Origin of the sequence: Chromobacterium piscinae, assembly GCF_021129175.1 — a bacterium.
Classification (GTDB): domain Bacteria; phylum Pseudomonadota; class Gammaproteobacteria; order Burkholderiales; family Chromobacteriaceae; genus Chromobacterium; species Chromobacterium piscinae.
On the sequence record NZ_JAJOHV010000058.1, the window covers coordinates 167,664 to 221,157 of the forward strand.

Annotated in this window: 44 protein-coding genes, 1 tRNA gene and 1 pseudogene; 10 read left to right on the forward strand and 36 right to left on the reverse strand. The window is 57.6% G+C overall.

The window, feature by feature from the left end; genetic code table 11:
* Positions 1-171: 171 nt before the first annotated feature.
* The 13 genes from LQR33_RS15580 to gmk form a co-directional block, all read right to left on the reverse strand.
* Positions 172-3,831, reverse strand: coding sequence for a type I polyketide synthase (locus LQR33_RS15580; RefSeq protein WP_231469618.1), 3,660 nt, complete (start codon positions 3,829-3,831; stop codon positions 172-174).
* 2 nt (positions 3,832-3,833) lie between these two features.
* Positions 3,834-8,879 carry a beta-ketoacyl synthase N-terminal-like domain-containing protein gene (locus tag LQR33_RS15585; protein WP_231469620.1) on the reverse strand — a complete coding sequence of 1,682 codons (5,046 nt, stop codon included), beginning with the start codon at positions 8,877-8,879 and terminating at the stop codon, positions 3,834-3,836.
* A complete protein-coding gene (locus LQR33_RS15590) occupies positions 8,872-11,271 on the reverse strand; it encodes a KR domain-containing protein (RefSeq protein ID WP_231469622.1) in 2,400 nt (799 codons plus the stop codon). Before LQR33_RS15590 ends, LQR33_RS15585 begins: the two co-directional genes overlap by 8 nt.
* A 1,429-nt stretch (positions 11,272-12,700) precedes the next feature.
* Positions 12,701-12,779 (reverse strand) — tRNA-Ile (locus tag LQR33_RS15595).
* A 91-nt stretch (positions 12,780-12,870) separates the two neighbouring features.
* Positions 12,871-14,796 (reverse strand): RNA polymerase sigma factor RpoD, encoded by a 1,926-nt coding sequence (gene rpoD, locus LQR33_RS15600; RefSeq protein WP_231469624.1) that lies wholly within the window; start codon positions 14,794-14,796, stop codon positions 12,871-12,873.
* Positions 14,797-14,873: 77 nt separating this feature from the next.
* Entirely contained in the window at positions 14,874-16,673 is a 1,800-nt protein-coding gene (dnaG, locus tag LQR33_RS15605) for a DNA primase (RefSeq protein WP_231469626.1), read from the reverse strand.
* Positions 16,674-16,690: 17 nt separating this feature from the next.
* Positions 16,691-17,137 carry a GatB/YqeY domain-containing protein gene (locus tag LQR33_RS15610; protein WP_021478759.1) on the reverse strand — a complete coding sequence of 149 codons (447 nt, stop codon included), beginning with the start codon at positions 17,135-17,137 and terminating at the stop codon, positions 16,691-16,693.
* Between the two features lie 110 nt (positions 17,138-17,247).
* Complete coding sequence (rpsU, locus tag LQR33_RS15615) at positions 17,248-17,460, reverse strand: 30S ribosomal protein S21 (RefSeq protein ID WP_021478758.1); 213 nt, start codon at positions 17,458-17,460, stop codon at positions 17,248-17,250.
* Between the two features lie 163 nt (positions 17,461-17,623).
* The gene (locus LQR33_RS15620) at positions 17,624-18,424 is read right to left on the reverse strand and encodes a thiazole synthase (RefSeq protein WP_046155547.1); all 801 of its coding nucleotides are present in this window, start codon (positions 18,422-18,424) and stop codon (positions 17,624-17,626) included.
* A gap of 42 nt (positions 18,425-18,466) precedes the next feature.
* Positions 18,467-18,667: a sulfur carrier protein ThiS gene (gene thiS / locus LQR33_RS15625; RefSeq protein ID WP_021478756.1), complete on the reverse strand. Its 201-nt coding sequence runs from the start codon at positions 18,665-18,667 to the stop codon at positions 18,467-18,469.
* A 5-nt stretch (positions 18,668-18,672) separates the two neighbouring features.
* Entirely contained in the window at positions 18,673-20,829 is a 2,157-nt protein-coding gene (locus tag LQR33_RS15630; protein ID WP_166439719.1) for a RelA/SpoT family protein, read from the reverse strand.
* A 23-nt stretch (positions 20,830-20,852) separates the two neighbouring features.
* Positions 20,853-21,059, reverse strand: coding sequence for a DNA-directed RNA polymerase subunit omega (rpoZ, locus tag LQR33_RS15635; RefSeq protein ID WP_021478754.1), 207 nt, complete (start codon positions 21,057-21,059; stop codon positions 20,853-20,855).
* A gap of 81 nt (positions 21,060-21,140) precedes the next feature.
* Positions 21,141-21,773: a guanylate kinase gene (gmk, locus tag LQR33_RS15640; RefSeq protein ID WP_166439720.1), complete on the reverse strand. Its 633-nt coding sequence runs from the start codon at positions 21,771-21,773 to the stop codon at positions 21,141-21,143.
* A 163-nt stretch (positions 21,774-21,936) separates the two neighbouring features.
* Between gmk and LQR33_RS15645 the strand changes: the two genes are divergently transcribed.
* Positions 21,937-23,235, forward strand: coding sequence for an NCS2 family permease (locus tag LQR33_RS15645; protein WP_231469628.1), 1,299 nt, complete (start codon positions 21,937-21,939; stop codon positions 23,233-23,235).
* 105 nt (positions 23,236-23,340) lie between these two features.
* Complete coding sequence (locus LQR33_RS15650) at positions 23,341-23,898, forward strand: adenine phosphoribosyltransferase (protein ID WP_021478751.1); 558 nt, start codon at positions 23,341-23,343, stop codon at positions 23,896-23,898.
* A gap of 114 nt (positions 23,899-24,012) precedes the next feature.
* On the opposite strand, the gene LQR33_RS15655 is transcribed toward LQR33_RS15650, so the two are convergent.
* Genes LQR33_RS15655 through LQR33_RS15670 form a run of 4 tightly spaced genes read right to left on the reverse strand, consistent with a single transcriptional unit; the run spans position 24,013 to position 26,562 of the window.
* Positions 24,013-24,786, reverse strand: coding sequence for a hypothetical protein (locus LQR33_RS15655; RefSeq protein WP_231469630.1), 774 nt, complete (start codon positions 24,784-24,786; stop codon positions 24,013-24,015).
* A 23-nt stretch (positions 24,787-24,809) separates the two neighbouring features.
* Positions 24,810-25,088, reverse strand: a complete 279-nt coding sequence (locus LQR33_RS15660; RefSeq protein WP_021478749.1) for a DUF1700 domain-containing protein — start codon at positions 25,086-25,088, stop codon at positions 24,810-24,812.
* Positions 25,089-25,117: 29 nt separating this feature from the next.
* Positions 25,118-26,224 (reverse strand): DUF1700 domain-containing protein, encoded by a 1,107-nt coding sequence (locus LQR33_RS15665; protein WP_221664054.1) that lies wholly within the window; start codon positions 26,222-26,224, stop codon positions 25,118-25,120.
* Positions 26,221-26,562, reverse strand: a complete 342-nt coding sequence (locus LQR33_RS15670; protein WP_021478747.1) for a PadR family transcriptional regulator — start codon at positions 26,560-26,562, stop codon at positions 26,221-26,223. Before LQR33_RS15670 ends, LQR33_RS15665 begins: the two co-directional genes overlap by 4 nt.
* Positions 26,563-26,845: 283 nt before the next feature.
* Here LQR33_RS15670 and LQR33_RS15675 point away from each other — a divergent pair, with 283 nt between their 5' ends.
* Positions 26,846-27,907: a patatin-like phospholipase family protein gene (locus LQR33_RS15675; RefSeq protein ID WP_221668050.1), complete on the forward strand. Its 1,062-nt coding sequence runs from the start codon at positions 26,846-26,848 to the stop codon at positions 27,905-27,907.
* A gap of 75 nt (positions 27,908-27,982) precedes the next feature.
* Positions 27,983-28,138: a hypothetical protein gene (locus tag LQR33_RS15680; RefSeq protein ID WP_166439724.1), complete on the forward strand. Its 156-nt coding sequence runs from the start codon at positions 27,983-27,985 to the stop codon at positions 28,136-28,138.
* Positions 28,139-28,210: 72 nt separating this feature from the next.
* Here LQR33_RS15680 and arcC read toward each other — a convergent pair whose 3' ends face one another.
* The 6 genes from arcC to LQR33_RS15710 all read right to left on the reverse strand — a co-directional run bounded on the left by arcC (position 28,211) and on the right by LQR33_RS15710 (position 35,154).
* Positions 28,211-29,155 (reverse strand): carbamate kinase, encoded by a 945-nt coding sequence (gene arcC / locus LQR33_RS15685; protein WP_221664058.1) that lies wholly within the window; start codon positions 29,153-29,155, stop codon positions 28,211-28,213.
* 108 nt (positions 29,156-29,263) lie between these two features.
* The gene (locus LQR33_RS15690) at positions 29,264-30,274 is read right to left on the reverse strand and encodes an ornithine carbamoyltransferase (RefSeq protein WP_221668051.1); all 1,011 of its coding nucleotides are present in this window, start codon (positions 30,272-30,274) and stop codon (positions 29,264-29,266) included.
* A 134-nt stretch (positions 30,275-30,408) separates the two neighbouring features.
* Entirely contained in the window at positions 30,409-31,641 is a 1,233-nt protein-coding gene (locus LQR33_RS15695; RefSeq protein ID WP_166439725.1) for an arginine deiminase, read from the reverse strand.
* A 71-nt stretch (positions 31,642-31,712) separates the two neighbouring features.
* Complete coding sequence (gene arcD, locus LQR33_RS15700) at positions 31,713-33,164, reverse strand: arginine-ornithine antiporter (protein ID WP_021478741.1); 1,452 nt, start codon at positions 33,162-33,164, stop codon at positions 31,713-31,715.
* 651 nt (positions 33,165-33,815) lie between these two features.
* Complete coding sequence (locus LQR33_RS15705; protein WP_021478740.1) at positions 33,816-33,947, reverse strand: DUF3149 domain-containing protein; 132 nt, start codon at positions 33,945-33,947, stop codon at positions 33,816-33,818.
* Between the two features lie 178 nt (positions 33,948-34,125).
* Positions 34,126-35,154 carry a CDP-6-deoxy-delta-3,4-glucoseen reductase gene (locus LQR33_RS15710; protein WP_231469632.1) on the reverse strand — a complete coding sequence of 343 codons (1,029 nt, stop codon included), beginning with the start codon at positions 35,152-35,154 and terminating at the stop codon, positions 34,126-34,128.
* A gap of 40 nt (positions 35,155-35,194) precedes the next feature.
* Here LQR33_RS15710 and LQR33_RS15715 point away from each other — a divergent pair, with 40 nt between their 5' ends.
* Both LQR33_RS15715 and trmB read left to right on the forward strand, forming a co-directional pair.
* Complete coding sequence (locus LQR33_RS15715) at positions 35,195-36,112, forward strand: NAD-dependent epimerase/dehydratase family protein (protein WP_166439727.1); 918 nt, start codon at positions 35,195-35,197, stop codon at positions 36,110-36,112.
* Between the two features lie 37 nt (positions 36,113-36,149).
* The gene (trmB, locus tag LQR33_RS15720) at positions 36,150-36,830 is read left to right on the forward strand and encodes a tRNA (guanosine(46)-N7)-methyltransferase TrmB (protein ID WP_166439728.1); all 681 of its coding nucleotides are present in this window, start codon (positions 36,150-36,152) and stop codon (positions 36,828-36,830) included.
* A 46-nt stretch (positions 36,831-36,876) separates the two neighbouring features.
* On the opposite strand, the gene LQR33_RS15725 is transcribed toward trmB, so the two are convergent.
* Positions 36,877-37,356, reverse strand: coding sequence for a glutathione peroxidase (locus LQR33_RS15725; RefSeq protein WP_221664061.1), 480 nt, complete (start codon positions 37,354-37,356; stop codon positions 36,877-36,879).
* Between the two features lie 125 nt (positions 37,357-37,481).
* Here LQR33_RS15725 and LQR33_RS15730 point away from each other — a divergent pair, with 125 nt between their 5' ends.
* Entirely contained in the window at positions 37,482-37,961 is a 480-nt protein-coding gene (locus LQR33_RS15730; RefSeq protein WP_205692519.1) for a DUF1841 family protein, read from the forward strand.
* A 227-nt stretch (positions 37,962-38,188) separates the two neighbouring features.
* Here the strand turns inward: LQR33_RS15730 and LQR33_RS15735 are convergent, their stop codons facing one another.
* Positions 38,189-39,139, reverse strand: a complete 951-nt coding sequence (locus LQR33_RS15735; protein ID WP_221668053.1) for a D-2-hydroxyacid dehydrogenase — start codon at positions 39,137-39,139, stop codon at positions 38,189-38,191.
* A 10-nt stretch (positions 39,140-39,149) separates the two neighbouring features.
* Positions 39,150-39,935, reverse strand: a complete 786-nt coding sequence (locus LQR33_RS15740) for a DUF2189 domain-containing protein (protein WP_166439731.1) — start codon at positions 39,933-39,935, stop codon at positions 39,150-39,152.
* A gap of 138 nt (positions 39,936-40,073) precedes the next feature.
* Between LQR33_RS15740 and LQR33_RS15745 the strand changes: the two genes are divergently transcribed.
* Positions 40,074-40,400 carry an FKBP-type peptidyl-prolyl cis-trans isomerase gene (locus LQR33_RS15745; RefSeq protein WP_046155559.1) on the forward strand — a complete coding sequence of 109 codons (327 nt, stop codon included), beginning with the start codon at positions 40,074-40,076 and terminating at the stop codon, positions 40,398-40,400.
* Between the two features lie 61 nt (positions 40,401-40,461).
* Here the strand turns inward: LQR33_RS15745 and LQR33_RS15750 are convergent, their stop codons facing one another.
* On the reverse strand, positions 40,462-41,079 hold the full coding sequence (locus LQR33_RS15750) for a DedA family protein (RefSeq protein ID WP_221664063.1): 618 nt from the start codon (positions 41,077-41,079) through the stop codon (positions 40,462-40,464).
* Positions 41,080-41,192: 113 nt separating this feature from the next.
* Here LQR33_RS15750 and alr point away from each other — a divergent pair, with 113 nt between their 5' ends.
* Entirely contained in the window at positions 41,193-42,266 is a 1,074-nt protein-coding gene (gene alr, locus LQR33_RS15755; RefSeq protein WP_166439733.1) for an alanine racemase, read from the forward strand.
* On the opposite strand, the gene LQR33_RS15760 is transcribed toward alr, so the two are convergent.
* From LQR33_RS15760 to rlmE, 6 genes are all read right to left on the reverse strand, one after another.
* Positions 42,232-42,768, reverse strand: coding sequence for a rhomboid family intramembrane serine protease (locus tag LQR33_RS15760; protein ID WP_221664064.1), 537 nt, complete (start codon positions 42,766-42,768; stop codon positions 42,232-42,234). The genes alr and LQR33_RS15760 overlap by 35 nt on opposite strands.
* Positions 42,765-44,678, reverse strand: a complete 1,914-nt coding sequence (locus LQR33_RS15765) for an ExeM/NucH family extracellular endonuclease (RefSeq protein WP_231469634.1) — start codon at positions 44,676-44,678, stop codon at positions 42,765-42,767. The genes LQR33_RS15760 and LQR33_RS15765 overlap by 4 nt, the downstream gene beginning before the upstream one ends.
* 146 nt (positions 44,679-44,824) lie before the next feature.
* Positions 44,825-46,162, reverse strand: a complete 1,338-nt coding sequence (glmM, locus tag LQR33_RS15770) for a phosphoglucosamine mutase (RefSeq protein WP_166439736.1) — start codon at positions 46,160-46,162, stop codon at positions 44,825-44,827.
* Positions 46,163-46,249: 87 nt separating this feature from the next.
* Positions 46,250-47,086, reverse strand: coding sequence for a dihydropteroate synthase (gene folP, locus LQR33_RS15775; protein ID WP_166439737.1), 837 nt, complete (start codon positions 47,084-47,086; stop codon positions 46,250-46,252).
* 102 nt (positions 47,087-47,188) lie between these two features.
* Entirely contained in the window at positions 47,189-49,108 is a 1,920-nt protein-coding gene (gene ftsH, locus LQR33_RS15780; RefSeq protein ID WP_166439738.1) for an ATP-dependent zinc metalloprotease FtsH, read from the reverse strand.
* Between the two features lie 81 nt (positions 49,109-49,189).
* Positions 49,190-49,807: a 23S rRNA (uridine(2552)-2'-O)-methyltransferase RlmE gene (gene rlmE / locus LQR33_RS15785; RefSeq protein WP_166439739.1), complete on the reverse strand. Its 618-nt coding sequence runs from the start codon at positions 49,805-49,807 to the stop codon at positions 49,190-49,192.
* 155 nt (positions 49,808-49,962) lie between these two features.
* On the opposite strand from rlmE, the gene yhbY reads away from it, so the two are divergent.
* Positions 49,963-50,283, forward strand: a complete 321-nt coding sequence (gene yhbY / locus LQR33_RS15790; protein WP_166439740.1) for a ribosome assembly RNA-binding protein YhbY — start codon at positions 49,963-49,965, stop codon at positions 50,281-50,283.
* Between the two features lie 62 nt (positions 50,284-50,345).
* Here the strand turns inward: yhbY and LQR33_RS15795 are convergent, their stop codons facing one another.
* From LQR33_RS15795 to LQR33_RS15805, 3 genes and pseudogenes are all read right to left on the reverse strand, one after another.
* Positions 50,346-50,774 carry a DUF4149 domain-containing protein gene (locus LQR33_RS15795; RefSeq protein WP_166439741.1) on the reverse strand — a complete coding sequence of 143 codons (429 nt, stop codon included), beginning with the start codon at positions 50,772-50,774 and terminating at the stop codon, positions 50,346-50,348.
* Positions 50,775-50,842: 68 nt separating this feature from the next.
* Complete coding sequence (gene greA, locus LQR33_RS15800; protein WP_166439742.1) at positions 50,843-51,319, reverse strand: transcription elongation factor GreA; 477 nt, start codon at positions 51,317-51,319, stop codon at positions 50,843-50,845.
* A 142-nt stretch (positions 51,320-51,461) separates the two neighbouring features.
* Positions 51,462-53,494: pseudogene (locus LQR33_RS15805) on the reverse strand (carbamoyl phosphate synthase preATP-grasp domain-containing protein); the annotation flags it as partial.

A 53,494-nucleotide genomic window follows, 5' to 3' on the forward strand; every position in this document is an offset into this window, starting at 1 on the left:
ATGCGAGCGCAAGATTAACATCTGATACGATTATTTAACTGCTTTCTCGTATCTTTCCCTAGAAAATGCAATACTCTTACACAAACTTTAAGCCTAAAATCATGCAATTATTTGATATCTATAACATCTGGTATACAGCTGTACCTAGCAACCTTTTTACAAACAGCATAATCACTCTAGCAAGCCATTTGAGCGAGTGGTAATCTCATAAGCAAGTTCGTTAATTGACTTGATATTAGCAAAATTGTTTAGTGGCAAAAGTATTGCTAAATTTTTCTCTATTTTCGACCTCAGTTTTAATGTCATAATAGAATCCATTAGGCCACCAAGATTGATATCATCAGTCAGCTGTTCAACACTGATACCTAATATTTCCCCGATTTCCTTCTTGAGAAATGGTAAAACTTCAATTTTTTTATCAGGCGTTTTTATTTCAGTCTGGTCCATTGACTCTTTTAAAATTTCAAGCGCTTCTTTTTTCATTATGTGAAATTTAGCGCCATCAATTTTTGCAACTAAATCCCCTCGTTCGTTATAAAACTTGAAATCAGTGACCCAATTATCATCGAGTTTATCTTTATTAACCAATACACCATGCGCCCATAATTCGTTATATTGATCTAAACCATTGTCATCATAAATAATAAAACGTTCAGCAGACTTAGCAATACAAGTTGCTTCTGCTCTTTGTACTTTGTCCAAATAATCATCGGGAACCACTGCCATAGCCAGCGGTAAAGACATATAGACTTGCAAGAAACCACCTGATAGGTCCGTTATGCCCGTTTTTTCTTTGTATTTCTCAAAGTGTTTGATTACACCAACCACTTCATACGGCTTTCTCCATACAGTTTGAACAAAGTGATAACTGTCTCCTAAAAAGAAGTTATCACCCCAAAATAATTTAAAGAATTCTTTCGTATCATATTGTTTTTCGAAAGTTGACAAAGAATCTTTACTAAAAACACTCTTTTCATCCGATATCTGCTTCGCATCTGTAAAATCACCTTTGCAACTTAGTGACCATTCTTTATTAAGGATGTTTTTCTTACATGAGTAAGCATAAATACCATACGAATAATCATTGGGTGATGATTTACTGATCGAACTTCTTAACTCATAACGATCTCCTTTATGCAACATTAGTGGTTGTGTGATTTCTAGATTTTCAAGTTTGGTAAATTTATATTTTGGATTTACTTTTCTAATTGCCTGCGAGGCAAGATTGATATATCCAATTGCGGGCAGTAAAGCATAATTAAATGTGAGATGATCCCCAATTAGTGGGTATGTATCTCGTTCTATTTCTGTAGCAACAACCAAATCTTTAATTTTTGAATATTTTTCACCCAAAAATGGATGGCCGTTTAATCTACTCGCGGAATATTCCTTTGTTACATCTTTTTCTTTTGGTATAGCACCTTGTGGCATTTCAGTTTTACTAATGGCGTGGAATGCGATATTTGTCATTTTGCATACAATGCGTCCACTCGGACTAACCATAGTTAAGTCGCCGTTATATTGTAAATTACTCTCTTCAAACTTTTTTATTTCAGCGACGGCATATAATTCTTCCTGCAGCAAACTATCCAAAAACATACCAAAATCATATCCAGCTCCAATGAATATCTTATTTTCTAAACTTAAATCATGAATTTGATCACGTGGCAATGCTGATTTAAATAACAAGCCAATTAGATACGCGATCAAAGATTCAGGATCTAGCCCATAGGCATTAGTTCTTGTTATAAAATCTTTGGGCCGACATAAGCCTACAGCGATGACTCCATCATTTCGCCAAACTTTATCGAATATATGAAATGGTTTTCCAATACTGAATTTACCACTCCAGAATTCACTGTAGAAGTCACTGGCGACTAGTTCTTCATTAGTGCTATCTATAGCATTGCCAACAAACGACTCATCAATCTCAACTGGATCTGTTTTTAAAAATTGGATATCTATGCTTGAATACATTACATCATCAAAATAACCTTCTTCATTTTGCTCAAACATTTGTATCCGGTAGGATTTATCTTGATTAACAAAATCAAGTTCTTCAAATGTTACCTTGAAATTAATCAAATTAGAGCTGACGACAATCGGTTTTAAAAACACAACATTGCTAAATGAAAATGTCTTTAAATTTTCCCTTCCAACTAGCTCCTTTGTAACTGTCAATGCAATATCTAGTGCGATGGATCCAGTAAGAACAATAGAGTCGAATATTCGGTGTTCCCTAATAGTCGGAACTGAATCTATATCCACTGAAACTAAGTAGGTTGCTTTATTAATTGAAGGAGCAACATTTATCTTATTTATTTTTTTAACAACATTGGATGTGTCAACTTTCTCACTTATAGAAGATGATTTGTACCAGCAGTGTTGTTTTTTAAATTTTGGGTAATCAATCATTGCTAATCTATTGATAAAGTCTTGGCTTATTGGCTCATCATTAGCCCCCAAAATTGCATGCGCATTTGTGCCACTGGCACCAAATGAGCTTACTGTAGCCAATTTCTCACTATTTTTCGGCCAATCTAAACAATCGGTTGCTACTTTCAATTGACTATTTTCCCAATCAAAATTGCTATTCAACTTATCAATAGAAAAATGAGGAGGAATTTTTTTATGATAAATTGACAACGCAACTTTAATCAGACTTGCAATACCCGCGGCAGATTCCAAATGCCCAAAATTGGACTTAATAGAGCTGATGTACAATGGTTGTCCTACTGAGCGTCCCTGCCCATATACAGCATGAAGAGCTTCAAGTTCAACCGGATCACCCAATAATGTGCCAGTACCGTGAGCTTCGCTATAGGTAATATTTTTTGCTTCAATATTGACTTCGGATATGGCTTCTTTCAACAACACTTTTTGGGAAGAAGAAATAGGAACCGTTAATCCACTCTTCTTTCCATCATGCTGGACAGCAGTATTTTTAATTGTGGCATATATCCTATCTCCGGCCGCGATAGCATCACTCAAACGCTTGAGAATTACCACGCCGCAGCCTTCCCCTCGAGCATAGCCATCCGCACTTTCATCGAAGGTCTTGCATCGCCCCTCAGCAGAGAGCATGTTTCCATTTTTCAGTAGCAAAAAGGTCTGCGGCGATAACATTAAACTAACGCCGCCAGCAATTGCCATGCCACACTTATTTGTTCTCAAACTTTGTACCGCGGTATGAACAGCAACCAAAGAGGAGGAGCATGCCGTGTCAATCGCAAGTGATGGGCCATTCAATCCCAAGATGTAAGAAACCCGCCCAGCTGAAAAATTTAGGCAATTTCCAGAAGTGATATATGGATTAAACTCTTCTTCCGACAACTCATTTAGCATTAGCTGCAGGTATTCATTATTTGTTATCCCACAAAAAACCCCTGTATTGCTACCGCTTACATTTTTTGGGTCGATCCCTGCATCTATCAACGCCTTCCAACTATTTTCTAAGAAAAGGCGATGCTGGGGATCCATATAATTTGCTTCTTTTGGAGGAATTCCAAAGTAAAGTGGATCAAACTCAGAAATGTCATAGCTAATAAATCCTCCATTAAAATAAACCTCACGATAATCTATATTTTTTACATTTGTCAGATTCCATCTTTTTTCAATTGGCCTTCTGATTCCATCACCTTTTTCTGAAATGAATTTCCAAAAATCATCAGGGCTAGACACATTCCCGGGGAGCTCACAACTCATCCCAACTATTGCTATTGGTTCAATCTGCTTTGTTTTTAAGTCTGTAATTTCTTTTTTTAAATTTCTAATTTCAAAAATAGATTTCTTCAACAGCTCATTTTCATCTTTTGACAGAATAGTGCTCATGATCATTCACCTGTGATATTGTCCATTTCGGACTTTAAAAGATTTAATAATTCATCTTTCTCAACATTATCAAATTCCGATAAATTATGAGTTTTTGAGCTTTCTTGTGCTGCTGTATTATTTGAAATATCTATTTTGAAATGATCTATTAATAAATGATTTGTGAGGAGTCTTAACGTATTGTAATCAAACAATGCCGTCGTCGTAACCTTGACACCGACAATTTTTTTGATCTTATTTCTAAAATCAATAGAAGTCAGAGAGTCCATGCCCAAATCAAAGAAACCTGTGTTATCGTCTATGCTGTCTTTATGTGAGATACTCAGAATCTCGACGAAGATAGATTTCAGCTCATCAAGAATGAACAAGTATTTTTCATCATTCGATAGATAAGTAGATAGCTTTTCTGGAAATTGATTGTCACTACTTGCTTTTATCTCTATAACATCAGGCGAAATTCCAAGCTTTTCAAGCAGTGTTACTTTCCTGTTGGTATTCATCACCTCTAGAAATAACGGCCACTCCACAGGCGCTACAACTTTTTTCCTGTCAAAGGATGCCAAAATGGATTCTAGCTGTTGCAGCCCCACTTTTGGTGACGTTTCTTTAATACCAATGGACCCGAAATAACTAACTTTATTCTCGGGAATAATTCCGCTGTCTTTCCACATCCCTCCCCAGCTAATGCTTATAGCTGGGAAGTTATATATCTCGCCATAATCTGCATAAGCATCCAAAAAGTAGTTTGCTGCACTGTAGTGGCCACCAGTCGCCGCCCCCCAAACCGATGCGCATGAAGAGAACATAACAAACCAATCCAATTGGCATACCTTGAACACCTCATTCAGTACCCATGTACCCTCAACTTTCATCGACGTAACATTATAAAATTCATCAAATGTCATATCTTGCAATAGACACTCTTTATATGATCCCGCCAAGTGAAATACACCGCTTAATTCATTTCCCTTAATGTAAGAGTTTTTAACGGCCCGCATTTGATCCAAGCTACTCACATCTGCTCGAATAGTTTCAACCGTTGTCCCCCGACCTTCAATCAACTTGATAGCTTCACGCTGTGCATCTTGCTCCACTCCTCGTCGGCTAAGTAATAATATTTTCTTAACCTTAAATGATGAAAGCCATTCAGCTACCAATAAACCCAAACTACCCAAACCACCTGTAATGAGATATACACCGTTTGGATTGATTTCTATCGGTTTTTTAGGTTCAACTTTACTTGGGGTAAGGCGGGGAACATAACGGATATTTTTTCTATATACAATTTCACCCTCTTCCGACAGACTACTTGTTTCTTTATAGAGTTGATTTAAATTTAACCGCTCACTAATATCAACATCTATAATGGATCGAAATATAAACGGATGCTCAACTAGCAGCGTCTTTGCCATGCCCCATAAAGGTGCACAATGTAAATTTACTTTTCCCGTTGCAATTTTTTGAACATTTGCACAAATAGTCCAGAGATATAATTTGATTTCTTGTTGTACCGCTACCAGCGACTGAAGTTGCTCCAACGCTGTCTGACATGCAAAGCGGTAATCTGTCGAAAGTGAAGTTAAGGATGGGATTGCTGGATCAGTTTTAATATCAAGAGGCCAAAAATTGATGACACATAGCGCTTTATTTTTCGTCTTTGCAACAATATCGTGGAGTGCCTTCAGATAGCTATTTTTATCCCCTGGTGTAACAATATAAGTATCGTCACAGTGATCATCTGTACCTTTGTAATTGACTTTATATGTCTGAATATTTTTTTTACGAAGAAGATCATAAAATTCTTGACCAACGCCCTGATTATCGCAAAACAAAAGATACGCCTTATCCTTTATCAGCTCACCTTCCACAAGCGGCATTTCATACCAATTTATATCATAGGTATCTCGTATTAAATTTTCAGTGCCGGCAGATTCTTTTTGTTCTATCTTATTTATCCAATGATATGCTTTTTCAAATGGGTAGCTAGGTAGAGATACTTTTTTGGCTTGACTATTTCTATTATATAATTCGCGCCACTCTACATCAGCGCCTAAAATCCAAAGCTGAGCCAGGTGATACAGATCATTATTATTTAAGTAATGCTTTTCTAAATCTAACATTCCTTTTCTATCAAAGCCAAATATAATATTCGATAACTCACTCTTCACTTGATTAAAATATATACTGACTTTTTTTTGCTTGTCTGTACTTATGTCATCGCGTAGAAAACTAGATAAACTCTCTATCAAATCATTCTTTTCACTACTAATTACGGCTAATCTATAATCGAATGGCTCCCTAGCAGTTTGTAAGGTATATGCCATATCATTCAAATTAAATTTTGTGTCTTGCTTAGATAGGAAGCCGCGATAGTAATCTATATAACTTCTCAATGCATTTTCTGTTTTTGCTGAAAAAATAAAAATATTCGGACCTGACACTATATGATCATCACTATGAATTGCATCGTACTCCTCAAGTACAACGTGTGCATTCACACCACCAAATCCAAAGGAACTAACACCTGCACGCCTAGGAATATCCTCCCCCATTTGATCTTTAAGCGCTTCCCACTCGGTAGTATTTCCAATCAGATAAAATGGACTTTCTTCTAAAAAAATATTTTTATTCTGCTTTGATAGATGTAAATGTGCTGGAATTTTCTTATGCTGCATTGACAATAAAACCTTGATCACTCCTGCAAGCCCCGCAGCAGCTTCCAAATGGCCAATATTTGTTTTCACAGATCCTAAAGCACAGTACGGCCTTGTTTCTATATTTGAACGATTGCTTAAAGTTTTAAAAGCTGAGACAAGCCCATTTATTTCAATCGGATCCCCTAAAGAGGTGCCAGTACCGTGGGTCTCCACATAACTTATCGTTTTAGGACATATTTTTGCCATCTTCACAGCATCTTCAATAACCTCCGCCTGAGCGAAAGGATTTGGCGCTGTTAATGAATTAGTATGGCCGCCATGATTAACCGCAATCCCTTTTATTAACCCATAAACATGATCTTTATCCGAAATGGAAGAGCTCAACTTTTTAAGAACAATCGCTGCAATGCCTTCCCCTCTAACATAACCATCAGCGGACTCATCAAAAGTCTTGCACTGTCCTGATGGACTAAGCATATTGGCATTTGATAACGCCACATAAATGCTTGAGCTCAATAATAAATTCGCGCCACAAACAATCGCAATTTCACACTCATTGTTTCTTATCAAGCCCGCTGCGCGATGCAGAGCAACAAGCGAGGATGAGCAAGCTGTATCAACAGATTCACTAGGTCCTTTGAAATTAAATAGATAGGAAATACGGTTGGACGCCATGCAATGCACAGTTCCTGTCGCAGCATATGCATGAGTAAATTGATCATTTTCCAAAACTAATTGCAGGTAATCAAATGTTCCAATACCAACTATGACTCCTACTTTCTGCCCTGATAAATCTCGCATTCGATATCCAGCGTCTTCAACAGCTTGCCAAACAACCTGGATCAGTTTCCTTTGCATCGGATCCATAAGCTGGGCTTCTTTTGGTGATATATTAAAAAAAGAAGCATCAAATGTTTCGACATCATTTATGAACCCGCCCCATTTTATATTTGTTTTTCTATTTTTATTATCTGGGTCACCGTAAATTTCCTTCCAATCCCATCTGCTTCCAGGTATCTCGGAAATCAGATCTCGGCCTTGCTCAAGATTATTCCAAAATTCTTCACAATTGTCTGATTGAGGAAATAGACCTGCCAGGCCAATAACAGCAATAGGATCATCTTCCTTTTCCGATACACATTTATCATTTATATTTTTACGTAAATCTTTATTTTCTATTCTATTTAAAATATAAAGCTGATCAAACTTCTTATAGCCTAGGTCATTTGTTTTGATAATTTCTTTATTTACCTCATTTTTTATATAGATTTGTACTTCACCTATCTCGCCATCTTTGCACACCCTATTTGAAGCTATATCGATTACTTTGACATCATTTCGACTTAATATTTTCCCGCTACTTGTAATAGCTGATGAGTCATAAAAATGATCAAGTCTACTTGCACTGATTAACGGAATCTCAGCCATCCCAAAACAAGGATAGAAAGATTGCATACAAAATCCATAATGCTGATATTTAATACTAAAATTATTAATTACTTCACGTTTTAAAACTTCCGCTCCAACATAGGCGACTGACCAAGTCGACAAGTCCAGATCTTCTGGAAGCTCTTCTGGTAAAAGCGTTCCACACATGTCATAAAAAAATGTTGGCCCACCAGCGAATGTGATGCCATATCTTGAAATGGCAGCGAGCCAAGCAGATGGGGAAAAAATAACTCCCGTGTTGGAATACACATAGGACGTAATGCCAGAATAAAAAGGCTGCAATATTCCATAGAATAGCCCCATGTAATGATGATAAGGGGCCCAGTTTAATGCACGACTATCTTTTGATAGTTCAAAAGTATTTTGGATTTCTTTGGAGTGATATATCAGGTCTGCATGACTATGCGGAATATATCGCGACGATTCTGACGTGCGCATGATCAGCGCCGTATTATTTTTTTCCTCAGTTATTTTTTGCGCTGCCGTACTGTGCTCTTTACTACTTATATTTTCATAAACAACGAATCTAATAGAAGTCAAATCAAAATGATTTTCTGCTAGGTTATTGATTTGATCTAAAATTTTCTGTGTTGTTAATATCGTATTGGTATTTGTGTCTCTAGCGACCGCCAACAAACCTCCAATATATTCAGCTTTTGAAAATTCACTTGGTGCTGGCAATGGAACCGCTACGGTATTGCTATAAAGAACGCCAAACAGCGCATGTATAAAATCACTATTATTTTGAAATAGCAAAATTATATTGCCAGTTTCTGGAACTTGATATTGAATCTCTGATGCAATGAGTGATGCTTTGTTTAGAAGATTTACATTAGTTATTTTATCGATTTGCTCACCACGATCATTCAGCATTTTATAAGCGACAAAATTTGGGGCCTCTTTTGAACGCTTAAGAAGAATTTCCACTAATTCGTTAGTCATTACTAAACCCTTTATGCGCCTCTATTATGTGTTGACCATATCCGCCGTGATTATAGAATTCACTAAATCCGGCTTGATGTAGCACCATTTCCCAAGCCTCTAAGCTGAGTAATGGGCTATAAGGTATTCGGAAATTCTCTTCACCCAGCCACCATCCATCAGTTAATCCAAAAGTTAACGTTGCATAATCATATCTTTCTGTCATTTCATTCAAAATCAACAGCCCATTATTTTTAAGCAACATGAAAATATTATTGATACTTTGCTGCACGTTTTGTGTCGCATGGATAACATTGGTAGCTAAAACTATATCGACAGGTTGAATTTCCTCAGGGTTTTCTGCGTTAAAAATTCTATATTCTATAAAATCGTAATTTGAAAATTCTTCTTTAGCTTTATTTAGAAAGGCAAAGGAAATGTCGGTATAGATATAATGCACCGACTTGCCGAATAATTTGGGTAAGACCTTCTCACTGGTACTACCAGTGCCTGCCCCAATCTCCAATATCCGCACTACCCTGCCATCTTTTGCATACTTATTGACATAAGTTTCAACAGCTTCCGCGACACGCTGGTTATAATAATCTGAAACTGGATTGTTACGATATGTAGGCTCTACTAACTCAAAGCTTCCATCAGGAAACATGATAGAAAGGGGACTAATTTCATCGCAAAGAATGGAAGGCAAATTGTCGATACATGCATCCATTAATTTCAAATATCCTACTATTTCCGGATAGCTATCAATCAAATCTGCCCTTGCTGGTGATGGGGAGTATTCAATATGTGCCAAAGCTTCACATAACTTCCCATATTTTTGTGGGGCTGTAGACGTGGTTTGTACCTGATAGAATTTATTTCTGGCGTAATTTGCCAGGGAGTCCATCATCCCCTTCGCATACAAAATATGATCTTGAGTGAAATCAAACTCAGGTAACAACCTACTTTTTTCAAAATTATTTGCAATCTCTTCTTTTTTAATGACCCCCATACGGCACAAGGCATTGTCCGTTGCTTTTAACACAACAACTTGATCTAATTCTTTCTGCAAAGATTGTTCAATAACACTCAATATTTCTTCTGACGGAATTTCTCTGATCCCCTTATATTCCATCAAGTCACGATAAAAACGACTTTCTATGCCACGATCACCTAAATTCCCCCAATTAATAATTCTTACTTTGATCCCAAGAGTATTCTTTATCAGATTTGCAATAGCCTCTCTAGCTAAACAGGCAGCAGTATAATTAGCTTGACCTAAATTAGTGACAAATGATTGAATAGCAGAGAAAAACAGTATAAAATCAAGCGATTTGTTGACTAACGCCTTCATTAAATTAATTGTACTTTTAACTTGTGGCGTCAATACATCGATTAGTTTTTTTTGCGACGTCGCAATTATTGGAGAATGATCAATTGCAAAATCGGCATGTATGATGCCATTGATGTTAGGATATTTTTCTATTATGTTTTTTAGGGTATTTTCTGCAGTTAAATCTCCATATTCACGTCTAATCTGCGCTCCGCCGCATCTCTCATCTTGTTCTTCCATCGAAGAACTGTTAATCAAGATGATCTCTGCCTGATAGTTTTGACACAAATATTTTGCCAACAAAATATCCAGACCATTATGACCACCTATAATGAGATAGCATCCTTTATTTTTGAATCCGACAGGATTGACATGTGATGTAACTTCAATCGACTCGAGCTCAATAAAAGCATAACTTTCTTGCGTAAGGAATACAGGGGATAGTTGATTTGTGAATTTCTCGAGCTCGTCTAAACGTGATAGCACACCATGCGTTACGCTGTTAACGACGCAGTTGTTAACATGTACATTTGGGTTTTCTTTCGCAAATACTTTCACCAAACCAAGATAGACTGCATCAAGCGGGTTTGTAACAGCGCAGCCATTTGGCCCGTGCATAGCATTCACAATTACTACTGAAATTTTAAATTTGAGCAGATTATTCAGTGATTGCAGCCATTGTAAAAAAATACCGTGCTCTTCTTCATAGTATGGATTTGGCCACCCTGATTCGCTGATAAAAACAATATGTGGGTTAGCTGATTGTCTGCATAATTCAAGAATTTTATTGAATGATGATTGATTCTTAAGCTCAATAATAGGACATGAAATCTCATTAAAATGATTTAGCACCAGCGCGTTTTGGTAACGCGAATCTAACGCGAATCTAACAACACAATCCGGACGGAAATGACCTTTTTTTTCCGTATCAAATTTTTTTTCTACCCAAGAGGGTTTAAATAATTTACTTCTCGAACAATCTAATCTTTTACTTTCCATGGCAAGGATGATCCTTTTGCAAACTATTTGTTCTGATAATTTCCACTTTTGGATATTTCCTGCAGATGCTCTCTGAGGCATGCCAACCAACTTCAAAGAGTGAATATTGTTGTAAGGTATGGAGCATGCATAGAATCAATTCTGACGAGTGCGGCAAAAAGGCAAAATCGTAATAATTTAATTCGAAATTACCCGACAGCGCCCCATTAGGTTTGCTCTCCATCGTACGTGCCAATCATTCCGAGAAAGGACTAAACGCAGTATGCAAATTGCATTATGCCGAAGCGCATATCGCTTGAAAATATGCAAAATTTCATGGTTTTCTGGCGTAGAGGAAGGTCACGCTACCCTGGTTGCGTGTTTTATATGCTAATCATGACTTGCAAGCGGTACTCTGACCGCACGAAAAGAACACGTCGCAGCCTACATCCAGCATGTATTGCATTGCGATGACCATTGGCGCGTTGCATAGCGAGTCCATCGTGACCTCAACCAGCTTGGGCCACCAAAGAGTTCAAGGCTTGGCAGCCACGCAGCCTTGATCCGATCTATTCTCAGCAAGCGTCACCTGAAGACGCGTGTGGATATAGGCGATCTATCTTGCCTACGATGTTATCCTGGCTGTGGATAGGAAATCCTAGCGATATCATTGCCCAGCTACAGGAAGCTGAATTTGGCCTCCCGTCGCCTGGCGCCCAAATTCGCACTATGGCGCTCAGAACGACTTCATGACCTACGCACACGACCTAAAGGGTTACCGTATGCTATCGTGACGATCTTCTTCAAGGAGTCCGTGCAGTTTCGCACCACGCACATGATGCAAGCACAATCTGAACCACCTATTGTGAAAATCCTCGCCCTAGGCAGCTGACAGACCAAAACACATCTATTAATCTTCCACCAGAATTGAAACCGAACAGTGGCGGAATGAATACTGACAGAATGGGATGAGGGGTGCCTATTCCTTGACCACAGCCGGACAAGGTGGCCACCACTCTTTGACAGCCCGCCGGAGATCAAGGTGGGAATCTACACAAGCAATGCCATCGAACCGGTGAACAGAAGTTTTCGTCAACGAATCAAGAATCGGAACTCGTTCACGATTGTTGAGACTCTCTACTTGGCATTGAAGAATATCAGGCAAAAGTGGATTACGCTGGTTTGAGATTGGAGGGCGGCGCTGGCTCTCTGTAACATCCAGTTCATGGAACGCGTTTCCCAGACGTAACTCAAGCCTTCACCAGACAAGCCTAGCTGCCGGCAAGACAATGAGCCCATATCCTTTGCCACAGCGTTAGCAATCACTTCGTGATGAACAGCAGAAACATCCTGGTACGGCAAAAGGCATCCATTGATCCACCAAAGCCTCATCAGCTACATGTTTTACGCTTATCTCCCGCCCGTCCATCTGAGCGAAAGCCACAAGCTGGCTGGCCATACCGCGCGTTGAAGCTTTATTGAAGTCGACAAAGCAAAAGGGGTTACGCTTACGCGCAACCCCTTGATTGTCTGGTGGGCCCCCGGGGAGTCGAACCCCGCACCAACGGATTATGAGTCCGCTGCTCTAACCAAGCATGAGCTAGAGGCCCTGAAGAGTTGGCGATTATACCAGGAGAAAATAAAAACCCCCAAGCCCTTTATTCAAGATGCTTGGGGATTTATGCATTTTAATCGATGCGTTTATTGGCCGCCCGGCTCGCTATCCAAGAAGCTGCGCAGACGCTCGGAACGGGTCGGGTGACGCAGCTTGCGCAGCGCCTTGGCCTCGATCTGGCGAATCCGCTCGCGGGTCACATCGAACTGCTTGCCCACTTCTTCCAGCGTGTGGTCGGTGTTCATGTCGATGCCAAAACGCATGCGCAGAACCTTGGCCTCACGCGGCGTCAGCGTGTCCAGCACTTCCTTGGTCGCGTCCTTCAGGCTGGAATACATCGCCGCGTCGGACGGGGCCAGGTTGTTCTGGTCCTCGATGAAATCGCCGAGATGGGAATCGTCGTCGTCGCCGATCGGGGTTTCCATGGAGATGGGCTCCTTGGAAATCTTCATGATCTTGCGAATCTTCTCTTCCGGCATCTCCATCTTTTCGGCCAGTTCCGCCGGATCAGGCTCGCGGCCGCTTTCCTGCAGGATCTGACGCGAGATGCGATTCATCTTGTTGATGGTCTCGATCATGTGCACCGGAATGCGGATAGTGCGCGCCTGGTCCGCGATGGAACGGGTGATCGCCTGCCGAATCCACCAGGTGGCGTATGTCGAGAACTTGTAGCCGCGGCGGTATTCGAACTTGTCCACCGCCTTCATCAGGCCGATGTTGCCTTCCTGGATCAGATCCAGGAACTGCAGACCGCGGTTGGTGTACTTCTTGGCGATGGAAATCACCAGACGCAAGTTGGCCTCGATCATTTCCTTCTTGGCGCGACGCGCCTTGGATTCGCCGGCCGACATCTGGCGGTTGATTTCCTTCAGCGCCTTGATCGACAGCATCGCCCGGTCCTGCAGATCGGACAGACGGGTCTGCTTCTCGATGATCGCGTGCTTGAAGCGGGTCAGCGCCTCGCTCCAGGCCTTGCCGGAATCGATCTCGCTTTCCACCCAATCGGTGTTGATCTCGTTGCCCGGGAACACCTTGATGAAGTGGGCGCGATCCATGCGCACGCGGCTGACGCAGATGTCCTGGATGTCGCGCTCGTAAGTGCGGATCTCGTTGACGCGGCCGCGCAGCGACTCACAGAGGCTTTCCACCTGGCGGGTGGCGAAGCGCACCAACATGAATTCGGTGGTGATCGCGTCCTGCAGCTCCTGGTATTCCTTGCTTTGCGGCCCCTTGGCGCTCAACGCCTTGACCATCTTGTCGAACAGCATGCGCACGCCGGCGAAGTGCTCCAGCGCGTGCTGCTTCAGTTCTTCCAAATTGGCCGCGGCGTCAGCGTCGGCGTCGACCTCGCCTTCCTCGTCCTCTTCCTCTTCCTCTTCCTCGTCCAGCAGATTGTCACTGTCCTCGGCTTCGGCGAATTGGGCTTCGTCTTCGGTCGGGGCGTTGAGGTCGATGAAACCGTCCACGACTTCGTCGACGCGGATTTCATCGCGCGACACGCGCTCCATCAGCTCCAGCACCTCGGCGATGGTGCCGGGGCAGGCGGAGATGGCCTGGATCATGTACTTGAGACCGTCTTCGATGCGCTTGGCGATCTCGATCTCACCCTCGCGGGTCAACAGCTCGACCGAGCCCATCTCGCGCATGTACATGCGCACCGGGTCGGTGGTGCGGCCGAATTCGGAGTCCACCGAGGACAAGGCCGCCTCGGCCTCCTCCACGGCGTCTTCATCCGCCACCGACGGGGTGGCGTCAGACATCAGCAAGGTTTCGGCGTCAGGCGCTTCCTCGCATACCTGAATGCCCAGACCGGCGATCATCGTGACGATGTTTTCGATCTGCTCGGCGTCGGATACGTCTTCCGGCAGGTGGTCGTTGATTTCGGCGTAGGTCAGATACCCACGCTCTTTGCCCAGGGCGATCAGCTGGCGCAAGCGTTTCCGCTGCTCTTCCAGGCTCATCACCTCTTGGCTGTCCTGCACATCTTTCTGGTTTTCGGGAGAGGCCGCCATTTCGCTTCCTGCTTGAAAAAAAGCCGAAAAAAACAGTTGATTATAACACAACCACTTGAACTTTTCCGTCGAACCCGTTAGTTCGACGGCGAGAACATTTCCCGCAACAACTGGCCCATCAGAACCTTCTCCTCCGGAGTCAGTCCCTCGTGCCGGTCCTTCAGTTTTAGCCGTTCCAGTTGCTCCGCATGCAGCATTTTGAGCAGCTTGACATTGCCGTCCTGGAACAGCTGCCGGTCATCGTCGCTGGGGTCGGCGAACTCGTCCGGATCCTGCATCGCCTGCTGCAGCACGCCGTCGATCAAACCCTCGTACGGCGTGCCGCGCAGTCCTTCGATCAATTGCGCGGTGTTCGGCACGTCGCCATGCTCCAGCACCCGCTCGGCCAGCATCGCGAAGCAGCCCAGCTCGTCCGACAGCGCCAGGCTGTCCGGCAATTTGACGTCGCCCGCCCATTGCGGATTCATCAACAGCCACTTGATCAATTTCTTGACCATGGTGGTATTGACTACCCGCTGCGACTCCGCCGGCAGCCTGTACTCGCGCTTGCCTCCGCCGCGGCTGCCGCGCTCGGACCGCTGCGGCTTGCCACCTCCGGTGAGCATGTCCAGCTCGTCGACGTCCACGCCGGCCATTTCGGCCAGCCGCTTGCGTATCATGTAGCCCAACGCCGGCGCGGCGATCTGGGCCAACAGCGGCGATGCCTGGCGGATCAGATCAGCCTTGCCTTCCGGCGTGCCGAGATTGACGCCGCGGCACAGCTCGCGGGTGAAATACACCGACAGCGGCAGGCTTTCCTGAACCAATAACTGCTCAAACGCATCGGCGCCGAATTCGCGCACATAGCTGTCCGGATCGTGCTCGGTCGGCAGGAACAGGAAGTTCAGCGCCTTGCCATCCACCAGCTGCGGCAGGCTGTTCTCCAGCGCGCGCCAGGCGGCTTTCTGCCCGGCGGCGTCGCCGTCAAAGCAGAAATACACCTGCTCGGCGTGCTTGAGCAGCTTGCGCACGTGCTCGCCGGTGGTGGCGGTGCCCAAGGTGGCCACCGCGTAGCCGACGCCGTACTGCGCCAGCGCCACCACGTCCATATAGCCTTCGACCACCAGAACCCGGTTCTTATCCCGTATCGCCTGGCGTCCCTCGTACAGGCCGTACAGCTCGCGGCCCTTCTCGAACAGCGGCGTTTCCGGCGAGTTCAGGTACTTCGGCTCGCCCTTGCCCAGCACCCGCCCGCCGAAGCCGACGATGGCGCCGCGCTGGTTGCGGATCGGAAACATCAGCCGGTCGCGGAAACGGTCGTAGCGGCGCCCGCTGTCCTCGGCCACGATCACCAGGCCGGCTTCCACCAGCTTGTCGTCCTGGTAGTTGTCGACCGCGGCTTCCAGGTTCTGCCAGCCATCCGGCGAGTAGCCCAGGCCGAAGCGGGCGGCGACTTCGCCGGACAGCCCCCGCCCCTTGCAGTAGGCGACGGCATTGGCAGCGCCCTTCAGCTCGCGGCGGTAGAAATCGCTGGCCTGCTGCATCAGCTGCTCCAACGACACCTGCTTCTCGCGCGCCTTGCGGCTGGCCTCCGGATTGACGTTGCGCTCGTTCGGCACCTGCATGCCGATGCCCTCGGCCAGCATCTTGACCGCGTCGATGAAGCCGATGCCCTGATACTCCATCACGAAGCCGATGGCCGAACCGTGCGCGCCGCAGCCGAAGCAGTGATAGAACTGCTTGCTGGGACTCACCGTAAATGAGGGCGACTTTTCCTTGTGAAAGGGGCAGCAGGCCATATAGTTCTGCCCGCCCCGCTTCAGCGGAACGTAGCGGTCCACCACGTCGACGATGTCGACGCGGGACAGCAGCTGGTCGATGAAATCCTGCGGAATCAAGTCCTGCCGCCTCGGCCTCAGGCGCTCAGCTTGGCTTTGATCAGCGCGGACACCTGCGCCATGTCGGCGCGGCCGGCCAATTGCGGACGTAGCGCGCCCATCACCTTGCCCATGTCCTGCATGCCGGCAGCGCCGGTATCGGCCACCGCCTTGGCGATCAGCGCCTCGATTTCGGCTTGGGACAGCTGCTGCGGCATATAGCCCATCAGCACGTCCATCTCGGCCTGTTCCTTGTCGACCAGATCCTGGCGCTGGGCAGCCTGATACTGGGAGATGGAGTCACGACGCTGCTTGATCATCTTGTCGACGACGGCAATGACGCCGGCGTCGTCCAGTTCGATGCGCTCGTCCACCTCTTTCTGCTTGACGGCGGCCAACAGCAGGCGGATCGCGCCCAGCTTGTCGGCTTCCTTGGCTTTCATGGCGGACTTCATGTCGTCGGTGATGCGAACTCTGAGGCTCATGTCGTGCTCACTTGGAAATCAGGCGCTGCGCGGGCAGCGGGGGAAATTCGGGAGTACAAATGGCAAAACCGCAGGCATGGCCTGCGGTCCTGCTTGATGCCGGAAAACTCTTAGTAGAGTTTCGGCGGCAGCATTTGGCTGCGGATGCGCTTGTAGTGGCGCTTAACCGCGGCAGCGTGCTTGCGCTTGCGCTCGGTGGTCGGCTTCTCGTAGAACTCGCGAGCGCGCAGTTCGGTCAGCAGGCCAGTTTTTTCCACGGAGCGCTTGAAGCGACGCAGGGCAACTTCAAACGGTTCGTTCTCTTTAACGCGAATAGTCGGCATTTACTTAAGGGTCCTTAGATTTCTTTAGGGCGTGGCTAAAGCCGCCGCCTGTAAAAACAGCATTTTAGCAATGTTACTGCATTTGTAAAAGTCTGAAACGACAACGTCAGGTCATCTTGTGGTGTTTTGCGCGGTTTGGCGCGGCCAGCCTGGGCCATGAACATCACGACTTGACGGAAGAAATCACCCCCTCACTAGGAGAACTTGGCACTGCACTATAAAAACGTTTCGGCATCCGGCCGGCCAGATAGGCGGCTCGGCCAGCTTCCACGGCCAATTTCATGGCGTGCGCCATTTGAACCGGATTGCGCGCAGCGGCAATCGCGGTATTCATCAGCACGCCGTCGCAGCCCAATTCCATCGCTATCGCCGCGTCGGACGCGGTGCCGACGCCGGCATCCACGATCACGGGGACATTGGACTGCTCGATGATCAATTGCAGGTTCCACGGATTCAGGATCCCCATGCCGGAGCCGATCAGGCTGGCCAGCGGCATGATCGCGCAGCAGCCGATCTGCTCCAGCTCGCGCGCGACGATGGGGTCGTCCGAGGTATAAACCAAGACATCGAATCCCTCCGCCACCAGCACCTCGGCGGCCTTGAGGGTTTCCTTCACATTGGGGTACAGATTGTTCGGGTCCCCCAGCACCTCCAGCTTCACGAAACGATGGTCGTCGAGAAGCTCCCGTGCCAGCCGCAAGGTGCGCACGGCGTCTTCGGCGGAATAGCATCCCGCCGTGTTGGGCAGGAGGTTATACCGGTTTTGCGGCAAAAAGTCCAGCAAATTCGGCTCGTTAGCGTTCTGACCCAGGTTCACCCGCCGTATCGCCGCGGTGACGATTTCGGTGCCGGAGGCGTCCAGCGCCGCCGCGGTCTGCTCGAAATCCTTATATTTGCCGGTCCCCACCAGCAAGCGAGAACCGTACTCTCGGCCGGCTATCACCAGTTTATCGTCCACCTGCATTCCCTTTTCTTCCATTGACGTCAGAACGGCAGGAAAGCGGACTCAGCCGCCGCCGACCGCCACCACGATTTCCAGTTCGTCGCCGTCGGCCAGCCTCGCCTCGGCGAAGCTGCCGCGGGGCACGATCTCGCCGTTGCGCTCGATGGCGATGCGCTTGCCGGCCAGATCCAGCGCGGCGACCAGCTCGGCGAACGTGGCGATGCCGGCGAAGCTTCTGTCTTCGCCGTTGATGCGTAGATTCATTTGGCTCACTTTCTCTCCACGCGCTGCACCACCGCCAGCTGGCGGACGGCCGCGAGCACGCGCTCCAGGTGCTCCACCCCCTCCACCTGCAGGCGGAAGTGGATATTGAACAGGCTATCGCCGTCGCGGCTGCTGTCCTGGGTGTCGGCGCTCTCGATATTGGCCGAGGCCTGCGAGATCGCGGTGGCGATGTCGGCCAGCGCGCCGCGCTCGTTGCGCGACAGCACGCCGACGGTGACGCCGAACATCCGGTCGCGCTGCGCCTCCCAGTTGACCTCCAGCAGCTTGTCCGGATCGGCGCGGCGCGCGTTCGGACAGCTGACCCGGTGTATCACCAGGCCCTGGCCCTTAGTGATCACGCCCAGGATGTCGTCACCGGGCAGCGGATTGCAGCAGCTGGACAGCTGCACCATTCCGGCCTCGTTGCCGCGGATGGTGATCGGACCGACGCGCACGCCCTCGCCCAGCCGCTCGCCGGCAAGCTCCAGCATCCGGCGCGCCACCACGATGGGCAGCAGCTTGCCGGCGCCGATCTCGGCCAGCGCGTCGTCGAAACCGTGCATCTTTTCGCCGTAGGCGGCGAGATACTCGGCGCGCAGCTCGTCGCTGACCGCCAGCGGCGTCGACGCCAGCGCGCCCACCGCCTGCCTGAGCAGCTTCTCGCCCAGCGCCACCGCCTCCTCGCGCTGCAGGCTCTTCAGATAGTTGCGGATGCCGGAGCGGGCGCGGCCGCTCTGCACGAAAGCCAGCCACGACGGATTCGGCTTGGCCTGGGTGGAGGTGATGATCTCGACGGTGTCTCCGTTGCGCAAGGCGGAGCGCAGCGGCACCAGCGCGTGATTGACGCGCGCGGCGATGCAGCGGTGGCCGACGTCGGTATGCACCGCGTAGGCGAAGTCCACCGGGGTGGAGCCCTGCGGCAGCACCATGATCTTGCCCTTGGGCGTGAACACGTAGACTTCGTCCGGGAACAGGTCGATCTTGATGTGCTCGAGGAACTCGACGGCGTCGTCGCTCTCCTCCTGCATGTCCAAGAGCTTCTGCAGCCACTGGTGGGTGCGCTGCTGCGCGGTGTTGACGCCCTCGCCGCTCTTGTACATCCAGTGCGAAGCCACGCCGGCCTCGGCCACGTTGTGCATCTCGCGGGTGCGGATCTGCATCTCCACCGGCGTGCCGTAAGGGCCGAACAGCGTGGTGTGCAGGCTTTGGTAGCCATTGCCCTTGGGAATGGCGATGTAATCCTTGAATTTGCCGGGAATCGGCTTGTACAGGCTGTGCAGCGCGCCCAGCGCCAGATAGCAGGCCGGGATGTCGTTGACGACGACGCGGAAGCCGTAGATGTCCAGCACCTCGGAGAAGGACAGGTGCTTCTCCTGCATCTTCTTGTAGATGCTGTAGAGGTTCTTCTCGCGGCCCTTGATCGTGGCCTCGATATTGCTCTGCACCAGCCGCTGGCTGACGGCCAGCAGAATCTTGTTGACCACTTCGCGGCGGTTGCCGCGCGCCGCGCGCACCGCCTTGGACAATACGCTGTAGCGGTGCGGGTGCAGATGCTTGAACGCCAGATCCTGCAGTTCGCGGTAGACCTTGTTCAGGCCGATGCGGTTGGCGATCGGCGCGTAGATTTCCAGGGTTTCCAGCGCGATGCGGCGGCGCTTGTCCTCGCGCATCGAATCCAGCGTGCGCATATTGTGCAGCCGGTCAGCCAGCTTGACGATGATCACGCGGATGTCGCGCGCCATCGCCAGCACCATCTTGCGGAAGCTTTCGGCCTGGGCGTCTTCCTTGGTCTGGTATTCCAGCCTTTCCAGCTTGGACAGGCCGTCCACCAGATCGGCGACGATCTTGCCGAACTTCTCGATCAGCGTCGGCTTGGTGACGCCGGTGTCTTCCAGCACGTCGTGCAGCAGCGCGGCGGCCAGGCCCTGCACGTCCAGCCGCCAGTCGGTGAGCATGGTGGCCACCGCCAGCGGATGGGTGATGTAGGGCTCCCCGCTCTTGCGAGTCTGCCCCTCGTGCGCCTCGCGGCTGACCTGGAAGGCCAGCCTGAGCATCTCGACGTCTTCCGGCTTGAGATAGCGCGCGGCGCTCTCCAGGAACGCCGCCGCTTCGGACTCGATCAGGGCGTTGTAGTCGATGCCTGTCTCAATGCCGGTGCCCATCTTCACGCTCCGCGCTGCGTCAATCAGGCCTTGCCGCGGTTCAGGAGTTCTTTGCCGACGTGGCCGGCGGCGATTTCACGCAGGGCGATCACGGTCGGCTTGTGGCGGCCCGGCTCCACGAAGGAGCTGGCGCCGGAGGCCACTTGGCGGGCGCGGTAGGCGGCGGCCAGGGTCAGGTCAAAACGGTTCTGGATGCGGTCCAGGCAGTCGTCAACGGTAATACGGGCCATGATCTCTCTCAGCTAAATGACGGTTACAGGGTTCACTATATCGATTTTCGTCCCGTCCGGCACAGCGGGACGGAACTATTTTCATTTCGCGCCGGCGGTGCCCATGCGGCGGAACATGTCGGCCAGGCGGCGGCGCTGCGGGCCGCTCTTCAGGCGCTGCGCCCGGACAATGCTGATCAGGTCCAGCTTGGCGCGCTCGAAATCGTCGTTGACCACGATGTAGTCGTATTCGTCGATCTTGTCGATCTCGGCGCGGGCCGAGGCCAGCCGGCGCAGAATCACCTCTTCGGTATCGGTGTCGCGGCCGCGCAGACGACGCTCCAGCTCTTCGATAGACGGCGGAGCGATGAAGATGCCGATGGCGTCGGGAAACACTGCGCGCACTTGTTCGGCGCCCTGCCAGTCGATTTCCAGCAGGATATCCTGGCCGGCTTCCAGACGGCTGCGTATCCACGGCGCGCTGGTGCCATAGCAATTGCCATACACCTCGGCGTGCTCGAGGAAGTCGCCGCGCGCCACCATGGCGTCGAACACCGAGCGGTCGACGAAGTGATAGTGCTTGCCGTCGACCTCGCCCTTGCGCGCCGCGCGGGTGCTGTAGGACACCGACAACTCGACGCTGGGCTCGGCCTGCAGCAAGGCCGCCACCAGCGAAGTCTTGCCGGCGCCGGACGGCGCGACCACGATGTAAATGTTCCCGATAAGCTGGCTCATAAATACAAACGTTTGCCGAAGAGTAATTTTTCAGGATATCACAGCGGGGCTGCCATTGTTAAGCAATGACATATTTTCACGTCAAGATTTAGGTGTTTGAGCGCCTGGAGGCCGATAATGCCGCGTTTTCCGAACTCGCGCGATCCGCCCGGAGTCATTCTTCATGCAACTGCTGGAAAGCTTTTTCAAGCTCAAAGAGCACGGCACCACGGTCAAAACCGAGGTGATAGCCGGCTTCACCACCTTCCTGACCATGGCCTACATCATCCTGGTCAACCCGCTGATCCTGTCCTCCACCGGCATGGACCTGAACGCGGTGTTCGTCGCCACTTGCCTGGCCGCCGCGCTGGGCACCGCCATCATGGGCCTGGTGGCCAACTACCCGATCGCGCTGGCGCCGGGCATGGGCCTGAACGCCTACTTCACCTTCAGCGTGGTCAAGGGCATGGGCCTGTCGTGGGAAACCGCGCTGGGCGCGGTGTTCATTTCCGGCATCGTGTTCCTGGCTGTCAGCCTGTTCAAGGTGCGGGAGGCCATCGTCAACGCGATTCCGCAGTCGCTGAAGTTCGCCATCTCGGCCGGCGTCGGCATGTTCCTCGCCATCATCGCGCTGAAGAACGCCGGCGTGATCGCGCCGCACCCGGAAACCTATCTGACGCTGGGCGACATCCACAAGCCCACCACGCTGCTGGCCATCTTCGGCTTCTTTCTGATCGTGGCGCTGGAATACCGCAAGGTGCCGGGCTCCATCATCATCGGCATCCTGGTGGTGACCGTGCTGTCGATCGCGCTCGGCCTGTCGCCGTTCAAGGGCATCGTCGCCCCGGTGCCGAGCATGGCGCCCACCTTCATGGCGATGGACATCCAGGGCGCGCTGCATGCCGGCCTGATCGGCGTGATCTTCGTGTTCTTCTTCGTCGACCTGTTCGACACCACCGGCACCCTGGTCGGCGTGTCGCACCGCGCCGGCCTTTTGGACAAGGACGGCAAGCTGCCGCGCCTGAAGCGCGCGCTGATGGCCGACTCCATCGCCATCACCGCCGGCGCCGCGATGGGCACCTCGTCCACCACCGCCTACATCGAATCCGCCGCGGGCACCGCCGTCGGCGGCCGCACCGGCCTGACCGCCGTGGTGGTGGCGCTGCTGTTCCTGGCCGCCCTGTGGCTGTCGCCGCTGGCCGCCACCGTGCCGGCCTACGCCACCGCGCCGGCGTTGTGCTACGTCGCCGTGCTGATGGCGCGGGGCCTGGCCGAAATCGAATGGAACGACCTGACCGAATCCGCCCCGGCGGTGATGACCGCGCTGGCGATGCCGTTCACCTTCTCGATCGCCGACGGCATCGCCTTCGGCTTCATCAGCTACGCGGTGATCAAGATCCTGGCCGGCCGCTTCTCCGACCTTCGCCCGGCGGTGGTGATCATCGCCGCGCTGTGGATCTTCAAGCTGGCTTTCTTCCACTGAACGCACAATAATCGGCTCATCCGACGGCCTGCCGCTCGCGGCGGGCCGTTTTTTCTGAACGACGCCAGTCGGCACAGTCTCTTGATTTCGAAGTACAATAGGCCCATGGAAAACCTCAGCAACCTCGACTACTCCAGCTACCTGAAGGGCTGGATCCGCACCGTGCCCAACTGGCCGCAACAGGGCGTGATGTTCCGCGACATCACCCCGCTGCTGCAGAATCCGAAAACCTTCCGCATGCTGATCGACATCTATGTCCATCGCTACATGATGGAAAAGGTGGATCTGGTGGCGGGCCTGGACGCGCGCGGCTTCATCATCGGCTCGGTGCTGGCCTATGAGCTGAACGTCGGTTTCGTGCCGATCCGCAAGAAGGGCAAGCTGCCGTTCACCACGGTGGAAGAAGAATACGAGCTGGAATACGGCAACGCCGCGGTGGAAATGCACACCGACGCCTGCAAACCGGGCGACCGCGTGATTCTGATCGACGACCTGGTCGCCACCGGCGGCACCATGATGGCCGGCTACAAGCTGCTCAAGCGCATGGGCGCCGACGTGCTGGAAGCCGCCGCCATCATCGAACTGCCCGAGCTGGGCGGCGGCCAGCTGGTGCGCGACGGCGGCCTGGACCTGTTCACCGTCTGCAGCTACGAAGGCCATTGAGCGCGACTCTCGCCTGCGCATGTTGAAAACGGAGCCGACGGCTCCGTTTTTCATGGCGCAATGAAAAAAGCCCGGCGGGCTTGCCGGGCAAAGGGACACGGAGTCATACCGCAATCAGTTGCGTTCCAGCGACACCTTCACCGCCGAACCGCCGACTCTAAGCTTCAGCGGCGCGCCGGACGTGTTGGCCCAGTCGCCGCTGACCTTGCTGGCCTGCCCGCTGACCTGGTAATCCAGCTTGGCCTGCCGGTCGGCATGGAAATCCAGATTCACCATCTGGCCTTTGACGTCGACGCTGGCCGCCGGCTGCGCGCCGCGCAGCTTGAGGTCGGCCTTCACCGCCTGCCCTTCCAGCGCCACGCCGCGGGTCGTGCCGTCGAACTCCAGATTCACCGCCTGGCCCTTGGCCTTCAGATCATCGACGCTGGCGTCCACCTCGGCCTTGACCGCGTCGCCACTCAGCGCCACCGCGCCGTAAACGCCTTTCAGATCCACTTTCAACGCCTGTCCGCGCATCTGCACCGAGGAGAATCGCCCGTTCAGGTCGCCGTCGAACGCGCGCATATCCACGCCCACCTGCTTGCCGGGCTTGACGTTGCCGCGGACCGTCAGCTTGCAACGGTCGCCGACCGGCTTGTTCAGCTTGACCTGGAAGGTCAGGTCTCCCCCCATCCGGGTCACCGTCACCTTGCAGTCTGCGTCCGACCAGTTGCGCTTCTCCACATCCAGCTTGTAGGGCCTGGCGGCGTCGGCGCTCAGCTCCAGCTTCAGCGCGTCGCCGTTGAAATTCAGCCGGTCGATGCCGGCGGCGTCCTCCGCCCGCGCGGCCGCGCTGCCCAGCAGCAGCAGCAGCAGCAGCAGCCCGCAGCCAATCTTGACGATGTTCATCTCGGTTTTCCTCAGCAAGCGTTTCAGTTCAGGAACAGCCAGTAACCGGCCAGCGTGGCCGCCAGCGCGGCGGCCAGCGCCAGGCCATGGATGGCCAGCCTCTCCCGGCCGGATCGGCGGGAAAGCCCGGCGGCCAGCTGGCGGGTATCGGCCAGCACGGCCAGCAAGCGGCTTTCGCTGGCGCGGTCGGCCACCGCGCCGCGGATGTAGCCGCGATAATCGCGGAGAATCTTGCGCAATTCGGCTTCCGGCAATTCGACCAGGGTCAGTTGCAACTGTTGCAGGCAGGCATCGTTCTTCATGATCCATACTCCCATCGCAAATTTAAGGTTCAGGCCGCGGCGTTTTCGCCATCCTTGCCGGACACCAGTTCAATCTGATACTTCACGTAAGCCACCAGCGCGCGCCAGGTCAGCCGGGTCAGCCACACGCAGAACACCAGCCCCAGCGAGCCGCCGAGCAGCAGCATCAGCCCCACCACCAGCGCGCTCATGCCCACCGACAGCCCCGGCAGCGCATCGATCTGGATATGGTCCATGCCGTCCTTCAATTCGATGCTGCGCTCGGAAATCTCCAGCGTGCTGTCGCCATCCTTCAGCGAGATGCTGCCGTTCGGCCCGCTGGCCACCAGTTTCAGCACGGTCCCGCCGGCGGACACATCCAGCGTCTCCAGGCGCTTGCCGTCGTCGACCCGGGCGGTGAATACGTCCCCGCTGTCCTCGCGCAGCTTCAATTCGCGGATCGCGCCGCCGTCGATGCTGACCTGGCCGTCATCGACCCGGGCCAGCTCGCGCACCGCCGGCTGGCTGGCGTCGACCGCCAGCTTGCCGCCAGACTTGGACACCAGCAGCAGCGCGCCCTGGCTGGTCTTGAGTTCGAAGCGGTCGCCATCGTCCGGCTCCAGCATCAGCAAGCCCTTGTCGATCCAGACCTGCCCGGAGTGGTCGTCCATCTCGCTGCGCCAAGCCATTTCGGCGCCGCTGTCGCCATAGCGGCCGATATACCAGCCTGAGCCGTCGCTGGTGAACTGCGGCCAGCCGAACAGGCTGTGGCTGCCCCAGGCCAGCACCACCGCCAGCCCCGACAGCAGGAAGCCGACCGACGCGATGTAGCCCACTGTCAGAAACAGCAGATAGACCAGCAAGGGGATGGCCAGGATGAAATTCAGCACGCCCAGCCCCGCGATCGACGCCACCACCCGCGTCAGGTTGGCGAAAGAGCGATGCTCCTGCCATTGCCGGTAATGGGTTTGCGCCTTCAGCTCCCGCGCCAGCTTCTGCGGGCTGCCCAGCGCCTCCACCACCTCGGCCTCGTCGCGGCCATCGGCCTGCGCGTCGCTGAAATACTCGTCGTAATCGGCGAGAATCTCGCGCACCGCCTCCGGCTTCAGGCCGGACAGCGCTTGCTCCAGCTGCCTCAGGAATTCCTTGCGTGTCATTGTTGCGCTCCCTCTGTCGCTGCCGCCGGGCCGCCCCGCAGCACGTTTTCCACTTCGGCCACAAACTCCTGCCATTCCCGCCGCATCGTCTCCAGCTCTCGCCTGCCCGCCTCGGTCAGCTTGTAGTACTTGCGCGATGGCCCCGACGACGACTCCACCAGATAGGTGCTTACCCACGATTCGTTCTGCAGCCTGCGCATCAAGGGGTAGATGGTGCCTTCGCTGATGTCCATGCCCTGCGACAGCTTGCTGACCAGCTCGTAGGCATAGCTGTCGGCCTGGGACAGCGCCGCCAGCACGCACATGTCCAGCGTGCCTTTTTTCAATTGCGTCTTCATTGTTGCCTTCCTCACCGACTGGCAATACACGATACCTTGCATTACAAGGAACATCGGTAAACTGCTGCACCCGGATGTCTGAGTGAACTGTATGACAAGATACCTTGTATCGCAAGGTATCTTTCATTGTTCTGCGCCATGACATCAGGGATGCGTCTTTTCCGCCACAGCGGCGCATCTGCATGTTGCGTTGCAAAAAGCGGTTTTCCGGCCATACTTCAGCCATGCATTTGTATTTTCCAGCGGCATTTCCCTATGGCAATCCACGATGGAGAAGCATGCGATGGCACAATTCAAACGTCCCTCGATCGCGCTGGTGCTGGGCGGCGGCGCGCCCAACGCCACGCTGATGGCCGGCGCCCTGGTCGCGCTGACCGAAGCCGGCGTCAAGTTCGACATCATTTCCGCCTCCGGCGCCGGCGCCATCGTCGGCCTGCTGTACGCTGCTCCGCGCCAGGGCGACGCCCTCACGGCGCTGTCCCGGCTGGCCGACATGGGCGTGTCCGACCGGATCTACAACCTGTTCCCGGTCAACTACAAGGTATTCAACAAGCCCGGCCCGCTGGCCGACGCCTGGCGCTCGCTGCTGTCGAACAATCCCTTTCTGCAGGCGATACAGCGGCAGGCCGACAGCAGCCCAGCCCATCGACTGTTCGCCGACTGGACCTCTCTCGCGCTGGCCGCGCTGTGCCCCAGCGGCCTCACCTCAGATAGCCAGGGCCTGTGCGCGCACGTGCCCTTCATCGATCAGGTGGTGGATTTCTCCAAGCTGCAGTCGCTGCCGGGCGAATTCTACCTGAACGCCTACAACGTCAGCCGGGGGGAAATGCGCTGCTGGGGCAAGAGCGAAGTCACCCACGAGCATTTCCTCGCGGCGCTGTCCTTTCCCTTCATCTACCCGCCGTACAAGCTGGGAGACGACTATTACATCGAGGGCGCGGCGATAGACACGCTGAACTTCAAGCGGCTGTTCGAGCTGCATCCCCACATCGACTACACCATCGTGTTCGACGTGCTGGGCAGCAGCAAGCTGCTGCATCCGCCGCGCAATCTGTACGACGCCTGGGTGCAATCCATCATCGCGCCGCTGACGGAAATCGCCCGCGACGACCTGCGCCTGTTCGAGGCGTTGCACAACCGCGACGAACAAGGCCATCCGCGCACCGAGGTGCTGAAGGTCAATTTCGACGCCCACATCCGCCGGGAAGGATTCAGCGAGGAGCTGGACTGGTCTTACTCCAACCTGTCGCGGCTGTACGACGCCGGCTATCGCGCCGGCCAGGACCTGGCGCGGCGCCACGCGCGTGAACTGGGCCTGACGGAGGCCTTGCAAATGACTGCGTAGTTGCAACGATTCCAGTTTGCCGGTCAGACGGCTAATCTGGACTTCCGCCCACCACTTGAACCAAGGAGACCGGCCATGGCGCTTCCCACAGCAGTGAACGACCAGATCACCGACGCCGTCGCGCAGGGCAATGTCAAAGCGCCGGCCGCCGATCCCGCGCCGGACCGCGACGGCCTGCCGCCCGACCCGGCCGAGCTGGAGGATCTGATCCGCCAGTTGAAGTCGGAATAAGCCGGCCCGCCGCCGGCATGAAAAAGGGCTGCCGTCGGCAGCCCTTTCGCTTGGCGCGGAATCGCTATCCGCTCAGTACCACTCGATGCCAGGCTTGCCGGTGGAAATCACGGTGCCGGCCTCGCCCTTGACGATCTTCTCGATGTCTTCCAGCGCGCCGATCACAGCCTTCTTGCCAGTCAGGCGGGCGAACTCGCAAGCGGCCTCCACTTTCGGCCCCATGGAGCCGGCGGCGAAGCCCAGCTTGTCCATCTCGTCCGGGTGCGCCTGGCGGATGGCCTTGGCTTCCGGGGTGCCCCAGCCGACGAACACGCTCTTCACGTCGGTGGCGATCACGAAGTAATCGGCGTCGATCTCGCGCGCCAGCAAGGCGGACGCCAGATCCTTGTCTATCACCGCCTCCACGCCCACCAGCTTGTCGCCCTGATACATGGTGGGAATGCCGCCGCCGCCGGCCGCGATCACCACCGCGCCCTTTTCGATCAGCCACTTGATCGGCCGCATTTCGAAAATGCGCTTCGGTTTCGGGCTCGGCACCACCCGGCGGTAGTACTGGCCGTCGGCCTTCACCGCCCAGCCCTTGTCGGCGGCCAGCTTCTCGGCCTCGTCCTTGGAGTAAACCGGACCGACGAATTTGGTCGGGTTCTGGAAGGCCGGATCGTTGGCGTCCACTTCGGTCTGGGTCAGGATGGTGGCGATCGGCACCTCGAACGGCAGCACATTGCCCAGCTCCTGCTCAACCATGTAGCCGATCATGCCCTCGGTCTGCGCGCCCAGCACGTCCAGCGGATACGGCGTGACTTTCTCGTCCACGTGGCGTGCGTAGGCATCGTTCTGCAGACCCAAGAGGCCCACTTGCGGGCCATTGCCGTGGCACATCACCAGGTTGTGGCCCAGCCGGGTCACGGCGGCCAGTTGCTCGGCGGCCACCTTGACGTTGGCGCGCTGGTTGTCGGCGGTCATGGCCTCGCCACGACGCTGCAGGGCATTGCCGCCCAAAGCTACGACGACTCGCATAATTCTTCCTTCCTCATTCTTTCAACGACGCCGGCCAAGGCTCCCGGTCAGGAGGCCTTGGCCGGTTGATGTGTGATCGGGCCGGACTTCGCCGGCCCAAGCCCAGGCTTAATCGCCCAGCGTAGCCACCAGGATGGCCTTGATGGTGTGCATGCGGTTCTCGGCCTGCTCGAAGGCGATGCAAGCCTCGGACTCGAACACGTCCTCGGTCACTTCGATGCCGTTGGCCAGTTCCGGGTACTGCGCGGCGATTTCCTTGCCCACCTTGGTTTCGCTGTTGTGGTAAGCCGGCAGGCAGTGCATGAACTTCACCTGCGGATTTTCCGCGGCGGCCATCAGCGCGCTGTTGACCTGGAACGGCTTCAGCAGACGGATGCGTTCGGCCCATACTTCGGCCGGCTCGCCCATCGACACCCAGACGTCGGTGTGGATGAAGTCGGTGCCCTTGACCGCGGCTTTGGCGTCTTCAGTCAGCGTGATGCGCGCGCCGGTCTTGGCGGCGATTTCGCGGCACTCGGCCACCAGCTCGTCGGTCGGCCACAGGTGTTTCGGCGCGCCGATGCGCACGTCCATGCCCAGCTTGGCGCCGATCACCAGCAGCGAGTTGCCCATATTGTTGCGGGCGTCGCCCAGGTAGGTGTAGCTGATCTGCGAGATCGGCTTGTCGCTGTTTTCCCACATGGTCAGTACGTCGGCCAGCATCTGGGTCGGGTGCCATTCGTCGGTCAGGCCGTTGTACACCGGCACGCCGGCGAACCGGGCCAGCTCGGTTTCCACCATGTGCTGGTCGAAGCCGCGGTATTCGATGGCGTCGTACATGCGGCCCAGCACGCGGGCGGTGTCCTTCATCGATTCCTTGATGCCGATTTGCGAACCGGACGGCCCGAGGTAGGTGACATTGGCGCCCTGGTCGTAGCAGGCGACTTCGAAGGCGCAGCGGGTGCGGGTGGAGGTTTTTTCAAAGATCAGGGCGATGTTCTTGCCCTTCAGGTGTTGCTGTTCGGTGCCGGAATATTTGGCGCGCTTCAGGTCGCGGGCCAGGTCGAGCATGTAGCGGATTTCGCGCGGGGTGAAGTCCAGCATGCGGAGGAAGTTACGGTTGCGCAGATTGAAAGCCATGATGTTGCTCCTGATTAGAGTCTGGGCAAGCGGGCCGCCGTCCCCGTGGAGGCAGCGGTCAACCTGTCTTTTTGCAAACAAACTAGATGAGTATTTTCAGCCCCGGCCGGACGCGCCGACCGGGTCAAACAGCCTTACACCTTCACTTCGTCGCGGATGATCGGGCAGGTCATGCAGTGGCCGCCGCCTCGACCACGGCCCAGTTCGGAAGCCGGGATTTCGATCACTTCCACGCCGTGCTCGCGCATCAGGCGGTTGGTATAGGTGTTGCGGTCGTAGGCCACCACCACGCGGCGGTCCAGCGCCACCACGTTGTTGCCGTCGTCCCATTGCTCGCGTTCGCGCTGGTAAGCGTCGCCGCCGGTCTGGATCACGCGGATTTCCTTCAGGTTCAGCGCCTCGCGCACCACGTCCACCAGCTTCACGCCCTCGTGGCGCTCGAAGCGGATTTCGCCTTCGCGGTCGCCGGCGTAGATGCTGGTGCAGGTGATGTCGTCAACCACGTCCGGGAACACCGACAACAGGTCGATGTCGAGGAAGCTGAACACGGTGTCCAGGTGCATCGCCGCGCGCGATTTCGGCATCTGGCAGGCGATCACGCGCTTGGCGCCGCCCTCGCGGTGCAGCACGCGCTTGGCCACTTGCACCACGGCCTGCGGGCTGGTGCGCTCGCCCATGCCGATCAGCACCACGCCGTTGCCGATGGGCATCACATCGCCGCCTTCCAGCGTGGCCGGGCCGTGATCGGTGTCGCAGCCGCCCCACCAGATATTGACCTTGCCGGCGAAGTACGGGTGGAACTGATAGATCGATTGCAGGATCAGCGTTTCCTGGCGGCGGGCCGGCCAGTACATCGGGTTCAGCGTCACGCCTTCATAGATCCAGCAAGACGGGTCGCGCTGGAACAGGCTGTTCGGCACCGGAGGCAGCACGAAGTCGGAACGGTCCAGGTAGCCGCCGAACAGGCCTTTCGGGTCAAACGGCAGCTCGAACTTGGCGATGCCGCCCACCAGGTGGTCGGCCAGCTGCGACGACGGCATTTCGTTCAACCAGTTGCGCAGGTCGGACAGCATGCCGATGCCCACGTTGTCGGCCTTGACTTTGCGGTCCAGGATCCAGTTGCGGGCGGCTTTGTCGTCCAGCACCTTGGCCAGCGCGTCATGCACCTCGATCACTTCGATGCCGCGGGCGCGCATCTGCTCGACCATGTAGGCATGGTCCTTCTGCGCGCGCTCCACCCAGATCACGTCGTCGAACAGCAGGTCATGGCAATTGTCGGGGGTCAGGCGCTTGTGGGCGAGGCCGGGACGGCACACCATCACGGTGCGCAACTTGCCGCATTCAGAATGAACACCAAACTTGGTCATAACGCTACTCCTTGAGTCTTGTCTGACTTCGGGGGCGGGCATCCGCCCCCACTGGTTTCAAAATCTTTCGCTTACAGGCCGATCTGGCCGGTCGCCAGCATGTAGACCGCGATCAGGGCCATCACCACCACGATGGCGGCCAGCACGGCTTCGATCAGGTTGAACGGCTTGCGGCCTTGCTCTTTCTTGGCCCACAGGTAGAACAGCAGGCCCGGCGCGTACAGCACCATGGACAGGAACAGATACTTGGGACCCGCGGCGTAGATCAGCCAGGCGCCATACAGTGTGGCCAGCGCGGCGGTCCAAAATTCCTTGGCGGTGCTTTCGCCCTGGGCGTAGCCCTCGCCGCGCTTGGCCACCAGCAAGGAGTAGCCGGCGCACAGCAGGTAGGGAATCAGAATCATCGAGGTGGCCAGCGACAGCAGCGCCAGGTAGCCGGCCGAGCTCTTCAGCGTGATCAGCAGGAACAGCTGGATCAGGCCGTTGGTCAGCCACAGCGAGGCGGCCGGGGTGTCGTTGCCGTTGACGGTGCCGAACACCTTGGGCATCACGCCGTCCTTGCCGGCGAGGTAAGGCGCTTCGGCGGCCAGCAAGGTCCAGGCCAGCAGCGCGCCGCCGACGGAGATCACCAGGCCCGCGTTCATCAGGTTGGCGCCGAAGGTGCCGAAGGCTTTCTGCAGCACGTAGGCGGTGGACGGATTCTTCAGCGCGGCAAGTTCAGCCTGGGTCATCACGCCCAGCGACAGCACCGATACGGCGACCAAGAGCGCGATGGTCAGCAAGAAGCCGATCACAGTGGCCTTGCCCACATCCTTCATGCTCTCGGCGCGGCCGGAGAACATCGACGCGCCCTCGATGCCGATGAACACCCACACCGTCACCAGCATGGTGCTCTTCACCTGATCGACGATGGAGCCGAGCTTGGCGCTGCCCCAGAAGTCCAGGTTGAAGGTATCGACCTTGAAGGCGAACACGATCAATAGAATGAACAGGGCCAGCGGCACCAGCTTGGCGATGGTGGTGACGGTATTGATGAAGGCCGCGCCGTGCACGCCGCGCAGCACCAGGAAGTGCAGGCCCCACAGCACCACAGACGCGCAAGCGATGGCGATGGGGGTATTGCCGTCGCCGAAGGCCGGCACCCAGAAGCCCAGCGCCGAGAACATCACCACAAAATAGGAGACGTTGCCGATCCAGGCCGAGATCCAGTAACCCCAGGCTGAGTTGAAGCCCATGTAGTCGCCAAAACCGGCCTTGGCGTAGCCATACACGCCGCCGGACACTTCCGGCTTGCGCGAGGCGAGCATCTGGAATACGAAGGCCAGCGCCAGCATGCCGACAAAGGTGATGGCCCAGCCGATCAGGATGGCGCCGGCACCGGCTCCAGCCGCCATGTTCTGCGGCAAGGAAAAGATGCCGCCGCCTATCATGGAGCCGACGACCAGCGCCGTCAGCGCGCCCAGCTTCAGCCTGGGCGATGCGCCCTCGGCCAAGCCGGCTTGGGTTGCAGTTTCAGTGGACATTTTCGTTCTCCGATCTGGTATGTAAACCGAGCATTACATTATTAAATTCTTATCATCTGAAATTATGGTATACCCCGAAAAACCAGGCTTTCCAGCTGTGTCGGTTGTTAGGTTGATTTGCATCAAGCAGGCCCAGCCATCAATCCGGCGACTTCCGGGGAATGCGACCAAGGCTTGCATTAAGGCGTCATGGACAGCTGAATCCGGAACGGCGGAAATGCGCGCTCAGCATCTGTTCAACGTCTCTACCGGCAGCAAGCGGCAGCCAGGCCAAAGGGCTATCTGCCGCGTTGCCGGGATGGACAGGGCCTGCCCTTCGCCATGCGCCTGGCCTGTCGACAGCGCCGTGCGGTTGGCAACAAGACTTTGAACAGGTGCCATGCGTGACAGAACGCCTGGCCCCGCGTCGCGCCATCTTGTCGTGCGACTGGCGCCGACTGCGCAAGCGCTCCTTGGTTCAGATCCTTTGCAGGCTTGCGCCAGCGACTCTTAAGCATAGAAAGGCAATGCCGGGCGAAAAGCCCGAAACGGAAATAGTCTGATACAGAACAAATTTGCGACGCGGCGGGCAAAAAAAAACGGATACGGCCCACCACCGTATCCGCCAACACACACATCAAGAGGAAATACTGAAAACGACAGGGGTAATCCTTACTTGCCCGGCTTGTTCATGTTCCGGAAAATCACCCACAAAGCCCCGAAAGCCACCACGGTGGCGACCACGATAGTCAACAGGCTCAAACGGCCGACATCGTCGGCCAACAATAGGGTCAGCAACTCCATGGTTCCCTCCTACCGGCATGCGGTTTCAATTGACTTGCCAGCGACATAATAACCACTCTTTAAACCATGGAATTGACCCAGGTCAAACCGCCCATCCCGGCGATTTGATGCAGGACAAATAAAAAGCCCCCGACGCGAGCCGAGGGCTTTTTATATACAGATCAAAGGCTTGTGCTGATTATTTGCCGCCGCCCATATCCTTAGCCAGGAAGAAGGCGTCGGAGAAGAATTCGCCCTCCGGTAGGCCGCGCTCGCGGATGAAAGTGCCGTGGGCAGCCTCCACCATCACCGGCGCGCCGCAGGCGTAAACCTGGTAGCCGGACAGGTCGGCGAAGTCTTCCAACACCGCCTGGTGCACGAACCCGGTACGGCCGGACCAATTGTCTTCCGGCAACGCCTCGGATAACACCGGCACATAGCTGATGTTCGGGTTCGCGGCGGCCCAGCCCTCGGCCAGCTCCGCCATGTACAGATCGGCCTTGGTGCGGGCGCCCCAGTAGAACTTCATCGGCCGGGTGATGCCGTGATGGATCGCATGCTCGATGATGCCCTTGACCGGCGCGAAGCCGGTGCCGCTGGCGATCAACACGATGGGCTTGTCCGATTCCTCGCGCAGGAAGAAAGAACCCATCGGGCCCTTGAAGCGCATGATCTCGCGCTCTTTCATCTGATGGAACACGTATTCGGAAAACGAACCGCCGGGCTGATGGCGGATGTGCAGCTCCAGAAAGGAATCGTCATGCGGCGCGTTGGCGATCGAGAAGCTGCGCTTCTTGCCGTCCTTCATCAGAATGTCGATGTACTGGCCGGCGCGGAACTGCAAACGCTCGGATACCGGCAGCTTCAGCTTCAGTACCGCCACGTCGTGGATTTTCTCGATCGCTTCGACGCGGCACGGCAGCGTCTTGATCTGGATGTCGCCGATGCCGGTCACTTCGCGCGCCTCGATGCTGATGTCGCCTTTCGGCTTCGCACAGCAGAACAGCGCCATGCCCTGCGCGCGCTCGGCGGCGGACAGCGCCTTTTCCTGGAAGCCGTCCTGGCTCACCTCGCCCTCCACCACTTTGCCCTTGCAGGCGCCGCAAGCGCCGTCGCGGCAGCCGTAGGGCAAGCCCACGCCTTGGCGCAGCGCGGCTTCAAGAATGGTTTCATGCGCTTCGACACCGAATGCGTGCCCGCTGGGGAGCACCTTCACCTGGCAAGTCATAATCGTTTCTCAATCCCGAATTCTGGCTAAAATGCACACCATGCGTACTCTACTTGTCATCGGCGCCGGAGATGTCGCCCGGCGCGCCTTGCCGCTGCTGCGTCGGAACTGGCGGATATTGACCCTATGCCGGACCGAGCAAGCCGCCGCCCGCTGGCGCGCGCTGGGCGCCCTGCCGCTGATCGGCGATCTGGACCATGGACCCAGCCTGGAGCGGCTGGCCGGCCTGGCCGACGCCGCGCTGCTGACGGCGCCGCCGCCGGCCCAGGGGCGAACCGACCCGAGGATGCGCAAGTTGTTGTACGCGTTGGCAAAAGCGAACAGCATACCACAGCAATTGATCTACATCAGCACCAGCGGCGTGTACGGCGATGCCGGCGGCGGCACGCTCGACGAAACCTCCGCGACGCGTCCGCGCAACGAGCGCGCGCTGCGCCGCGCCGACGCCGAACGCCAGCTGCGCCGCTTCGCCATCAACCGCGGCTGCGCGTTGACCATCCTGCGCGCGCCGGGCATCTACGCCGATGAACGACTGCCGCTGTCGCGCTTCGCCGCCGCCGCTCCCTTGATCATCGACGCCGAAGACAGCTGGAGCAACCACATCCACGCCGACGATCTGGCCCTGCTGTGCGCGGCGGCCCTGCGCCGCAGAAACGGCATCCGCGTCTACAACGCCTGCGACGACCAGCCGCTGCCGGTTGGCCTGTGGTACCGCCGTCTGGGCGAGACGTTGGGTCTCCCGCTGCCGCCCCAGCTTCCCCGCGAGGAAGTGAAAGCGCGGGTCACGCCCCAGCAATGGTCGTTCCTGGCCGAATCCCGCCGCCTGGACAACGGCAGGCTCCGGCGCGAGCTGGCCGTCCGCCTGCAATGGCCCAGCGTGCTCGATTACCTCTCCGCCCTGCGGCAGGATGAAGCCCGCCGGTCGGCAATACTCGCAAGCTACGCCGAGATTCGGTAACATCGCGGTTTTTTTGAGTTTTCAGCAGGCCCGCAAAATGGAAAATCCGGCTTTCAAACGAGCGATCCGCAGCTTTGTGCTGCGCCAAGGCCACCTGTCGCAAGGGCAGCAACGCGCGATGGACGAAGGCATGCCGCGCTGGGGCATAGAATATCGCCCTGAGCGGATCGACCTGGAACAGGCTTTCGGCCGCGCCGCGCCCAAGATCCTGGAAATCGGCTTCGGCATGGGCGGCGCCACCGCCGAGATCGCCGCCGCCAACCCGGGCAATGACTACCTTGGCATCGAGGTGCACGGCCCCGGCGTCGGCAATCTGTGCAAGCTGATCGCAGAGAAGGAGCTGACCAATCTGCGGCTGATGCGCCACGACGCCGTGGAAGTGCTGGATAACATGCTGGCCGACGGCAGCCTGGACGGCGTGCACATCTTCTTCCCGGACCCGTGGCACAAGAAGCGCCACAACAAGCGCCGCCTGATCCAGGCGCCGCTGGTGGCCAAGCTGGCCAAGAAGCTGAAGCCGGGCGGCTATTTCCACGCCGCCACCGACTGGGAAGACTACGCGGTCCAGATTCTGGAAGTGCTGGGCGGCAACGCCGATCTGGAGAATACCGCGGACGGCTACGCGCCGCGCCCGGACTACCGGCCGCTGACCAAGTTCGAAGCCCGCGGCATCAAGCTGGGCCACGGCGTATGGGATCTGGTCTTCCGCCGCAAATAAGCCGCCCGCCCCCTGCCACGGCCCGCCTGCGCGGGCCGTTCGCTTTTCACCTCGCCAGCAATGCCTTGACGTCGTCGACCAGTTCATGCGGCTCCACCGCAGGCTCGTAGCGCTTCACCACCCGCCCCCGGCCGTCGACCAGGAACTTGGTGAAATTCCACTTGATGGGATGCGGCCGATCGGAATCGGCCTGGGTCAGCCAGCGCCACAACGGATGCGCGCCGTCGCCGTTCACCTGCAGCTTGGCGAACAAGGGAAAGGACACGCCGAAACGGCTCTGGCAGAAGGCCATGATCTCATCCTCTCCGCCCGGCTCCTGCCCGCCGAACTGGTTGCAGGGAAATCCGAGCACGACAAAATCCTGCCCGGCGAAATAGTCCTGCAGCTCCTGCAGGCCGGCGTACTGCCGGGTATAGCCGCATTCGCTGGCGGTGTTCACCAGCAACGCCACCCTACCCTCGTAAGCCGAAAGCGCCTGCTCGGCGCCGTCGGCCCGCTTCGCGCTAAAATCATAGAGCGTGGTCATGGCTAGCTCCCTCCCGTATAATGCCGCAGCTCGGAATGGCGGCCGCCTGCGACTCAGATACCCTGTTGCACTCAAGCGGCGCGCCCGCGCCGAGCCCCGCCAGCAATCGCCCGAGGTCTTTATCGATGTTGTTCAGCCCCAGCCGCCAGGATGCCCGCCGCTTCTTCTTCGACACCTGGCACAAATCCAAATCCGGCGTGACCTTGTCCGACCTGGAACAGATCGTCCTCTCCATTCTTATAGACCACCCTGAGTATCATCCCATCCTGGAAAACCCGGATGTCTTCATGGAGCAGGAGTGGACCCCGGACATGGGCGAGACCAACCCCTTCCTGCACCTGGGCCTGCATGTGGCCATCGCCGAGCAGCGCTCCATCGACCAGCCCTTCGGCATCCGCGCGCTTTACGCGCAGCTGGCGCTGCGCCACGGCGACGAGCATCGCGCCCAGCACGAGATTATGGAATGCCTGGGTGAGATGATCTGGCATGCCCAGCGCTACGGCGGCGGCCCCGACGTCAATCGCTACATCACCTGCGTGCGTGGCAAGCTGGGCATGGGCGAAGAAGACGCGCCGCGCGTCAATCCCAACGATATCGGCGACTGACTCCGGCCGATGGACAAAAAAACACCGTGGCAGGCGTACTGTCCACGGTGCAACAAGCGGGGTAGCCCAGGCCGGCAAACCGACCGGGCTTTTGAAAAATAGTCAATCACATAACTACAATCAAATTCTTTTTAAACAAAAACAACAAAATCTATCGCGACATGACAAGGCAAGATGGCTATCCGGTAAAGAATGCCAAGCGATATCATAAAATTTCTTAGCACTGATTAAATCAAACGGTTTACTCTATCGCCGCGCGCGAACGCTTCGATATTGGCGACCAACTGCGCAGCCAAGCGGCTCATCGCCTCTCCGCTGGCCCAGCCCACGTGAGGGGTGACGATCAGATTGGGCAGTCTCGCCTTCAAGAGCGGATTGTCCGGCGATGGCGGCTCGCTGCTCAGCACATCGAAACCCGCGCCTCCCAGTTGCCCATATTTCAGCGCCGCCACCAGATCGGCCTCGTCCACCAAGCCGCCGCGCGCGGTATTGATCAGGATGGCGCCCGGCTTCATCGCCATCAGTTCCGGCTGGGCGATCATGCCGCGGGTCTCGTCGGTCAGCGGGCAGTGCAGCGACACCACGTCGGCCCGCGCCAGCGCCTCGGCGAACGGCACTCGCCCTTCTCTGGCCTCTCTCGCCGCCTTGCGTTCGGCGAACACGACCTCCATGCCGAAGGCGCGCGCCATCTCGGCCAGCCGGCCGCCGATGCCGCCGCTGCCGACGATGGCCAGCGTCGCGCCGCTCACCTCGCGTATCGGCGCGCCGAAATGGCAGAACTGCCGGGACTGGCTCCAGACGCCAGCGGCGACGTCGCGCTGATAGGCCGGCAGATTTTTCATCAGCGCCATCATCAGCATGAATGCGTGCTCGGCGACGGTATGATCGCCGTAATGGCGGATATTGCACACCGCGACGCCGCGCTCGCGGCAGGCGTCCAGATCGACATGGTTATAGCCGGTGGCGGCGATGGCGATCAGCTTGAGCTTAGGCAGCCCTGCTATCGTCTCGCGCGACAAAGGCACCTTGTTGCTGATCACCACATCGGCCTCGGCGGCATGAGCCGCGAGCTCATGGGCGGCGGTCGCCGGATATTCGCGGTAATGGACGGGAAAGCCAAAAACAGGAACCGGGACAGGCAAGCTGTCCCGGTCAAGGAATACGACGCTATGAGTCATTGCTTGGCGGTCATCTCTCGAAGGTGATCAAATCCCGATAGGCATGCCAGCTGGCCAGCGCCAGCACCGGCATGATGATGATCAGGCCCAGGTAATAGGTGACGAAGCCCACCACCGTCATCACGACTATGATAGCGGCCCAGATACCCATCGTCAGCAGATTGCGGTACACCGCCTGCACGCTGGCGATCATCGCGGTGATGGTGTCCACCTCCTTGTCCAGCAGCAACGGAATGGCGACGACGCTGACTGAGAACACCAGTTGGGCGAACAGGAAGCCGACAGCGAAATAGGCGATCAGGAATTCCAGATTGTCAGGATTGAACGCGTCGGCGACTATTTCATTCAGATTGGGGAGCGCCGCGGTATCGTAAAACAGCGCGAACATCAGCAGCGATACGCGGAACCAGCCGAACACCAGCACTGCCAGCAACACCGCATACAGGCTGAAGCCGGGCATATTGGTGCGCCAAGCGGCCATGCTGTGCAGCAGTTTGACCCGGCCGTGGCCATCGAAGGCTTCCATCTGCTTGGCGATGTCGTAAAGGCCGATAGCCAGGAAGGGGCCGGCCAGCAGGAAGATGGTGGCGAAAGTGATCACCAGCTCCGGCGCCTGCTCGACATAAGCGCCCAGTAGATAACCCATCAGCACGAAAACCGCGCCGTAGAACAAGCAGTCGGCCGGCGCTTTCTGAAAGTCCCGGAAACCCCTTTTCAGCCATTGCAACGGCTGTCGCAACTCCACCTTGCGCGCCACCGGGCGCACGGGCGGAACATCGTGGTGAGTGACATCCATGGCACACCCCTTTGCATCGCGTGGAAAATAGAGACGAACGCTCTGTTTTTCGTTATATGCCACGCAGGGGAAAACACAAATCGGCCGGCCGGCTGCTACAATCCCGCGGTCAACACCATTCTCCCGGAAGGAAATAGCATGAGCGAACTGATCATCGAGGAATTGCTGGTCGGCGAAGGCGCCGAAGCCGCCGCGGGCCAGGAAGTGACCGTTCACTACACCGGCTGGCTGACCGACGGCACCAAGTTCGACTCCAGCAAGGACCGCATGCAGCCGTTCAGCTTCGAACTGGGCGCCGGCTACGTGATCAAGGGCTGGGACCAGGGCGTGCAAGGCATGAAGGTGGGCGGCAAGCGCAAGCTGACCATCCCGTCCGAACTGGGCTACGGCGCGCGCGGCGCCGGCGGCGTGATCCCGCCGCACGCGACGCTGGTATTCGAAGTGGAGCTGCTGCAGGTAGGCTGATCATTGCACCATTCAGCAAAAAGGCCATCCCGAGGATGGCCTTTTTCATGCGTCAGCGCGCTTACTTTTTCGCGCAGGACAGGCGGCGGCGCTTGAACCATACGAAGCCGACCACCACCAACAACACCGCCACCACGGTGAGGATGCCCGCCTGGCCGCGATGCACCATCATCATCAGCCAGTCGCGGTTGGCCGCACCGTAATAGCCGAGATACACCCAGACCGGCACCGAGATCAGCGCGGCGAAGCCGTCCATCATCAGGAAGCGCCAGTAGGACACGCGCCGGGTCATGCCGGCGGTGATGAAGATCGGGGAGCGCAGCCCTGGCAGGAAGCGGGCGACGAACAGCACCCAGTTGCCGTATTTCTCGAACTTCTCCTGCACCGCCTCGAAGCGCTCCTTGGTCAGGATGCGGGCGATGGGCTTGAAGCGCAGCACCTTGTGGCCGAAGATCCGTCCGGCCAGGAACATGATGCCGTCGCCGACCAGCACGCCGGCCATGCCGACCACGAACATGTAATGCACATTGGCGTAGCCCAGGCCTGAAATCACGCCGCCGGCCACCAAAGTGATGTCCTCCGGAATCGGCACGCCGAAACCGCAAACCAGCAACACCGCGAACACGGCCACGTAGCCGTAGCCAGCGAAAAAATCGAGAAGTATCTGCAGAGTATCCATCTAGTATTCCGTCCGCCGGCTTTATTCCAAATCGTCGCAATCAAGCGGCTGGGCGGCTAATGTCCATGCACGGAGGTGTATAATAGCACACCTCTCCTACACGCTTTCTTGACATGACACGCCCTATCCGGCTGGAGATTTCCCTCCCGGCCATCCGCCATAATTTCCTGTTCACCCGCCAGCATTCCCAGGCCCGCAGCCTGTTCGCCGTGATCAAGGCGAACGCCTACGGCCACGGCTTATTGGACACTGCAAAGGCGTTGGCCGATCAGGCCGACGGTTTTGCCCTGCTCAATATCGAAGACGCGGTGCTGCTGCGCAAAGCGGGATTCGATCATCCCATCTCGCTGCTGGAGGGACCGTTCGACGCGGCCGAAGCCGCTGCGATGGCCGATTACCGCCTGGGCGGCGCGGTCCACTCACAACAACAGATGGACTGGCTGGCCAAAGGTTCCGCCGACCGCCCGGTGGAGGTCTGGCTGAAGGTCAACAGCGGCATGAACCGGCTGGGCTTCCGCCCGGAAGACGCCGCCGCCGCCCAAGCCCGGCTGCAAACGCTGCCGGGCGCGCGGCTGACCGCCATCATGACCCATTTCGCCACCGCCGACGAAGACTATGGCGTGGCCGAGCAATGGAGCCGTTTCGAACCGACGGCCGCCGCCAGCGGCCTGAAGGTCTGCGCCGCCAATTCCGCGGCGCTGCTGCGCCACCCTCATACCCATGGCGACATCGGCCGGCCCGGCATCGTGCTTTACGGCGCGTCGCCGTTCGACGGCCAGACCGGCGCCGATCTTGGCCTGAAACCCGCGATGACGCTGTCGGCCGACATCATCGCCGTGCAGCAGCTGCAGCCCGGCGACGCGATCGGCTACGGTCGCCGCTTCGTCGCCGACCGGCCCATGCGCATCGGCGTGGCCGCCTGCGGCTACGCCGACGGCTACCCGCGGGTAGCCGCCAACGGCGCGCCGGCGGCGATAGACGGCCAACCGTGCCAACTGGTAGGCCGGGTGTCGATGGACATGCTGACCGTGGACATCAGCCACCTGCCCCAGGCCGGCGTCGGCAGCCGGGTGGAACTGTGGGGACCAAACGCGCCGATCGAAAAGGTGGCCGCCGCCGCCGGCACCATCAGCTACGAGCTGATGAGCGCGGTCATGCCGCGGGTGCCGCGCATCGCGCTCGGCTGAAGCCGGCCAATAGCAGCGGCGCCAGCAAGGCGCCGCCGACATGGGCCGACCACAGCACCGGCTCGCCTCCTGGCCCCAGGTTAGGCCACAGCCCCTGCCAGGCCAGGCGCAGCAACAGCGCCGCCGCCAGCCAGTGGCCGGCGGTTTCGCGCCGTTTCAGCCAGGCCAATGCCGCCCACCAGCCGTAGACTACGCCCGACGCGCCGAGAAACGGTTGCGGCTCGGGCAAGGCCAGCTGCTGCAGCGCGATCAGCCAGGGCAGCAACAGCGCCAGCGCGCACAGCTGCCAAGCCGCGCGCCGCCCCCCCAGGCCTGCCAGCAACAGCAGGCTGGCGCTGTTCAACGCCGCGTGCCGCCAGTCGGCGTGCACCCAGCTGGCGGTGAAGGCCCGCCACCACTCGCCGCCGGCGGCCGGATCAAACAGCCAGCGCCGCGCCGTTTGGCCCCAAGGCGTCAGCAGCGGCAGCAGCGCCGGCAGCAAGCTGGCCGGCGGCTGCCTCACTTGCGGCGTCGCCAGGCCAGCAGGCCCGCCAGCCCCAGCATGCCCAGCGCCAGCTCATCCGCGCCGGCGATCGGCACCAGTTGCAGGTCGACATACAAGGGATCGTGATCGGACGAACGATAGGCGTCGGGCGCGTAGTAATTCTGCCGCTGGGCGGCGGACTTGAACTCGCTGCTGTACTCCAACGCGGTCGGCTCGTCGGCGTTGATGTGCCATTCGCCGGCGGCGGCCACCCATTTCGTCAGCGCGGCGTCGGCCAGCGCGTGGTCGAGGTTGCCGGACTCGCCCTGATACACATAGGAATAAGCATCCTTCTGGAAGCGCGCCAGCAGGTTGGACAAGCCGCCATCCTCGAAGGCGCGGATCGGATCTTCCTTGGCGTAGGCGTTCATGTCGCCCATCACCAGCAAGCCCTCCTTGGCGGATGCGCCGCGCTGCTTAGCCCAGCGCACAAGGTCCTGCGCCGCCTGCACGCGGGTCAGATTGCAATTGCCCTGGCCGTCGCCGGTATCCGCGTCGGGCGCGCCGTTCACCTTGACCTGCTCGCAGCTGCTGCCCTTGGACTTCAAATGGTTGACCACCAGCGTCAGCTTCTTGCCGTCTGCGGCGAAAGTCTGCGCCAGGCTAAGGCGGTTTTTGCTCGGATCGCCCACCGTCAGCGCCTTCGCGGCGCCATCGGGCTTCACCCGCGATGGGCGGTAGAGCATGCCGGTGGTGATGGCGTCGGTGCCTATCCTGGGCAAGCCGGGATCGACGAAGCGGTACTGCTTGTCCGCGCCCTGTCCCGCGTTCAGCGCGTCGACCAGCTCCTTGACCGCCGACTGCGGTCCGAAACCATCGTTTTCCAGCTCCATCAAACCCAGCACGTCGGCATCCAGCTGGCGGATGGCGCTGACGATCTTGGCCTTCTGCCGCAGGAAGTCGTCGCGGGTCTTGGCGCCGCGCTCGGTCGGAAAGCCGCCGCCCAGGCCGTCGCCGTTGAAGAAATTGAGCACGTTGAAACTGGCCACCCGCAGCTGGCCCGCCTTGCGCGCCGGCGCCGCCGCGCGGGGATTGGCGGCGGCAACCTGCGGCAGGTGCAACGGCTGGACGCGGTAGGTGCCGTTGCTGAACGACACCACGCCAGTCAGGCCGTCCAGGCGGTCCCCCACCCGCAGCGTGTTGGCGGCGGACAGGCCTCCCGGTCCCGGCAGCCAGGCGTCGGCGTTCTGCCAGGTCTTGCCGTCGTCCAGCAGCAAGCGGTCGCGCGGATTGGCCGCGCGCAACGCCTGGGCTTCGGCGCTGCCGGGGCGGTATCGCTGGGTCGGCACCCACTGGCGAGTCTGGCTGGACAGCGCCAGCTCGCCGTAGCGGCCGTAGTTGTAGCTGTCGACGACGAACAGCGGCTGCTCGAACTTGACGGCCATGCCGGCCAGCGACTCCAGCTGGGCCGGGTCGCCGCTCAAGGGCAGCCGCAGGCTCGCCGGTGCCAGCTCTCCCTGGTAGCCACACAGCTGCACGTCGGCCGCGGCCGATGGCTGCAGCTGAGTCTCGGTGCGCGCGTCGCCCTTGCGGCCGAACTCCAGCACCTTGCCGCGCACGCCGACCACGTCGCCGGCCTTCAACGCCGGCAACGCCAGCTTGCCGGTGTAGACATAGATGCCCTCGGAAGTGACGGGATCCGCGTCCTGGTTCTGCGGCGCTTCCTGGATGAAGAAGCCCACCGGGCCGTCCTTGCCGTACAGCAGGCTGCTGACCACGCCCTGCACGGCGACGGTCTTGCCCTGCATCGGGCTTTGCGGACCGCTGCCCTGAACCTGGTGGATGCGCGCGTCGGGCAAGCTGCAGGCTGCCTGCGCCTGCAGGCCGGCCAACGCCAGCGAAGCGGCGATGGCGACGCGGGAAAGGGTGAATGCGGGTATTGTTCTCATCTTTTTGTCATCCTGAGTAGAGGTGCGGCAATTCTATCCACAGATTGATGACATTCAAGTTTATTATTATCAGATAGCAAATTTTTGACACAAAAAATGCCAACCTGTACAGGTTGGCATTTTTGTCGGCCCGCTGCGCGGAACGATCAGGAAGCGATCTTCTCGATCGCCGAGGCGATGGCTTTGGCCCAGGTGTCGGCCAGCGCCTTGTCGTCGGCCTCCACCATCACCCTCACCACCGGCTCGGTGCCGGACGGGCGCAGCACCACGCGGCCGCGGCCGTTCAGAGCGGCCTCCGCCTCCGCCAGCGGAGCGGCGGAAGCGCCCTTCCAGTCGCAGCCGTTGTGACGGACGTTGATCAACGTCTGCGGGAAAGGCTGCCAGTCGGCGCAGATGTCGGCCAGGCCCGTACCCAGCTGCTGCACCGCCGCCAACACCTGCAAGCTGGAGATGATGCCGTCGCCGGTGCTGTGCTTGTCCAGGCACAGGATGTGGCCGGAGGCTTCGCCGCCCACCTGCCAGCCATCGGCATGCAGCATTTCCAACACGTAGCGGTCGCCAACCTTGGCGCGGCCGAAGGGCACGTCCTGCTTTTGCAGTGCCAGCTCCATCGCCATATTGGTCATCACGGTGCCGACCACGCCGCCCTTCAGCTCGCCGCGCGCGGCGCGGGCCTTGGCGATCACGTAGATCAGTTGGTCGCCGTCGTAGATGCGGCCGGCGGCATCCACCATGATCAGGCGGTCGCCGTCGCCGTCCAGCGCGATGCCGAAGTCGGCCTGATGCTCCAGCACCGCCACCTGCAGCGTCTTGGGATAGGTGGCGCCCACCTTGTCGTTGATGTTGTAGCCATTGGGCTCGCAGCCGATTTCCACCAGTTCGGCGCCCAGCTCGTGGAATACCTTGGGCGCGATATGGTAGGTGGCGCCGTTGGCGCAATCGACCACCAGCTTCAGCCCCTTCAGGCTGAGCTCGTTGGGGAAAGTGCTCTTGCAGAACTCGATATAGCGCTCGGCGGCGCCGTCGATGCGGCGGGCCCGGCCCAGCTCCAGCGACGGGTTGGTGGCCATCGGCTGTTCCAGCATCGCCTCGATCTCCAGCTCCAACGCGTCATCCAGCTTGTTGCCGCCTTCGGCGAAGAACTTGATGCCGTTATCCTGGAATGGGTTGTGCGAGGCTGAAATCACTACGCCGGCTTCCAGCCGCAGCGCGCGGGTCAGATAGGCGATGCCCGGCGTCGGCAGCGGGCCGGTCAACAGCACGTTGACGCCGGCGGCGGTGAAACCCGCCTGCAGCGCAGCCTCCAGCATATAGCCGGAAATCCGCGTGTCCTTGCCGATCAGCACCGTGGGACGGCTGTCCTTGTCATGGTTGACCAGCACGCGGCCGGCCGCGTAACCCAGCTTCATCACGAATTCGGGCGTGATCGGAAACTTGCCGACCTCGCCGCGCACGCCATCGGTGCCGAAATATTTGCGACTCATTCAGTATTCTCTGTATCGGTTCAAGGCCTTGCCAGGCGCGATGCCCGCCATTTTGCCACTACCGCCGGGGGGAAAACCAGCGTCAAATCAACAATCCCGCAGCGCCTGCCATAGCTGCAGCGCCTGGCGCGTCGCCTTGACGTCATGCACGCGTATCACCGCCGCGCCTCGTCGCGCCGACTCCAGCGCCGCGCCGACGCTGGCGCCCAGCCTTTCCGACGGCGCGTCCTCGCCGGTGATCGCGCCCAGCATCGACTTGCGCGACAAGCCCACCAGCAGCGGCGCGCCGGCGATTTGCTCGACTTCGTCCAAGCGCGAGAGCAGCGTTAGATTGTGCTCCAGCGTCTTGCCGAAGCCGAAGCCGGGATCGACCAGCAGCCTCTCGCGGGCGATGCCGGCGTCCAGGCACAGCTGGAGGCGGCGCTTCAGATAATCTGCCACCTCCAACACCACGTCGGCGTACTCGGGCCGATTCTGCATCGTGTCCGGATTCCCCTGCTTGTGCATCAGGCACACCGCGGCGCGGCTGGCGGCCGCCAGCGGCAGCGCGCCCTCGTCCTCCAGCGCCGACACATCGTTGATCAGATCCACCGCGCCAAGCCGCAACGCTTCCCGCATCACCTCGGCGCGGCGGGTGTCCAACGACAACGGCGCGCCGATGCCGCGCAGTTTCTCCAGCACCGGCATCACCCGCGCCATCTCTTCTTCCGGGCTGACGAAGGGCGCGCCGGGCCGTGTCGATTCGCCGCCGATATCCAGAATATCCGCGCCTTCGGCCAGCATTGACTCGGCGCGCGCGAGCGCGTCGTCGACGCGGTTGAAGCGGCCGCCGTCGGAGAAGGAGTCCGGCGTGACGTTGAGGATGCCCATCACCAGCGGACGGGACAGATCGAGCGCGAAGCGCCCGCATTGCAAGGTTTTCATCATGGCTCTCGTTGCTGACGTTCCTGGCCGGCGCGGCGGGGGGGGCTGAAAGAAAACCGGGCAAGCCCGCGAAGGCTTGCCCGGTTATGGAGGATGCGGCGATCAGACTTCCTGGGCCGGGTCCGAGGTGGCCGACGAAGCTGCCGGCTCCTCCGGTTCGGCCGGCTTGTCTTCCGCCTTGGCGGCGAAACCGGAGCCCGGCTTCGGCGGACGCGGCGGCTTGCCTTCCATGATGTCGTTGATCTGCTCGGCGTCGATGGTTTCGAACTCCAACAGCGCGGCGGTCATCGCCTCCACCTTGTCGCGGTTCTCTTCCAGCAAGCGGCGCGCCAGCGCGTACTGCTCGTCGATGATGCGGCGGATCTCGGCGTCTACCTGCTGCAGCGTCGCTTCCGACAGGTTCTTGTGGGTGGTGATGGAACGGCCGAGGAAGACTTCGCCCTCGTTCTCGCCGTACACCATCGGGCCCAGCTTGTCGGACATGCCGTAGCGGGTGACCATGTCGCGCGCCATCTGCGTCGCGCGCTCGAAGTCGTTGCTGGCGCCTGTGGTCATCTGGTTCATGAACAGCTCTTCGGCAATGCGGCCGCCGAACAGGATGGCCAGACGGTCCATCAGATAGCCGCGGTCGTAGGCGAAGCGGTCCTGCTCCGGCAGCTGCATGGTCACGCCCAGCGCGCGGCCGCGCGGAATGATGGTGACCTTGTGCACCGGATCGGACTTCGGCAGCAGCTTGGCGACGACGGCGTGGCCCGATTCGTGGTAAGCCGTGTTGCGCTTCTCTTCCTCGGTCATCACCATGCTGCGGCGCTCTGCGCCCATCATGATCTTGTCCTTGGCGGACTCCAGGTCTTCCATGTCCACCAGGCGCTTGTTGCGGCGGGCGGCGAACAGAGCGGCCTCGTTGATCAGGTTGGCGAGGTCGGCGCCGGAGAAGCCCGGCGTGCCGCGCGCGATCACCTCGGCGTTGACGTCGGCGGCGATCGGCACCTTGCGCATGTGCACGTTCAGGATCTGCTCGCGGCCGCGGATGTCCGGCAGCGGCACGATCACCTGGCGGTCGAAGCGGCCCGGGCGCTGCAGCGCAGGGTCCAGCACGTCAGGACGGTTGGTCGCGGCGATCACGATCACCGTGGAATTGGTGTCGAAGCCGTCCATCTCCACCAAGAGCTGGTTCAGCGTCTGCTCGCGCTCGTCGTTGCCGCCGCCGAGACCGGCTCCGCGCTGACGGCCGACCGCGTCGATCTCGTCGATGAAGATGATGCACGGCGAGTTCTTCTTCGCCTGCTCGAACATGTCGCGCACGCGGGCCGCGCCCACGCCGACGAACATTTCAACGAAGTCCGAGCCGGAGATGCTGAAGAACGGCACCTTGGCCTCGCCGGCGATGGCCTTGGCCAGCAGCGTCTTGCCGGTACCGGGAGAGCCGGCCAGCAGGATGCCGCGCGGGATGCGGCCGCCCAGGCTCTGGTAGCGGGAAGGATCGCGCAGGTAATCGACGATCTCCTTCACCTCTTCCTTGGCCTCGTCGCAGCCCGCCACATCGGCGAACACAACGGTGTTGGCGTCCTGGTCCAGCATGCGCGCCTTGCTCTTGCCGAACGAGAACGCGCCGCCCTTGCCGCCGCCCTGCATCTGGCGCATGAAGAACACCCACACGCCGATCAACAACAGCATCGGGAACCAGCTGATGAAGATGCTCATCAGCATCGACGGCTCTTCTTCCGGCTTGGCGGAGAAGCGCACGTTGTTCTTGATCAGGTCGTCGACCAGTTGCGGGTCATACGGCGCGAAAGTGGAGAACGCGGTACCGTCGGTCAGTTTGCCCTTCAACCACTGGCCGCGCAGAGGATGCCCCTCGATGGTCAGGGATTGCACCTTGCCCGACTCGACGTCGCTGACGAACTGCGAGTACTCGAGCTGGTTCTGGGTGTCCTGGCGCTTGTTGAACTGGTTGAAGACGGTCATCAGAACCAAGCCGATGATCACCCAGATGGCGATGTTTTTGCCGATATTGTTCACGAGTGGCGGACTCCTCTGTGCCCTGACTTTTTGGTTGCTTGTATTGAATGGCTACGATTGTACGCTGCGCGCCCTTTTATGTCAGCGGCGACCCTTGCCCAGCAGATAGATTTCACTGGAACGGTCCCGCGACGCCTTGGGCTTGCGCGTCACCACCTCGTCGAACAGCTCTCGCATGGCCTTGAGATAGGACTGGAAATCGCTTCCCTGGAACACTTTGACGAGAAAATGTCCGCCGGGTTTCAAATGATCGCGCGCAAATTCCAACGCCAGCTCGCATAGCAGGAAACTCCTGGCCTGGTCGATGGCGCTCATGCCTGACATATTGGGCGCCATGTCGGAAATTACAAGATCGAGCTCGCGTCCGCCCAGCAATTGCACGAATTCGCGCAAAACCTCTTCCTCGCGGAAGTCGCCCTGGATGAAATCGACGCCGGGTACAGGATCCATCTCCAGGATGTCCAGCGCGAACACCTTGCCCGAATCGCCGACGATGCGCGCCGCCACCTGCGACCAGCTGCCCGGCGTGGAGCCCAGGTCCGCCAGCACGGTGCCGGGGCGGATCAGTTTGTCCTTGTCGTTGATTTCCAGCAGCTTGTAGGCTGCGCGGGCGCGGTAGCCGTCCTTCTGCGCCATGTTCACATAGGGATCGTTGACGTGCTCCTGCAACCAGCTGTTGCTGCTCTTGCTTCTTGCCATACGCGGCGGTGCTTTCTGTCGGTTCAATCGTCAGGATAGCCGATGCGCGCCGGATGGCGCGCTATCCTGTTGTTTTTCGGTTATTTCAGCCCCAAACTTTGGGCCCGGAGCCAAATTCTAGTAGAATCGCGTTTTGCTTTGAATTCCATGTTTCCATGAAAATTGACATCAAGCCGTTTCAGCGCAAGTACCTGCAGGGTCTGGCGCACGGCATCGACCCGGTGGTGATGGTGGGCAACAACGGCCTGACCGAGTCCGTGGTGCGCGAGATCGCCATCAGCCTGGACGCCCACGAACTGATCAAGGTCCGTGTGCAGGGCGACGACCGCGAAGCCCGCATCGCCATGTTCGAGCAGATCTGCGACGAGCTGGGCTGCGCTCCGGTGCAGCACATCGGCAAGCTGCTGGTGCTGTGGCGCCCCAGCGACAAGGCGCGCATCGCGCTGCCGAAGAACAAGCAGGCGATGAAGGACTGAGTCCTCCCGCCTGGCGGATGAAAAAAAGCGGTGGCCTTGCCACCGCTTTTTTTATTGTCCCGTCACTCGCTGCGCCAGATATAGGCGAGGCCAAGCACGCTCTGCACCAGGTAAATCAGGCTGGAAATCGCATGCCAGGTGGCGAAACCGCCGCCGAACAGCCCTTCCGCCGCGTGATTCATCTGCTGCTTCAGGGTGACGATGATGGGCGCGACGCCGAACTGGTTGATCAGCGTGCAGGCCAGCATGCCTACGATCAGCCAAAACGCGCCCTGCTTCAAACCGTTCACGCCGTTGCGCCATACCTGGTCGACCAACAGGAACACCCCGCACACCAGCCCGACCCAGGCGATGGCCGCGAACAGCCGTCCCGCCACCATGCCGGCGGTGACTGCGTCCAGAGACTTGAACAGCACCGGGGCCACGATCAGCCCGATCACCCACAAACCGCCAATCCACAAGGTCTTGGCCACTGCACGCAAGCCGTCCATTTCCACCCCCATGCTCGGCAACAGAAGCGGCCGATGAAAAACGCGCGGTCAATGCCGCGCGGTCCGGATCAGATGTATTTGACGTCGAGCACTTCGTACTCGCGGATGCCGCCCGGGGCCACCACTTCGGCCACGTCGCCAGCCTCCTTGCCGATCAGCGCGCGCGAGATCGGCGAGTTCACCGATACTTTGCACACCTTGATGTCGGCTTCGTCGTCGCCGACGATCTGGTAGGTGACATTCTCTTCGGTTTCCAGATCCATCAGGTCGACGGTGGCGCCGAACACCACGCGGCCGTCGGCGTCCAGTTCGGCCGGATTGATGATCACGGCGTTGGACAGCTTGCCTTCCAGCTCGGCGATGCGGCCTTCGACGAAGGCCTGGCGTTCCTTGGCCGCGTCGTACTCGGCATTTTCAGACAGGTCGCCATGCGAGCGAGCCTCGGCGATCGCCTCGATCACCGACGGACGCTCCACGCTCTTCAGGCGTTGCAGTTCTTCCTTCAGAAGCTCGGCGCCGCGTACAGTCAACGGGACTTTGATCATTACAGTATTCTCCACAGGCGGTTGTCCGCCTTCATCAAAAGCACAAGCCGCCGTACGGGACGGCGGCTTGCGCGAGCGGGTTTGAGCGGAATTGTAACGGCAAATCGCTTCCGCATCAAAGCCTACCGGTGCCTGCTCTCCATCAGCCGGCGATCTGCGCGTGCAGCTGCTGCACGCTGTACACATCGAAGGACTCGGCGTGCTTCATGCCCACGCACACCGCCTTGGCGGCGGACAGCGTGGTGTATTGCGGCACGCGCGCCTGCAGCGCGGAGCGGCGGATCGAGTGGCTGTCCTGGATCGCGGTGCGCTTCTCGTCCACGGTATTGATCACCAGATCTACTTCGCCGTTCTTGATCATGTCGACGATGTGCGGACGACCTTCGTTCACCTTGTTCACCACTTGCACGATCAGGCCGGCTTCGGTCAGATGCTTGGCGGTGCCGCGTGTGCAGCAGACGCCGAAGCCCAGGCGCTGCAGTTCGCGCGCCACATCCACCGCGCCGTTCTTGTCGCCGTCGCGCACCGACAGGAACACCTTGCCGGTCTTGGGCAGACGGTCGCCCGCGCCCAGCTGCGCCTTGACGTAGGCTTCGGCGAAGGTCTTGCCCACGCCCATCACCTCGCCGGTGGACTTCATTTCCGGCCCCAAGATGGTATCGACGCCCGGGAACTTGATGAAGGGGAACACCGCTTCCTTCACCGCGTAGAACGGCGGGATCACCTCCTTGGTGAAACCTTGCTCGACCAAGCTGATGCCGGCCATCGCGCGAGCGGCGATCTTGGCCAACGGCGCCGAGGTCACCTTGGAGACGAAGGGCACGGTGCGGGAGGCGCGCGGATTCACTTCCAGCACGTAGATGGTGTCGCCCTGGATCGCAAACTGCACGTTCATCAGGCCGACCACGTTCAGCGCGCGGGCCATCGCCTCGGTCTGGCGGCGGATTTCGTCCTGCAGCGCCGGGAACAGACTGTACGCCGGCAGCGAGCAAGCGGAGTCGCCTGAGTGGACGCCGGCTTGCTCCACGTGCTGCATGATGCCGCCGATCACCACGGTTTCGCCATCGGACACGCAGTCCACGTCGACTTCGATCGCGTCGTTGAGGAAGCGGTCCAGCAGCACCGGGCTATCGTTGGACACCTTCACCGCCTCGCGCATATAGCGCTCCAGGTCGGCCGGCTCGTGGACGATTTCCATCGCTCGGCCGCCCAATACGTAGGACGGGCGCACCACCAGCGGATAGCCGATTTCCTCGGCCAGCTTCATCGCCTCGGCCGGCGCGCGCGCGGTGCGNNAGCGCGCGCGCCAGTTTCAGCGGAGTCTGGCCGCCGTACTGTACGATGACGCCGAACGGCTTCTCGATGCGGCAAATTTCCAGCACGTCTTCCAGCGTCAGCGGCTCGAAATACAGGCGGTCTGAAGTGTCGTAGTCGGTGGACACGGTTTCCGGATTGCAGTTGACCATGATGGTCTCGAAGCCGGATTCGCGCAGGCTCAATGCCGCATGCACGCAGCAGTAGTCGAACTCGATGCCCTGCCCAATGCGGTTGGGTCCGCCGCCCAGCACCATCACCTTCTTGCGATTGGACGGATTGGACTCGCACTCCTCCTCGTAGGTGGAGTACATGTAGGCGGTATTGGTGGCGAATTCGGCGGCGCAGGTGTCGACGCGNNTTCAGGCGGCGCAGTTCGCTGTACTCCATCTCCTCGGTCTTGCGGCCAGCCAACGCCTTTTCCTCGCCGACGATGTCTTCGATCTGGGCCAGGAACCACGGGTCGATCTTGCTGACGGCGTGGATGTCGTCGCGGCTCATGCCGATGCGGTACGCATCGGCCACGTACAGGATGCGCTCCGGTCCCGGCGCGCCCAGCTCGTGGCGGATGGCGGCTTCGTCGGAGGTCACCGAATCGAAGCCAGACAAGCCGGTCTCCAAGCCGCGCAGCGCCTTCTGCATCGATTCCTGCAGCGTGCGGCCCATGGCCATCACCTCGCCCACCGACTTCATCTGGGTGGTCAGGCGGTCGTCGGCCTGCGGGAATTTTTCAAACGCGAACCGCGGAATCTTGGTGACCACGTAGTCGATCGACGGCTCGAACGAGGCCGGAGTGGCGCCGCCGGTGATGTCGTTCTTCAGTTCGTCCAGCGTGAAGCCGACCGCCAGCTTGGCGGCGAT

Excerpts from the sequence above, each read along its gene's own strand:
- LQR33_RS15580 (WP_231469618.1), bottom strand. The coding sequence starts at position 3,831 with ATGAGCACTATTCTGTCAAAAGATGAAAATGAGCTGTTGAAGAAATCT.
- LQR33_RS15585 (WP_231469620.1), bottom strand. The coding sequence starts at position 8,879 with ATGACTAACGAATTAGTGGAAATTCTTCTTAAGCGTTCAAAAGAGGCC.
- LQR33_RS15590 (WP_231469622.1), bottom strand. The coding sequence starts at position 11,271 with ATGCCTCAGAGAGCATCTGCAGGAAATATCCAAAAGTGGAAATTATCA.
- rpoD (WP_231469624.1), bottom strand. The coding sequence starts at position 14,796 with ATGGCGGCCTCTCCCGAAAACCAGAAAGATGTGCAGGACAGCCAAGAG.
- LQR33_RS15610 (WP_021478759.1), bottom strand. The coding sequence starts at position 17,137 with ATGAGCCTCAGAGTTCGCATCACCGACGACATGAAGTCCGCCATGAAA.
- rpsU (WP_021478758.1), bottom strand. The coding sequence starts at position 17,460 with ATGCCGACTATTCGCGTTAAAGAGAACGAACCGTTTGAAGTTGCCCTG.
- LQR33_RS15620 (WP_046155547.1), bottom strand. The coding sequence starts at position 18,424 with ATGCAGGTGGACGATAAACTGGTGATAGCCGGCCGAGAGTACGGTTCT.
- thiS (WP_021478756.1), bottom strand. The coding sequence starts at position 18,667 with ATGAATCTACGCATCAACGGCGAAGACAGAAGCTTCGCCGGCATCGCC.
- LQR33_RS15630 (WP_166439719.1), bottom strand. The coding sequence starts at position 20,829 with ATGGGCACCGGCATTGAGACAGGCATCGACTACAACGCCCTGATCGAG.
- rpoZ (WP_021478754.1), bottom strand. The coding sequence starts at position 21,059 with ATGGCCCGTATTACCGTTGACGACTGCCTGGACCGCATCCAGAACCGT.
- gmk (WP_166439720.1), bottom strand. The coding sequence starts at position 21,773 with ATGAGCCAGCTTATCGGGAACATTTACATCGTGGTCGCGCCGTCCGGC.
- LQR33_RS15645 (WP_231469628.1), top strand. The coding sequence starts at position 21,937 with ATGCAACTGCTGGAAAGCTTTTTCAAGCTCAAAGAGCACGGCACCACG.
- LQR33_RS15650 (WP_021478751.1), top strand. The coding sequence starts at position 23,341 with ATGGAAAACCTCAGCAACCTCGACTACTCCAGCTACCTGAAGGGCTGG.
- LQR33_RS15655 (WP_231469630.1), bottom strand. The coding sequence starts at position 24,786 with ATGAACATCGTCAAGATTGGCTGCGGGCTGCTGCTGCTGCTGCTGCTG.
- LQR33_RS15660 (WP_021478749.1), bottom strand. The coding sequence starts at position 25,088 with ATGAAGAACGATGCCTGCCTGCAACAGTTGCAACTGACCCTGGTCGAA.
- LQR33_RS15665 (WP_221664054.1), bottom strand. The coding sequence starts at position 26,224 with ATGACACGCAAGGAATTCCTGAGGCAGCTGGAGCAAGCGCTGTCCGGC.
- LQR33_RS15670 (WP_021478747.1), bottom strand. The coding sequence starts at position 26,562 with ATGAAGACGCAATTGAAAAAAGGCACGCTGGACATGTGCGTGCTGGCG.
- LQR33_RS15675 (WP_221668050.1), top strand. The coding sequence starts at position 26,846 with ATGGCACAATTCAAACGTCCCTCGATCGCGCTGGTGCTGGGCGGCGGC.
- LQR33_RS15680 (WP_166439724.1), top strand. The coding sequence starts at position 27,983 with ATGGCGCTTCCCACAGCAGTGAACGACCAGATCACCGACGCCGTCGCG.
- arcC (WP_221664058.1), bottom strand. The coding sequence starts at position 29,155 with ATGCGAGTCGTCGTAGCTTTGGGCGGCAATGCCCTGCAGCGTCGTGGC.
- LQR33_RS15690 (WP_221668051.1), bottom strand. The coding sequence starts at position 30,274 with ATGGCTTTCAATCTGCGCAACCGTAACTTCCTCCGCATGCTGGACTTC.
- LQR33_RS15695 (WP_166439725.1), bottom strand. The coding sequence starts at position 31,641 with ATGACCAAGTTTGGTGTTCATTCTGAATGCGGCAAGTTGCGCACCGTG.
- arcD (WP_021478741.1), bottom strand. The coding sequence starts at position 33,164 with ATGTCCACTGAAACTGCAACCCAAGCCGGCTTGGCCGAGGGCGCATCG.
- LQR33_RS15705 (WP_021478740.1), bottom strand. The coding sequence starts at position 33,947 with ATGGAGTTGCTGACCCTATTGTTGGCCGACGATGTCGGCCGTTTGAGC.
- LQR33_RS15710 (WP_231469632.1), bottom strand. The coding sequence starts at position 35,154 with ATGACTTGCCAGGTGAAGGTGCTCCCCAGCGGGCACGCATTCGGTGTC.
- LQR33_RS15715 (WP_166439727.1), top strand. The coding sequence starts at position 35,195 with ATGCGTACTCTACTTGTCATCGGCGCCGGAGATGTCGCCCGGCGCGCC.
- trmB (WP_166439728.1), top strand. The coding sequence starts at position 36,150 with ATGGAAAATCCGGCTTTCAAACGAGCGATCCGCAGCTTTGTGCTGCGC.
- LQR33_RS15725 (WP_221664061.1), bottom strand. The coding sequence starts at position 37,356 with ATGACCACGCTCTATGATTTTAGCGCGAAGCGGGCCGACGGCGCCGAG.
- LQR33_RS15730 (WP_205692519.1), top strand. The coding sequence starts at position 37,482 with ATGTTGTTCAGCCCCAGCCGCCAGGATGCCCGCCGCTTCTTCTTCGAC.
- LQR33_RS15735 (WP_221668053.1), bottom strand. The coding sequence starts at position 39,139 with ATGACTCATAGCGTCGTATTCCTTGACCGGGACAGCTTGCCTGTCCCG.
- LQR33_RS15740 (WP_166439731.1), bottom strand. The coding sequence starts at position 39,935 with ATGGATGTCACTCACCACGATGTTCCGCCCGTGCGCCCGGTGGCGCGC.
- LQR33_RS15745 (WP_046155559.1), top strand. The coding sequence starts at position 40,074 with ATGAGCGAACTGATCATCGAGGAATTGCTGGTCGGCGAAGGCGCCGAA.
- LQR33_RS15750 (WP_221664063.1), bottom strand. The coding sequence starts at position 41,079 with ATGGATACTCTGCAGATACTTCTCGATTTTTTCGCTGGCTACGGCTAC.
- alr (WP_166439733.1), top strand. The coding sequence starts at position 41,193 with ATGACACGCCCTATCCGGCTGGAGATTTCCCTCCCGGCCATCCGCCAT.
- LQR33_RS15765 (WP_231469634.1), bottom strand. The coding sequence starts at position 44,678 with ATGAGAACAATACCCGCATTCACCCTTTCCCGCGTCGCCATCGCCGCT.
- glmM (WP_166439736.1), bottom strand. The coding sequence starts at position 46,162 with ATGAGTCGCAAATATTTCGGCACCGATGGCGTGCGCGGCGAGGTCGGC.
- folP (WP_166439737.1), bottom strand. The coding sequence starts at position 47,086 with ATGAAAACCTTGCAATGCGGGCGCTTCGCGCTCGATCTGTCCCGTCCG.
- rlmE (WP_166439739.1), bottom strand. The coding sequence starts at position 49,807 with ATGGCAAGAAGCAAGAGCAGCAACAGCTGGTTGCAGGAGCACGTCAAC.
- yhbY (WP_166439740.1), top strand. The coding sequence starts at position 49,963 with ATGAAAATTGACATCAAGCCGTTTCAGCGCAAGTACCTGCAGGGTCTG.
- LQR33_RS15795 (WP_166439741.1), bottom strand. The coding sequence starts at position 50,774 with ATGGACGGCTTGCGTGCAGTGGCCAAGACCTTGTGGATTGGCGGTTTG.
- greA (WP_166439742.1), bottom strand. The coding sequence starts at position 51,319 with ATGATCAAAGTCCCGTTGACTGTACGCGGCGCCGAGCTTCTGAAGGAA.